This is a genomic window from Sulfitobacter sp. NFXS29, assembly GCF_040148765.1.
In the GTDB taxonomy this organism is placed as follows: domain Bacteria; phylum Pseudomonadota; class Alphaproteobacteria; order Rhodobacterales; family Rhodobacteraceae; genus Sulfitobacter.
Genome location: NZ_JAGDED010000016.1, coordinates 1 through 49,673 on the forward strand (window position 1 = coordinate 1; position 49,673 = coordinate 49,673).

At 59.0% G+C, this 49,673-nt stretch carries 48 protein-coding genes and 2 pseudogenes; 22 read left to right on the forward strand and 28 right to left on the reverse strand.

Annotated elements, in window-relative coordinates:
• Positions 1–349: 349 nt before the first annotated feature.
• The 8 genes from J3456_RS18180 to J3456_RS18215 form a co-directional block, all read right to left on the reverse strand.
• On the reverse strand, positions 350–1,360 hold the full coding sequence (locus J3456_RS18180) for a succinylglutamate desuccinylase/aspartoacylase family protein (protein WP_349581618.1): 1,011 nt from the start codon (positions 1,358–1,360) through the stop codon (positions 350–352).
• A gap of 95 nt (positions 1,361–1,455) precedes the next feature.
• The gene (locus J3456_RS18185) at positions 1,456–1,935 is read right to left on the reverse strand and encodes a hypothetical protein (protein WP_243263477.1); all 480 of its coding nucleotides are present in this window, start codon (positions 1,933–1,935) and stop codon (positions 1,456–1,458) included.
• Positions 1,932–2,771: a DUF3100 domain-containing protein gene (locus tag J3456_RS18190; RefSeq protein ID WP_349581620.1), complete on the reverse strand. Its 840-nt coding sequence runs from the start codon at positions 2,769–2,771 to the stop codon at positions 1,932–1,934. The genes J3456_RS18185 and J3456_RS18190 overlap by 4 nt, the downstream gene beginning before the upstream one ends.
• A 1-nt stretch (position 2,772) precedes the next feature.
• Positions 2,773–3,189: a Rid family detoxifying hydrolase gene (locus J3456_RS18195; protein WP_349581622.1), complete on the reverse strand. Its 417-nt coding sequence runs from the start codon at positions 3,187–3,189 to the stop codon at positions 2,773–2,775.
• A gap of 1 nt (position 3,190) precedes the next feature.
• Entirely contained in the window at positions 3,191–4,147 is a 957-nt protein-coding gene (locus J3456_RS18200; protein WP_349581624.1) for a threonine ammonia-lyase, read from the reverse strand.
• Positions 4,148–4,251: 104 nt separating this feature from the next.
• A complete protein-coding gene (locus J3456_RS18205; protein WP_349581625.1) occupies positions 4,252–5,178 on the reverse strand; it encodes a LysR family transcriptional regulator in 927 nt (308 codons plus the stop codon).
• 263 nt (positions 5,179–5,441) lie between these two features.
• Positions 5,442–6,764, reverse strand: coding sequence for a type I glutamate--ammonia ligase (locus tag J3456_RS18210; protein WP_349581626.1), 1,323 nt, complete (start codon positions 6,762–6,764; stop codon positions 5,442–5,444).
• A gap of 10 nt (positions 6,765–6,774) precedes the next feature.
• A complete protein-coding gene (locus tag J3456_RS18215) occupies positions 6,775–7,698 on the reverse strand; it encodes a MurR/RpiR family transcriptional regulator (protein WP_349581627.1) in 924 nt (307 codons plus the stop codon).
• A gap of 227 nt (positions 7,699–7,925) precedes the next feature.
• Here J3456_RS18215 and J3456_RS18220 point away from each other — a divergent pair, with 227 nt between their 5' ends.
• Entirely contained in the window at positions 7,926–9,071 is a 1,146-nt protein-coding gene (locus J3456_RS18220) for an ABC transporter substrate-binding protein (RefSeq protein ID WP_349581628.1), read from the forward strand.
• Positions 9,072–9,201: 130 nt separating this feature from the next.
• Here J3456_RS18220 and J3456_RS18225 read toward each other — a convergent pair whose 3' ends face one another.
• Together J3456_RS18225 and J3456_RS18230 are read right to left on the reverse strand one after the other, a co-directional pair.
• Complete coding sequence (locus J3456_RS18225) at positions 9,202–9,822, reverse strand: cysteine hydrolase family protein (protein ID WP_349581629.1); 621 nt, start codon at positions 9,820–9,822, stop codon at positions 9,202–9,204.
• A complete protein-coding gene (locus J3456_RS18230) occupies positions 9,819–10,628 on the reverse strand; it encodes an N-formylglutamate amidohydrolase (RefSeq protein WP_349581630.1) in 810 nt (269 codons plus the stop codon). Before J3456_RS18230 ends, J3456_RS18225 begins: the two co-directional genes overlap by 4 nt.
• 119 nt (positions 10,629–10,747) lie before the next feature.
• Here J3456_RS18230 and J3456_RS18235 point away from each other — a divergent pair, with 119 nt between their 5' ends.
• The 5 genes from J3456_RS18235 to J3456_RS18255 are packed head-to-tail and all read left to right on the forward strand — an operon-like array spanning position 10,748 to position 14,709.
• Positions 10,748–11,521 carry an ABC transporter ATP-binding protein gene (locus J3456_RS18235; RefSeq protein WP_349581631.1) on the forward strand — a complete coding sequence of 258 codons (774 nt, stop codon included), beginning with the start codon at positions 10,748–10,750 and terminating at the stop codon, positions 11,519–11,521.
• Positions 11,521–12,243, forward strand: coding sequence for an ABC transporter ATP-binding protein (locus tag J3456_RS18240; protein WP_349581632.1), 723 nt, complete (start codon positions 11,521–11,523; stop codon positions 12,241–12,243). The genes J3456_RS18235 and J3456_RS18240 overlap by 1 nt, the downstream gene beginning before the upstream one ends.
• Positions 12,243–13,136 (forward strand): branched-chain amino acid ABC transporter permease, encoded by an 894-nt coding sequence (locus J3456_RS18245; protein WP_349581633.1) that lies wholly within the window; start codon positions 12,243–12,245, stop codon positions 13,134–13,136. Before J3456_RS18240 ends, J3456_RS18245 begins: the two co-directional genes overlap by 1 nt.
• Positions 13,133–14,119, forward strand: coding sequence for a branched-chain amino acid ABC transporter permease (locus tag J3456_RS18250; RefSeq protein ID WP_349581635.1), 987 nt, complete (start codon positions 13,133–13,135; stop codon positions 14,117–14,119). Before J3456_RS18245 ends, J3456_RS18250 begins: the two co-directional genes overlap by 4 nt.
• On the forward strand, positions 14,116–14,709 hold the full coding sequence (locus J3456_RS18255) for a cysteine hydrolase family protein (RefSeq protein ID WP_349581636.1): 594 nt from the start codon (positions 14,116–14,118) through the stop codon (positions 14,707–14,709). Before J3456_RS18250 ends, J3456_RS18255 begins: the two co-directional genes overlap by 4 nt.
• 22 nt (positions 14,710–14,731) lie before the next feature.
• On the opposite strand, the gene J3456_RS18260 is transcribed toward J3456_RS18255, so the two are convergent.
• Complete coding sequence (locus J3456_RS18260; RefSeq protein WP_349581638.1) at positions 14,732–15,472, reverse strand: SDR family NAD(P)-dependent oxidoreductase; 741 nt, start codon at positions 15,470–15,472, stop codon at positions 14,732–14,734.
• A 169-nt stretch (positions 15,473–15,641) separates the two neighbouring features.
• On the opposite strand from J3456_RS18260, the gene J3456_RS18265 reads away from it, so the two are divergent.
• The 3 genes from J3456_RS18265 (at position 15,642) to J3456_RS18275 (ending at position 17,855) form a co-directional block, all read left to right on the forward strand.
• Positions 15,642–16,622 (forward strand): NAD-dependent epimerase/dehydratase family protein, encoded by a 981-nt coding sequence (locus J3456_RS18265; RefSeq protein ID WP_349581640.1) that lies wholly within the window; start codon positions 15,642–15,644, stop codon positions 16,620–16,622.
• A 314-nt stretch (positions 16,623–16,936) separates the two neighbouring features.
• Positions 16,937–17,128 carry a UPF0149 family protein gene (locus J3456_RS18270; RefSeq protein WP_349581641.1) on the forward strand — a complete coding sequence of 64 codons (192 nt, stop codon included), beginning with the start codon at positions 16,937–16,939 and terminating at the stop codon, positions 17,126–17,128.
• A gap of 16 nt (positions 17,129–17,144) precedes the next feature.
• Entirely contained in the window at positions 17,145–17,855 is a 711-nt protein-coding gene (locus tag J3456_RS18275) for an IS6 family transposase (RefSeq protein ID WP_349581642.1), read from the forward strand.
• A gap of 41 nt (positions 17,856–17,896) precedes the next feature.
• On the opposite strand, the pseudogene J3456_RS18280 reads toward J3456_RS18275, so the two are convergent.
• From J3456_RS18280 to J3456_RS18295, 4 genes and pseudogenes are all read right to left on the reverse strand, one after another.
• A pseudogene (locus J3456_RS18280) lies at positions 17,897–18,304 on the reverse strand (IS6 family transposase); the annotation flags it as partial.
• A 107-nt stretch (positions 18,305–18,411) separates the two neighbouring features.
• The gene (locus J3456_RS18285) at positions 18,412–19,950 is read right to left on the reverse strand and encodes an FGGY-family carbohydrate kinase (RefSeq protein ID WP_349581644.1); all 1,539 of its coding nucleotides are present in this window, start codon (positions 19,948–19,950) and stop codon (positions 18,412–18,414) included.
• 21 nt (positions 19,951–19,971) lie between these two features.
• Positions 19,972–21,588: an alcohol dehydrogenase catalytic domain-containing protein gene (locus J3456_RS18290; protein WP_349581646.1), complete on the reverse strand. Its 1,617-nt coding sequence runs from the start codon at positions 21,586–21,588 to the stop codon at positions 19,972–19,974.
• Positions 21,569–22,480 (reverse strand): MurR/RpiR family transcriptional regulator, encoded by a 912-nt coding sequence (locus tag J3456_RS18295; protein WP_349581647.1) that lies wholly within the window; start codon positions 22,478–22,480, stop codon positions 21,569–21,571. Before J3456_RS18295 ends, J3456_RS18290 begins: the two co-directional genes overlap by 20 nt.
• A 297-nt stretch (positions 22,481–22,777) precedes the next feature.
• Between J3456_RS18295 and J3456_RS18300 the strand changes: the two genes are divergently transcribed.
• The 4 genes from J3456_RS18300 (at position 22,778) to J3456_RS18315 (ending at position 27,423) form a co-directional block, all read left to right on the forward strand.
• Positions 22,778–23,785, forward strand: a complete 1,008-nt coding sequence (locus J3456_RS18300; protein ID WP_349581648.1) for a substrate-binding domain-containing protein — start codon at positions 22,778–22,780, stop codon at positions 23,783–23,785.
• Between the two features lie 76 nt (positions 23,786–23,861).
• Positions 23,862–25,340 (forward strand): sugar ABC transporter ATP-binding protein, encoded by a 1,479-nt coding sequence (locus J3456_RS18305; RefSeq protein ID WP_349581649.1) that lies wholly within the window; start codon positions 23,862–23,864, stop codon positions 25,338–25,340.
• 16 nt (positions 25,341–25,356) lie between these two features.
• Positions 25,357–26,370 (forward strand): ABC transporter permease, encoded by a 1,014-nt coding sequence (locus J3456_RS18310; RefSeq protein ID WP_349581650.1) that lies wholly within the window; start codon positions 25,357–25,359, stop codon positions 26,368–26,370.
• 33 nt (positions 26,371–26,403) lie between these two features.
• Positions 26,404–27,423, forward strand: a complete 1,020-nt coding sequence (locus J3456_RS18315; protein ID WP_349581651.1) for an ABC transporter permease — start codon at positions 26,404–26,406, stop codon at positions 27,421–27,423.
• A gap of 175 nt (positions 27,424–27,598) precedes the next feature.
• Here the strand turns inward: J3456_RS18315 and J3456_RS18320 are convergent, their stop codons facing one another.
• From J3456_RS18320 to J3456_RS18350, 7 genes are all read right to left on the reverse strand, one after another.
• On the reverse strand, positions 27,599–28,360 hold the full coding sequence (locus J3456_RS18320) for an SDR family NAD(P)-dependent oxidoreductase (RefSeq protein WP_349581652.1): 762 nt from the start codon (positions 28,358–28,360) through the stop codon (positions 27,599–27,601).
• A 41-nt stretch (positions 28,361–28,401) separates the two neighbouring features.
• Positions 28,402–29,490 (reverse strand): glycerol dehydrogenase, encoded by a 1,089-nt coding sequence (locus J3456_RS18325; RefSeq protein ID WP_349581653.1) that lies wholly within the window; start codon positions 29,488–29,490, stop codon positions 28,402–28,404.
• A 31-nt stretch (positions 29,491–29,521) separates the two neighbouring features.
• Positions 29,522–30,316 carry an SDR family NAD(P)-dependent oxidoreductase gene (locus tag J3456_RS18330; protein WP_349581654.1) on the reverse strand — a complete coding sequence of 265 codons (795 nt, stop codon included), beginning with the start codon at positions 30,314–30,316 and terminating at the stop codon, positions 29,522–29,524.
• Positions 30,317–31,831, reverse strand: a complete 1,515-nt coding sequence (locus J3456_RS18335; RefSeq protein ID WP_349581656.1) for a xylulokinase — start codon at positions 31,829–31,831, stop codon at positions 30,317–30,319. It lies immediately after the preceding gene.
• A gap of 8 nt (positions 31,832–31,839) precedes the next feature.
• Positions 31,840–32,847: an ABC transporter permease gene (locus J3456_RS18340; RefSeq protein WP_349581657.1), complete on the reverse strand. Its 1,008-nt coding sequence runs from the start codon at positions 32,845–32,847 to the stop codon at positions 31,840–31,842.
• On the reverse strand, positions 32,844–34,352 hold the full coding sequence (locus J3456_RS18345; RefSeq protein ID WP_349581658.1) for a sugar ABC transporter ATP-binding protein: 1,509 nt from the start codon (positions 34,350–34,352) through the stop codon (positions 32,844–32,846). Before J3456_RS18345 ends, J3456_RS18340 begins: the two co-directional genes overlap by 4 nt.
• A gap of 87 nt (positions 34,353–34,439) precedes the next feature.
• Complete coding sequence (locus J3456_RS18350) at positions 34,440–35,408, reverse strand: substrate-binding domain-containing protein (protein ID WP_349581660.1); 969 nt, start codon at positions 35,406–35,408, stop codon at positions 34,440–34,442.
• 262 nt (positions 35,409–35,670) lie between these two features.
• On the opposite strand from J3456_RS18350, the gene J3456_RS18355 reads away from it, so the two are divergent.
• From J3456_RS18355 to J3456_RS18380, 6 genes are read left to right on the forward strand one after another with little or no spacing between them, the layout of a single operon-like run.
• A complete protein-coding gene (locus J3456_RS18355; protein ID WP_349581661.1) occupies positions 35,671–36,303 on the forward strand; it encodes a glucose-6-phosphate isomerase in 633 nt (210 codons plus the stop codon).
• Positions 36,303–36,950: a bifunctional 4-hydroxy-2-oxoglutarate aldolase/2-dehydro-3-deoxy-phosphogluconate aldolase gene (locus J3456_RS18360; protein WP_349581662.1), complete on the forward strand. Its 648-nt coding sequence runs from the start codon at positions 36,303–36,305 to the stop codon at positions 36,948–36,950. Before J3456_RS18355 ends, J3456_RS18360 begins: the two co-directional genes overlap by 1 nt.
• The gene (locus J3456_RS18365) at positions 36,947–37,897 is read left to right on the forward strand and encodes a shikimate dehydrogenase family protein (RefSeq protein WP_349581664.1); all 951 of its coding nucleotides are present in this window, start codon (positions 36,947–36,949) and stop codon (positions 37,895–37,897) included. Before J3456_RS18360 ends, J3456_RS18365 begins: the two co-directional genes overlap by 4 nt.
• A 2-nt stretch (positions 37,898–37,899) precedes the next feature.
• The gene (locus J3456_RS18370; RefSeq protein WP_349581665.1) at positions 37,900–38,841 is read left to right on the forward strand and encodes a phosphoglycerate dehydrogenase; all 942 of its coding nucleotides are present in this window, start codon (positions 37,900–37,902) and stop codon (positions 38,839–38,841) included.
• Positions 38,828–39,706: an MBL fold metallo-hydrolase gene (locus tag J3456_RS18375; RefSeq protein WP_349581666.1), complete on the forward strand. Its 879-nt coding sequence runs from the start codon at positions 38,828–38,830 to the stop codon at positions 39,704–39,706. Before J3456_RS18370 ends, J3456_RS18375 begins: the two co-directional genes overlap by 14 nt.
• 23 nt (positions 39,707–39,729) lie before the next feature.
• Positions 39,730–40,599 (forward strand): MurR/RpiR family transcriptional regulator, encoded by an 870-nt coding sequence (locus J3456_RS18380; protein WP_349581667.1) that lies wholly within the window; start codon positions 39,730–39,732, stop codon positions 40,597–40,599.
• A 10-nt stretch (positions 40,600–40,609) separates the two neighbouring features.
• Here J3456_RS18380 and J3456_RS18385 read toward each other — a convergent pair whose 3' ends face one another.
• From J3456_RS18385 to J3456_RS18410, 6 genes are all read right to left on the reverse strand, one after another.
• Positions 40,610–41,269 (reverse strand): HAD family hydrolase, encoded by a 660-nt coding sequence (locus tag J3456_RS18385; protein ID WP_349581668.1) that lies wholly within the window; start codon positions 41,267–41,269, stop codon positions 40,610–40,612.
• Positions 41,266–43,632 (reverse strand): aldehyde dehydrogenase family protein, encoded by a 2,367-nt coding sequence (locus J3456_RS18390; RefSeq protein WP_349581669.1) that lies wholly within the window; start codon positions 43,630–43,632, stop codon positions 41,266–41,268. The genes J3456_RS18385 and J3456_RS18390 overlap by 4 nt, the downstream gene beginning before the upstream one ends.
• 16 nt (positions 43,633–43,648) lie before the next feature.
• The gene (gene deoC, locus J3456_RS18395; RefSeq protein ID WP_349581675.1) at positions 43,649–44,578 is read right to left on the reverse strand and encodes a deoxyribose-phosphate aldolase; all 930 of its coding nucleotides are present in this window, start codon (positions 44,576–44,578) and stop codon (positions 43,649–43,651) included.
• A 79-nt stretch (positions 44,579–44,657) separates the two neighbouring features.
• Positions 44,658–45,656 (reverse strand): sugar-binding transcriptional regulator, encoded by a 999-nt coding sequence (locus J3456_RS18400; protein ID WP_349581670.1) that lies wholly within the window; start codon positions 45,654–45,656, stop codon positions 44,658–44,660.
• A complete protein-coding gene (locus J3456_RS18405) occupies positions 45,653–47,173 on the reverse strand; it encodes an FGGY-family carbohydrate kinase (RefSeq protein WP_349581671.1) in 1,521 nt (506 codons plus the stop codon). Before J3456_RS18405 ends, J3456_RS18400 begins: the two co-directional genes overlap by 4 nt.
• A gap of 35 nt (positions 47,174–47,208) precedes the next feature.
• A complete protein-coding gene (locus J3456_RS18410) occupies positions 47,209–48,228 on the reverse strand; it encodes a galactitol-1-phosphate 5-dehydrogenase (protein ID WP_349581672.1) in 1,020 nt (339 codons plus the stop codon).
• A gap of 348 nt (positions 48,229–48,576) precedes the next feature.
• On the opposite strand from J3456_RS18410, the gene J3456_RS18415 reads away from it, so the two are divergent.
• The 3 genes and pseudogenes from J3456_RS18415 to J3456_RS19490 all read left to right on the forward strand — a co-directional run bounded on the left by J3456_RS18415 (position 48,577) and on the right by J3456_RS19490 (position 49,506).
• Positions 48,577–48,870 carry a TRAP transporter large permease subunit gene (locus J3456_RS18415; protein ID WP_502989523.1) on the forward strand — a complete coding sequence of 98 codons (294 nt, stop codon included), beginning with the start codon at positions 48,577–48,579 and terminating at the stop codon, positions 48,868–48,870.
• 26 nt (positions 48,871–48,896) lie between these two features.
• A pseudogene (locus J3456_RS18420) lies at positions 48,897–49,310 on the forward strand (TRAP transporter large permease subunit); the annotation flags it as partial.
• Positions 49,276–49,506 carry a hypothetical protein gene (locus J3456_RS19490; RefSeq protein ID WP_502989524.1) on the forward strand — a complete coding sequence of 77 codons (231 nt, stop codon included), beginning with the start codon at positions 49,276–49,278 and terminating at the stop codon, positions 49,504–49,506. The pseudogene J3456_RS18420 and the gene J3456_RS19490, both read left to right, overlap by 35 nt.
• The last annotated feature ends 167 nt before the right edge of the window (positions 49,507–49,673 follow it).

Here is a 49,673-nt window from a genome sequence, read left to right on the forward strand (position 1 = left end):
CTTCAAGCCACTTTGCAAGCTTGCGACGTTCGTCCAGCTTCAGGTGACAGTAGTGGGTTCCCATTCTTCATACTCCATGCAACTCTCTGTATTCGTACAGAATTTGCACTTCATTTGTGAATCCACCCCGTTTACAACAGAAATACCTGTAATGTTAATTATGTAATATTCTACTATTTTGGCACTCTATATCTTCACTATCGTTTCGCGCTCCCTGATGATGAGCGGGACGACCAGCGGAGATAGCGATCAAACTATGGGTTGGATGGGTGCTCAGGGCGAAGCCGCCCAGAGCATTGCTTACCTTTTTAGCGGTATACCTAGACCTACATCCGCCTTGGCTAAGTCCTCATATCTCGGTTGCGAGGTGGCCTAAACAATCTCCAGCTTCCACTAGAGCATGCGTGCGGATACAAATAGCCGCACCACCAGCCTGAAAATGAACGGGTACTGGGTCGTCCCAAGGCGCATCAATATTATGGATTAAACCAGCGATTGCTCCTGCTTCCACGGTGTCACCCAACGCGTACTTGGGCTCGAAGAAACCGGCACGATCAGCAAATGCATAGAGTCCAGGATCGTCCATCACAAACTTTCGGCTTTGCTGTGCTGGTGGCAAGTCTGTTTTCAAGATACCAAGATGGGAGAGTACCCCGCGAATGCCGCGTTCAACCATTGCTAAACCTTCAAGATTAACACTCGCTCCACCACCAAATTCGCCCGTGAGAAATTCGACGCCATTCTGATGGGCATGGTTTCCCATGACACGATCTTCTCCACTTAAGGCTCTGATCGAGTCGAAGTAGATTACCTTCTCTGCGCCGAATGCCTGAACCAAGTCTTCAGTTCGTTCTGTGGCTGCTGAATCGTCCCAGCGGGGCGCAAGCAGCGTGGGAACGTATTGTAGCGAGCTGCCACCAGCATGCAGATCGATCATGTAGTCTGCGCGAGGAAGCAGTTCGCTTACTACATAGTGGGCAATCATTTCGGTTGCGGTGCCATCAGGGCGACCTGGAAAGGTGCGATTCAGGTTAATATCGTCAATCGGAGACGTGCGCGTCCCTGCCGCAAAGGCCGGTTGGTTCAACATGGGTACAACAATGATGCGGCCGGCAACTTGCTTGGCCTCAATCTCACGGACCAATCGTGTAAGCGCGATAGGCCCCTCATATTCATCACCATGTACACCTCCAGTAAGCAGAACTGTCGGTCCCTCACCGTTCTTAATCGTAGCAATAGGAATTGGGATGTGCCCATAGGCTGAACGATGTACGGAATTCGGCAATCTCAAGTGCCCGACATGGAGCCCATCTCCATCCAGGTCGATGCTCGTGCTGATCATAGTTTTTTTAATGGTCATCCGATCGCTCCTTTAATCTCACGGCTTGGTCTAATTCGCAGGGGCTGTCGCCGGTCCTACCGGTTTGCCCATGGCGTGTGACCGTTGCTTTGGCTCTATAGAAACATCTGTGCGATGATCGCTGAACCAAGGAAGGTCCCGATCATAACTAACAGGGCAACGATCAAGATTTTCCATCCTGACCGTTTGGCGATCGCCACCTCATGTTCGGCGATTGCCAGTCCTGCATAGGCGACGCAGGGTGTACCCAGTGCAATAAAGTTCACATCGTTCGTCCATCTGAGCACAAAATCTGCTGTCGGCATGCCGGGCAGGCAAACGAGAATGGCCAGCAACGAAATCCACGCCACAGCAGGTAGTCGCAATGGTACGAACCTAGCAATTAAAAGCCCCACTAAAGAAATTGCTACGAGCAACAGAATACCGATAGCCGCGCCAAGCGGCGGCATACCCGGACCGATCACATTGCCAATCCAGCAGATTACCCCAACCACAGACAGAATGAAGATATTTTGTTTAAAGTTGAGGTACGGCTCGTCTGCCGGTGGCTGCGTGTCGTCAGATATCGCGGTCATGGCCGTACCCTTTTTAAGATTGGATAAAAAATATTGCACAGCGGCAGTGCCACAAAGATGCACACATAAAGTCCGGTGGCGTAGGTCATCAAGTTGCTTGCACCGGCAAGAGCGGCCAACTCGTCTGCTCGGTCGGGAAACAATTCGGTCAACGACCCCGTACAGGCTAGCATCATGCTTCCCGAACCAACGCCACAGGCCATGGCAAGAGCTGCAGGATCAAACAATCCGAGCGAGCCGAAGAGAGAGGCAAGGATGGCGAAGATGAAGGTGCCCACAAGCGTGCCAACGACGTAAACCCCTAGAACGCCGGTGCCTTCGGCACTTTTGAGACCGTACTTCTCAGCGATCACGCCGATGTTGGGTTCGCGCGCAACCGAGAAACAAGCTCCAATTGCTTCACGCCCCATTCCAAGCATGATCACAGCAAGCGGCAAGGCAAGGACGACCGTCCCCAAGTTCCCGGTCTCCTGCAGAATGAGAGCTGGCCCGGCCTCGTAGATGGTATTTATAGCTGGCCCGATAATCGTTCCAAACTTTGCCATGAACGGCAGGATAGAGATCAAAATAATAGAAGAAGCTGCTTTCTGCTGTCGTGGCGTTGTCCATGATGCCGCCCGGCTAATAATCTGCGGGTTGAGCAAGAGCCCAAGGATGAAACTATAAAACAATGGAAGTAGCAGGATCGAACCTATCCCGATGGGGATCTGTATGATGCCGATCAGCTCCGCAAGAATGGTAATAACGGCAACGCCAACATGCAGGCGCCAATCTGTCAGGGCATGCCACGAAATCGCAGTGCGCGCCTGGGGCGCCGCTTCGTTAGGATAGGGCAATTTAAGTGTCCTCTTTTGTCCGATCTTGCATGGCACGATGCCTTGCGATCGCTTCGATCTCGACACGGGCCCCTAATGGGAGTTCAGCAACGCCCACGCAGGACCGTGCTGGGGCATGAGACTCGAATTCTTCTTGGTAGACGGCATTCACCTCAGAATAGTCGGCCATATCTGTGATAAAGATTGTTGTCTTAATCACGTCGGAAAGATCGCACCCTGCGCTTCGCAGAACCTTACGGAGGTTCGTTAGGGCGTGCCGTGCTTCTTGAGCGGCGCTACCTTTGCGAAGCGTGCCGTTCACGTCCAGAGCCACATTCCCAGAGACGAATACGAGATCGCCATAAATTGCGGCGTGAGAGTATGGGCCAACTGCAGGGGCCACGCCCTGCCCGCTTACGGTTTTGATCTCTAAATCCACCTCAGCCCCCTAATATTTCTTGATATCGCTCAATTGAGATATTTGATCCGCAAGCAAGGATCGCGACTTTCTTACCCTTACATTTGTCTCGGAGCGGCCCGCAGATTGCCGCAAGTGTGGCGGCGCATGCTGGCTCAGCGACCAACCTCAGAGTGCTGTAATAAAGCCGCATGGCATCGCGCAGGGCATTGTCGGAGACGCGCATGATCGCGTCGACATTCTCTTTTGTGATGCCGAAGGAATATGTCATCGCATAAGGGGAGCCCAAACTGTCAGCAATTGTAGCCACTGAAGCGAGCTTGGCGGGTTTCCCGCTTTCAAAGCTGCGCGCCATACTGTCCGCCCCTTCAGGCTCAACGCCAAAAATCAGAGCGTTCGGGCGCGCTTTGCGAATGACTGCGGACATGCCGCTGATCAATCCGCCCCCACCGACGGGAATAACATAGATATCGGCGTCTCCGACATCTTCTAGCATCTCTAGTCCACAGCTACCTGCGCCTAAAGTCATGTGTTTAGCATCGAAAGGATGCATAATAGTGCGGCCTTCGCGGCTCTCGAGCGCCTGCATCAGTTCAAAGGCTGCGGCTATATCCGGAACTAAAGTTACTGTTGCGCCCAGTTTGCGGCAGCTTTCGATACGTAAAGGGTCGGCAGTCTCAGGCATAATGATTGAAGCGTCGACGCCTTCAGCTTGCGCGGCCCAAGACACGGCCATTGCGTGATTTCCGCCACTGGCTGCCACTACACCGGCCACTCGTTGCGCCTGTGACAGTCCCATAATCCCGAGAATTGCACCGCGTGCCTTGAAGGATCCAGCTTGTTGGAAAAGTTCAAGCTTTGCTTGTACGCTTGCGTTCGGTGGTAGGTGTGCCTGTAGCGTATCTTGCGCCAATAACAGGCTCGGCGTTCGAACCACACGGCCCATCAGCGCCTCGTGGGCGGCTTGGAACTCGTCCATAGGTGGGGAATACATCCTGGCTCTCCTATGCTGCCATCTTCGCAGCGGAGACTGGCTCCTTAAAGGCTCCCAGCATATAGATAATGATGCATAAAGTTATGCATTTATGTTGTAAGCGCGTAGCGGGCGACTACCTCTTTAGCGATACGAAGTAACTTCTTTACTGCGGGCGTGTGCGCCAGATTGCGGCTGAAGCTAGCTGTGCAGTCAAACGACAAGATAGGATCAAGGGGTTTGACCACCACACCATTTTTCCTCCAGAGATCAGCGGAAAATGGGTCTATTAAGCCGATGCCAAGCCCTCTGAGTACCATGGAATAAGCATTTGCTGAGCTTTGTGTTGAAACACGCGCACGGGTTGTTACCCCATGCTCAAGAAGATACTCCTCTTGTTTTTGGAAAAGATTGAGCTCGTCTTCAGCGAGTGAAATAATAGGTTGTCCAACAAGGTCTTCCACGTGAATGCGTTCTTGGCTCGATAGAGGGTGTTCTGGCGGCAATGCGCAAACAAAGGGGATTCGCCCCAGTTGCACTTGTTCGATTCCAGGTTGATCCCCTAGTCGGTAGCCAAATCCGATATGAGTTTTGACATCTCGGATCTTACGAAAATAACCAGTTATACCGCGGGACTCGACATGAAGACGGGAAACGCCGTCTTGAGCCAGAAAACGTTCAGAGATTTCAGGAACAATAGTCATCGCCAGAACAGAAATCGATACGATGCGAATTTCCTCGCTTAGCATGCCTCCGAGCCGCGAAGTTCCAGCTCGCAATCTCGCATGCGCTTCAAAAAAGTCATCCGTAAGAGCATGAAATTCTAACGCACGTGTTGTCGCATTCACTCGCCCTTTTCGCCGAGTGAAAAGAGCAAACCCTAGACTTACTTCCAGCTCGGTCAGCATTCGCGTCACAGTTGATTGACTTACTCCCATGGAGTGCGCTGCGGCCGACAATGTTCCATGCAGGATAGCGGCGCGGAAGGCCGTCAAATGCCTAATATCAAGCCCTCTATAGCTCTCCAAATTTTGCATACTGAACCTTAAGATGACCGTATATGAAAGCTGCTCTCGGGTGCGAGTTGCCTTAAATATTCTGACAATTTTAGCTTTATCAGAACGTGCTTTATTGCCTATGAGAACCTTTATGGCCCAATTCTGAACAGGTAGCGGCCAAGAATTTAGGTAGTGTTAAATGATACCTAAGAAAGGCGGAATCGCGGCTTAGTTCGAAATCGAGCTGATTGCCTGAATGGCGAGTTACCTTCCTTTAAGAAGCGGGCATGCCAATCAGACCTTCAGTATGCTTCATAATAGCGCGCGCAGATCTCTTCATCGGACAAATCCTCCATCAGAGAAATTTCCGTACGCTTGTGTCGGTCGATCACATCAATGAGTGTTTTGCCAAATGCCTTAGCCGCCCATTCGCTAGACGTGAGCGACTTAAGCGCATCGTCAAGATTTGTTGCCAAGCGTGTGCAACCAATCGCTTTTAGTTCGTCAGAGCTTAGTTTAGCAAGGTCGGTTTCGGTGGGCGTAGGTGTTTCCAGTTCGCGTTCCAAGCCATCCAGACCGGCATTGACCAGTGCTGCGAGTAAAAGATGCGGGCTGGCTGCAGCATCTGCTGCGCGAAATTCAAAATGAAACTTACGAGCCATGGCCTCGGGGTCTTTGGCACCAAAGACTGGGCAAATACGTACCGCAGATTCACGGTCTTTGTTGCCAAAGTTATTGAAGGCCGCACTCCAACGATGGGGCTGGAGCCGAAAATATGAAGGAACAGAGGGTGCTGCTATAGCTAGGAATTCTGGCAGTCGCTCAAGGATGCCAGCCACAAAGGAGCCTGATGCGCGGGCGACTTCATTAGGTTGCGTGGGGTCGTGACAAACCGGCTTCCCGTCTAAGGTTTCAAGACTGAAGTGGATATGTACCCCGTTGCCGACACCATCGGGATGCAAAATGGGAGCAAAGCTCGCGCGCTCTCCCTGCCCTTTCGCACAAGCGCGCACCAAGTCGCGCAGGATCGCAGCTTCATCAGCTGCTCGTAATGCGGGTTTTGGTCCGACGGTCACTTCGCATTGGCCGGGCCCGTATTCCGGCATGAAAGTGTCGATGTCGAGGCCTGCGGCGTCCAGAACCGCCATGACAGCGTTAGGAAACGTGCCGAGCCTTCGGAAAGTTCGCAGGGTGTAGCCCAGTCCTTCTTGTTTCGGCAGGCCCGAATAGTGAAACTCATGTTCAAACGCAGCGTTGATGCGCAGTCCGTGCCTCTCTTCGAGCCGTTCTAGTGCAGTTTTGAGCTGGCCACGCAGACAACAGTCCCACCGTTCGTCCTCCAATGTGAAGATGTCGCCTAGGGCGAAACTTTCATCAATGCCGACCTCCTCTATTTCGAGGTCGATTAAGGTCTCAGGGTCTGGCCGTATCGTCAAATCCCCCAAGGCTCCCCAGGGGGAAGGGGCTATGGGGCCGAAGGAGGTTTGCAGGATATTGGTGGGGGTCCAGCCGATGCCGTTCTTCTGGCGTGAGCTCCACGCTCGACGTGGGACCGCTTTACCACGCAGCTGTCCTGCAACATCACTGGCGCAGATCATTATCAAGTCGGTATCAAGGCGTGTCACGTCGGACCTCCTAAGGGTTATCGGATTGAGATTTAGTTGAGCTGGTGCAGCTCATTGTCTCGCCCAATGCCAGGCGTTCGTGAAGCGGAGAGCCAATCTTATTTGCAAGCCCACCCACAAGTGCCTCAGCCATTAAAAGTTGTCCGCAATGGCTGTCTATCGGAGAGGCTGACGCAGAGGGCATGCGAAATAGGACTTCCGCTCCGAAATCACGTCTGTCGGCCCATGCATCAGAGATGGCGATAACATGGGCCCCTTGCGCGCTCGCAAGGCTGCTAAATTTTAGCAATGATGGCTGATACCGACGAATGTCTGTCACGCACACTACGGTACGGTTGTTCATTTCTAATAGATAGCGCTGCCATCCTTCGGAGGGGCCCTCCACCAGCTGAACATTCGGACGCAATAAACCCAGATATTCAGTGAGCAGCGCGGCGATGTGTCGTGAACGGTGCCCACCAGCGCAATAGATCCGGTTTTTCGGATCAGCAAGAAGTGCGATCGCGGTTCGGAAATCGGCATCCATCACAGGATCATGACATTTCTGCAGCTGATGGGCGGTTCTGGCGAGCAACTCGCTGAGCAGAGACCCCTCTTCCGGCGCCGGGTGAGCCGTTTGGGCCGAGAGGCGTTGTAGAGGGGTTTCTAACAAGCACGCGACGTCAGATTTCACGGCCTCCTGGAACTCTCCGTATCCATTTAGATCGAGCCGCTGCACCAGACGCAGCACGGTCGCGGTGCTTACACTGGAACGTTCGGCTAACGCGGCCACGGTGGAAAGCGCGGAAAGCGGGTATTGTCGAAGGATTTCGCGAGCCACGTCCTGCTCACGCCGTCCAAGAGTTTCGAAAAGATCTGTAATGCGCTCAGCCACGGTGCCGTTACGGTCTGGCTCCGGCGATGCAATCGGATTGTGCGCGTGTTTTTTGTTCATGCAAAAAAAAGTAATGATATAAATAGAAGCTCACAAGCTAAAAATGTCAAAAATTATTGACGCGCAGGTCTGACCTTCGCTAGCGTCAGAATTGGGCATGGACTGCGGGTGATGTGGCTCCTTATTTTGGCATGTTTCCAAGTCCTGCCCTCGACGGTGGCGGAAAGCAACGGCGAGCTAGTGCTAAGTATCCGTGCCATATTCGAAACTCAGGGGAGTAAAGACTAATGAAACCGTTAAAAAAACTGGCCGCAGCCGCGGCATTGACCGCACTGTCCGTGACACCTGGTCTCGCACAAGATGAGCCAATCAAGATCGGAGCCCTATATAATTCGACCGGCGGAATGTCGTCCTTGGACGGCCCATCTCTCAAAGGCGCACAATTGGCGGCTAAGCTGGTAAACGAGAATGGTGGTGTCCTCGGTCGACAGATTGAGCTGCTTGCACCTGATACGCGGACTGACCAGCAGGAAACTGCGAAAGCGGCCCAACGGGTCCTGTCTGAAGGGGTTGTCGCCGGGATCGGACAATCTGATACGACGTTTGTCATGGCAGCAGCGCCACTTTTTCAAGAAGCAGGCATTCCCTTCGTGACATCTGGGGCAACGCATCCCGAACTGCCGCAATGGGTTGGGAACTATATGTTCATGGCGCCGTTTGGCGATGACGACCAATCCTATGCCATTGCAGATTATGCCGTTGATGAGATGGACGCCAAGACGGCTGTCGTGTGGACAGACCAATCGATGGATTTCACCAAGGCCCTCAGCAAATTCTTCAAAGAGCGTTTCGTCGAACGCGGCGGTGACATAGTTGCTGAAGATAGCTTTATGATCGGAGATACCGACTTTTCCGCACAGATTGCGCGCCTGAAATCAACCGATCCAGCTCCCGACATCATTTTTGTCTCCGCAATTCCGACTGAAGCTGGGCTGACGGTCAAGCAAATCCGCGAAGCTGGGCTTGAACTGCCGATTGTTTCGGGTGACGGCTTTGACACAGATCTGGTCGCGACCACACCTGGTCCGGATCTGGCAAATGACGTCTGGTTCTCTACCCATACCTATCGTGGTGATGACCGTCCTGAAGTGGGCAAGTTCATTGCAGACTACAACGAAGAATACGGTATGGACCCCGAGAATGCTTTCGCACCATTGGGCTACGATGCGCTGATGCTTGTCGTAGATGCCATCGAGCGTGCCGGGTCGGCCGAGCCCGACGCAATCCGCGATGAGCTGGAAAAAACGCGCGACTTTAAAGCAGTAACAGGCACCATTTCGTACACACGGGATACAATGGTGCCGCCAAAACCCATTTCGATCATTTCTGTCATGGGCGGTGAGTTCAACGTCGAGTCGATCTGGCGGCCTTGAGTTGCGGCTCTATCAACTAGCAGCCCAATGCCCCGTGGGCATCTGAAAAATGCGGCTAGCGGGTGCGACGTCAATATTCTCCGAGGAGCTTTCCTCGGAGAATTCTGCGTTTAAACTTGAGCGAACGCGTTTATTCAGCAGCTCGTAATTGCTGCAGAATATCATCCACAGTCTCCGTCCGACAATATCCCCCAAAGGCCGCCAGCGCCTTGTCGTGACGCACGTTGGTCTTGGTGACGCAAGCATCTTTGGCACAAATCATGTAAAAGCCGAGATCAGCGCCATCGCGCACTGCCATATCAACACATTGATCGGTCAGCAGGCCGGCTACGATGACCCGGTCCAAACCCATGTTACGAAGCAAATAGGGGAGGTTGGTTGAATTGAATACGCCGGAAGAGGTTTTCGGGATCAAGATGTCATTTTCTTGCTGGCGCGCTTCTGGAAGTGTCTTGGCGAGCGGAGATCCACGAGGCACTAATATGTCCGACAATTTGTGATCAAGGCTACGGTCGCGCCCATCCGCTGTCATCGCCTCGATTACGGTATAGATGATCTCACACCCCGCAGCGCGGGCTCCGTCGACCAAGCACGTCAATGCGGGCAGCATGCGGTCACGCATTGCCGCAGCCATCTCAGGAGCCTCGGCCAAGACCTCGTCCGTATATTCACTAAACTGGACATCAACCACCAGGACAGCAGTTTTCGATGGGGTTAGCGGCCAGTTGCGTATTGGTTCTACCTGTTTCACAGCGCAGTTCCTCCTTCTCGAATGTCAGTCGTTACGCCGAGACTCTCGGCAGCTTCGCGCAGTGCATGAACCAGTTCCTCGGCATGCGTCTCTATCTGCTCTTGTGTCGTAAGAAGGTCGTTGCGCACCTCGATTTCAACGCTGTCGAGTCCTCGATCCTCACCATGGACAGGGACGGTGTAGTCGCTATGTCGGTTCATGTCGTAGGGCTCATTTGGCAACGCTTTGTCTCCGTGCCGCATCTGTAGCGCCTTGAGCAATGCTGGAGATAGTGTCGTATCGCGATCAAACAGCACGCCATACTCGACCTCACGTTCCTGCCCAAAAAATACCGGTGTGAAGCTATGGATGGTTACAAAAAGCGTTTTCTGATTTCGTACATCTCTAGCGTTTAACATGTTTGCCACGCCATCCTGAAACGGCTGCCAGATTTCGGCCCGACGACGCGCGCGCTCGGCCAAAGTCAGATTGAGGTTGGCTGGAACAGGTATGCCCTCGCCGTGAGTGGGGATGAAACTCTCAGCCTCCCAATGCCGGTTGCAGTCGCAGATCATGCGCGAATACTGCTGGATCGCTAAGGGAGCATCAAGGCGCTGCGCGATCCCACGTGCCAGATCTAATGCCCCAATATCCCACATGAAGTGCCGCGCTAAATGTCCATTATCCAGTCCCAGTGTTCCAAGGCTTTTGGGCAGTCGCGCGCCTGCGTGCTCACAGACGATAACAAAAGGACTCGTGCCCAGTTCGTTTTCGAGCCCGAAAGGAGACGGCTCACTGGCACTTAGGATTGCAAGATTATCAGGCATAGAAGGCTCCGATTGCGATATTCTGGGCCGCTTCATAGATGAAACTTTTAATACATATTGACATCTAGACGGTTACAATATCAATTTAAATTTGTCTATAATATCTTCGGCAAGGTCTCATGTCGCAACTGAATGTGCGAAAAATCTCGAAACGGTTCGGCGGCGTACAAGCGCTGTCAAACTTGGAATTCACCGTCGAGAAAGGTGACTTGGTCGGATTGATTGGCCCGAATGGAGCGGGGAAAACAACGGCTTTTAATGTTTTGACAGGTGTGATGGCTGCCAGTAGTGGTAGTATCGAGTTTGAGGGGCAAGATATCACCCGTCTAGCCCCTGAGGCACGCGCCAATCTGGGCATGACCCGCACCTTCCAGAATATCCGGCTGTTTGATGACATGACGGTCCGCCAGAACGTAATGGCAGGGGCGCATGCCCGCGCAGGACGCTCCTTGTTGCACAGTGTCTTCGGTCTGCCCGGCCACCGCGCAGCCGAGCAGCGCATTGGTGAAATCGCCGACGAGATGCTGGAGCGAACGGGGCTCACAGAGTATGGAGATCGCAACGCGTCCGAGCTGTCCTATGGCGATCGCCGCCGAGTTGAAATTGCACGGGCGCTCGCCAGCGCGCCGACATTGCTGCTACTGGATGAGCCGGCTGCAGGCATGACGGACACCGAAAAAGGGCGGCTTTCAAAGCTTGTGCGTCGTTTGAACGACGATGGACTCACGATCATTCTGGTGGAGCACAACGTGCGCATGGTTGCGGCATTGTGCAAACGGCTCATAGTTGTGAACAAGGGCGAGATGTTGGCCCTTGGAAAGGTCGATGAGGTTCTGCGTATGCCCGAGGTTGAAGCGGTTTATCTGGGCCGCCGCCGCAAGGAGGTATTGTAATGCTGCATGTCGAGGGTCTGCACGTCAACCGAGGCCGCACCAAGGTTTTGCAAGGGATCGACTTTGCCGTCGAAACCGGTGAGATCGCAACGCTTATCGGGGCCAACGGGGCAGGCAAAACGACGACCTTGATGACCTTGTCGGGGCTTCTGCCCATCTCCAGCGGTCATGTGACATTACAGACCCCTGATGGCAGCTTTGACATAGGGGCCACGAGCCCGGTCGACCTTGTGCGCGCAGGTATTGTTCATGCCCCTGAGGGCCGTCAGATTTTTGGGCGCCTGAGCATCGAAGAGAACCTGCAACTGGGGGCATTTCTGGCCAACGATAAGGCCCGCGTTGCGCGGGCGGTTGCGGATATATACGAGCGATTTCCCATTTTGGGTGAGCGGCGCACAATGCCTGCGGGCAATCTTTCGGGCGGTGAACAGATGATGCTGGCCATTGGCCGCGCTCTCGTCGCCGAGCCAAAACTGCTTTTGCTAGATGAGCCCTCTTTGGGGCTGGCGCCCCAGATTACTGAAGAAATATTCGATTTTCTTGAAAAGTTGAACCGCGAGCAAGGCGTCACGATGCTGATCGTAGAGCAGAACGCGATGCTGGCATTGGAGCTCGCAGACCGCGCTTTTGTCATCGAGAACGGTCGCATTGTCCTTCAAGGCACCGGCGATGAACTGCTCGATGATCCAGCTGTTTTCGAAGCATATTTGGGAGTGGGCTGATGTCCGACTATCTGATCCAGCAGATCGTAAACGGCCTGAGCTTGGGCAGTCTTTATGCACTGGTCGCGATTGGCTTTTCACTGATTTACGGTGTCATACGTCTGGTTAACTTTGCTCATGGCGACCTGCTCATGATCGGGGCCTTTATGACCTTCGGCTTGGTGGCAAGTGATGTTGTGCCATGGGCTGCTATTCCGCTTTTGGTCTTGGCGGGAGGCTTTGCAGCTGGCGGGCTTATCGAGAGGATTGCCTTCCGCTCTATCAGCGGGGCCCCCATGATTACGGGGTTCATTGTCACGCTTTCTGCCTCTATCGCGATTCAGAACCTCGCGCTGATTTTTCTTGGCTCGCAACCGCGTAACTTCAACTTTCCTGAAGTGTTCCGAATGCGGCTTCCTCTCGGGGGCGCAGATGTGGCTTTGATTGATCTCGTTATTCCGGTGGTCACTTTGTTATGTGCGCTCGGCCTGACTGCCTTCATCCGCAAGACCCGGGTTGGGATTGCGATCCGTGCGGTGGCAGAAAATCCGTTTGCTGCCCAACTCATGGGTATCTCAATCGGTCGCCTCGTATTCCTCGTCTTTGGCCTTGGCGGAGCTTTGGCCGCTCTCGCCGGCCTTTTTTGGGCGGGGAAATACGGCCAAATCAACCCTTTGATGGGGTTTTTGCCGGGGCTTAAGGCCTTTCTTGCTACCATCATCGGCGGAGTGGGGTCCCTTCACGGCGCCATCGTCGGCGGCTATATTCTCGGCTTTTCTGAGATTGCCTTTGTAGGCTTCCTACCCCCTGAATATTCAGGTTATCGCGATGCCTTCGTTTTTGGGCTTTTAATTTTGATCCTACTGGTCCGCCCTCAGGGGCTGTTTGGTGAAGCGGAGCAGGAGCGGGCATGAAACGGCTGCAGATCACACCTTGGCAAGCATTCTTTGTGCTAATTGCCGCCATGGCCCTGCTGGTTCTGGCGGTTGATGCTTCGGGCAACGGTTATTTCCAGACCTTTACGGCACTCATGCTCATTCAGGTGATGCTGGCGGTCAGCTTGACGATGACCAATGGCTTTACCGGCATGTTCAGTCTCGGCCACCCTGCATTCATGACCATCGGGGCCTATGTTGCGATTTTGTTTACCTATCCGGTGGGGCGCAAGGGGTTTGCTATGCCTGCGATGCCCGAAACGGTCGCACAAATCCATCTCTCCCTACCCATAGCGGCGCTTGTGGGCGGGTTGACTGCTGCTCTGTTGGGCTGGCTCATCGGGCGGCTCGTAGTACACCTCCAAACCCATTACCTGGCTGTGGCGACGCTGGGGTTAATCATCGTTGTTCAGACCTTCGCCCTCAATCTCGATGGATTTACCCGCGGTGGTCGCGGTATCACAGGTGTCCCGCGGGAGGCCACGCTCGCATTGATCGGCTTCTTTACGGTATTGGTAATTGTTCTGTGCTGGCGGATCAAACATGCCTCTGTAGGGCGGGCAATGCTAGCTGTGCGTGAAAACGAAATGGCTGCTCGATGCTTTGGCATCAAAGCCATCCGGCTCAAAGTGATAGCCTTCGTTCTAGGGGCAGGTATCGCGGGTTTCTGTGGGGCTCTTTTGCCGCATGTCGTTTCTGTCATGTCACCTAAGTCCTTCGGCCTAATATTGGCCTTCAATCTTGTTGCGATTATCGTGGTTGGTGGGCAAGGGTCTATCATTGGGGCGATTTTTGCCGCCGTCTTAATCACCTTCGGCAGTGAATCTTTGCGTCAGGTAGAGGAAGCGACGGGGGTCTATGGCATGACCCAGGTGATCGTGGCTGTGGCCCTAATTGCTTTTCTATTGGTGCGACCAAAGGGTCTCTTCGGTTTGAAAGAACCGTTTGTGCGGACGTCATGACGATGTTTCTTGAAGCCGAAAAAACTGCGCTGCTGTTGATTGATGTACAAGACTACGTGCTCGATCCAGTTAATCACCCGCCTCGACCGTTTTTTTATGACCGCATCGATCAGGTCGTATGGCCAGGTCTCTCAAAGCTCTTACCAGCCGCGCGTAAGAGCGGGGTTGAGGTAACCTATACCGTTATGGAGAACCTCACCCAGGATGGTCGTGACCGAAGCCTCGACTATAAACTGTCTGGATTCAACATTCCTAAAGGGTCGCAGGGCGGGCAAGTCACGTCTCGGTTTGCGCCTCAAAACGATGAAATCGTAGTGAAGAAGTCCTCGGCTTGCCTTTTCCATTCGACCAATTTTGACTACGTTATGCGCAATATCGGCATATCGACCATCCTTTGCACCGGCTTTCTGACAGACCAATGTGTTGAGCAAACAATGAAGGTCGGGTCCGTGCTGGGATATCGCATGATATGCATCGAGGATGCTTGCGCCACAGATACCGACGACCGTCATGCATCTGCTTTGAAGCGTATTGCACTTTCAGGCGAGATCGCTTCCAGTCAAACAGTGCGGGCAGCACTTGCGGCTTAACGCATAGCACCACCGCTTAGAGTCAGATCATGACATCACCGCCGTTGGGGTTGAAGGTTGTGCCTACATAGAAGGCCGCTGCCTCTGTAGCCAAAAGCAATGCGGTCGGGGCAATTTCTTCGACGCGACCTTGTCGTCCGATCATTAAATCATTCTGTTTGTTAGCGGCCCATTCGGGGGGCAGCTTCATGTCTGTGTCCAGTGGTCCGGGACAAATTGCGTTCACCGCGATACCGTCCTTGGTCACTTCATGGGCCAGTGCCTTTGTCAGTCCAATTACCCCAGCCTTGGCTGCCGCGTAGTGGGTCATCCCATAGCCTCCTTTATGCGCAAGTTGCGAACTGATGTTAATGATGCGGCCATAGCCTCGCGTCCGCATTGCAGGCAGCACAGCACGGGTGCAAAGAAAGACGCTTTTCAAGTTTATCCGCAACATGTCGTCCCAGGTTTTGGTATCCATTTCCTCCATTGCTGCGACTGTGATGATTCCAGCGTTATTAACAAGGATATCTGGGTCACCAAGCTTCTGCGCTCCTTCAGCCATCGCCGCAATGACGGTCGCTTCGTCTCCCACATCGGCCTCGATTGCGACGCTGCGCCGGCCAAGCTTTTTAATGTCTTCAGCGACCTGTAAGCCTCCCGGCCTGTTACGATCAATTATCGCGACATCCGCCCCCTCGCCGGCATAAAGTAAGGCGATACCGCGCCCAAGACCCGTGGCTGCCCCCGTCACAAAAGCAATACGATTGTCGAGTTGTCCCATGGGTAACTTCCTTTGGTGCGCGCGTAGAACGCACCTTCCGCTGTGTTAGTTTCAAGAGCATCGTAGAACGGGAACTGATTGTTTCAAAGAAGCAAAGTCCCGCAAAAAGGGAGTAAATTACCTCACCTACGCGTGTGCCCATAGCCGCTTGGTAGTAGGATGATTAAAGATGTCTGAGAGCCACTTTATAAAGGATCAACGCATGAGCCAGAATGACCGGTTCTTGGCCGACAGAAAACTGGGGAGGGTTTTAGTGACAGGGGCTGGAGGCTTTCTCGGGGCGGCAATGATGAACACCCTCAGAGCGCAGGGAGTGGATGTGCTGGCTACAGATATTGGGTTGGTGTCACGCCAGCACACAGATATCATGCATTGCGAGGTAACTGACAGTGAGCAGGTTGATGCGGTTGTAAGGCAAGGAAAGTTTGATACGATCCTGCATTGCGGTGCCGTATCCGGCCCCATGGTGATGCCAGACCGCCCCTTGGATATATGGCGAATTAACGCTGGAGGCACTGCCTCGGTTCTTGAGGCCGCCCGCCGCTACGGTGTGGGGCGCGTCATTATCTGTTCGACAAGCGAAGTATACGGTAAACTCTCTGGTCCTGTCGATGAAGCCACGCCAATTGCCACACATACGGTCTACGGCGCCAGCAAGGTGGCGGGCGAACAGGTAATGCTAGGTTATGTAAAAGAGCATGGAGTGGATGCGATCGCTTTGCGGCTGTCTTGGATATATGGGCCGGGGCGACAGACACCTACGACTCTGGAGCAGCTGGTGCGGGCCGCGCAATCAGGACAAAGGTTCTCCGTGCTTACGCCGACAGATGCTTATACACATTACCTCCATATTACCGATGCGGTAGAAGGTCTTTTGCGCGCCGCGAAAACAAGGGCGCCCCAGTCGAGGATTTTTAATATTACTGCTGGTCGTGGAGTGGAGATGTCAGAGGTCGCAAGGTTCGTTATGGAGCTTCATCCTGATATGGTCGTGACATGTGCGCCTCCTCACCCAGATGCGCGTGGTATTTCTGAACTGGGTAATCACTTGGCTGCGACAGAAATCGGGTTCGTCGCTAAAACCCCCCTCGAAGTTGGTGTGAGGCAGCTGTTCCACCACTTCAGCACATCTTCGGAAAGTCAGCAGTGAAGTCTCGCGCTGACTTAACACTATTACTAATACGGTTTCACGCCACGCTGCTCGGGCCAAACTTGGAAAGTGTTAAATACCCTTTCACCGAGCCTCCGCATGCGACACGAAGCGGTTGAGTTTGGGGCAAGCCGACAGCCATTGATCACGGAGGCTTCTCTATTGTGATATAGAAACACCTGTAGCGACCGATCCAATGCCGACATCCAGACCGCCTGCGGCGATCCATTCGTGCCCGTTCGGAGCTGCCATTGACGCAATTGCGGACTCGCGTTGCGGAGCGTAAAAGTCCACACCATCGCCGGGAGATATCAATGGATCAGTCCGATCAAGATCTCGATCAACTTGACGCGCTGCTGCGTGCGCTGCCCGTTGATAACATGCCGATGACGCTCAGCGAACTCGATGGCTACATAGTCGGTGTTCTTGCCTGCCCGGAGATGATCCCGCCTTCGGGGGGCTCTGTTGCATTAGCTTCTACGAAGCGCAACACTGTTCCGCACTGATGTAGGAGGAGGCCACATGTCGCGCCGAGATCCGTTTAAACAACACCGCTTTCCTAGAGATGTGATCCTCCTGGCGGTTCGCTGGTACTGCCGATACCCACTGTCGTACCGTGATGTGCGGGATCTTTTGGCCGAACGCGGGATCACGGCTGATGCGGCGACGATCTACCGGTGGGTTCAGAAATTTGGACCGGAGATCCGGAAACGAGCCTACGGTGCGCATCGTTCCTGGCGCGGGCTGCAGTGGCATGTGGACGAGACCTACGTGCGGGTGAATGGCCGTTGGTGCTACCTGTGGCGGGCTGTCGATCAACGCGGGCAGCTGATCGATTTTCGGCTCACCGCTCGCAGAAACGCCAACGCAGCAAGGACATTCATGCGCCAGGCAAGTGAAACAGCGCGGTGCTGCTATCCCATGACAATCGTCACGGACAAGGCACACAGCTATGCAAAAGTGATTGAGGAAATGAACTTCGGTAACGGGCTGGATGAAAGGATCCGGCACGTTGACGGGAAATACCTCAACAAACGGATCGAAGCTGATCATGCCGCGCTGAAACAGCTCCTGAGGCCGAAACGGAGCTTTAGAAAACTCACCGCCGCCGAGAACACGCTGAAAGGCATCGAAACCCATCGCGCAATCAAGAAAGGTCATTTTGCGAACAATGAGCCTGGCATCTTGAACGAGATCGCCTTCGTTGCAAACCTGTTTGATGCGGCAGCTTGATAGGCGGCCGGTTCAAATTTCTTGTACAACGCGGACTAATGCAACAGAGCCCGCGGGAGGCGGTTGTGCCGTGACAACAGCTTCCGCATCAGCCGAAGGGCGGCCTGCCGGTCGCGGCGGGCTTGAACCAGAACATCTAGCACGAACCCCACCTGATCGACAGCCCGCCAAAGCCAGTGCTTGCGGCCGCCGATCGAGATAACAACTTCATCCAGATGCCATTTATCGCCGAGTTTTCCAGCCGACCGACGAAGGATGGTTTTCGAGAATTTCCGCCCGATTTTTTCGGCCCACGTGCGCACCGTCTGGTGCGACACGATGATGCAGCGCTCCGCCAGGAGGTCTTCACTCATCCGCAGGCTCAGGGGGAACCGAAAATACAGCCAGACGGCTTGGGCAATCTCGTCGGGCGGAAAACGGTGGCGGCGATAAAGGAGAGCGTCGGTCATACCGCCATATCGCGTTTTATGCGAGCGGCCGCATTAAGTTTACAGTGCCCATCGACACACACGACGAAGAGAAAAAACCATGGGCACGATCCGTAACCGGGACGGGCCTAGAGCGCCCCGTCCATGCGCGAGAAGAAGGGTGACAACGCGCCCATCGCATCGAGATAGGTGTCTAGATAGGGCGAGTACGCTGCGTTCACCTCTGGCCGTGACGTGGTGCTGTCTGTGGGCATTTCCGAGAAGGCCCGCGCCGAGGCCGCGATGTCGGGAAAAAGACCAACGGCGTGACCTGCGACCAGTGCCGCGCCCAAGGTGCCGAATTCCTCGCGGGGCAGGCGGCTGTAGTCAATGCCGAGCACGTCTGCTTTGATCTGCCTGAACAGCGCGCTGCGCGCTCCGCCGCCGATATTCAGTGCGAATTTCGGGTCGTAGCCCGGCGCAAGCTCGCGCACGGCGCGCATGTATACGCCATATTCGTAGGCGATGCTTTCCATCATGGCGCGGACCATATGTGCCTTTTCGTGACGCCAGGTGAGGCCCAGAAACGCCCCGCGCATGGTCGGGTCGTTGGGCGTGTTGCGCCCTGAGAGGTGGGGCAGAAACAGAAGCTTCTCGGACCCGGGTTCGATTTCCTCGGCTTCGCGGGCGAGGGCGTCGTAGGGGTCATGGCCGTCTGCTTCCCACGCCGCCTTTTCAAGCGGCGAAACGTGATCGCGGAACCACCTGAGGTTCAACCCGCCGCCCGCGACATAGGCCATCGGAAACCACAGGCCGGGCACCACGTGGGGACATGTCATGAGGCAGCGATAGGCGGTATCCGTACCGAAATTGTCGATCACGGTCGAGAACACCGAAGCCGTGCCGGAGACATCGAACACCACGCCAGGGTCCACGAGACCCGCGCCCAGCACATTGGCAGACTGGTCGCCACAACCCGCCGCGATCAGTGTGCCTGCGGCAAGGCCACAAAGTGCCGATTCAGCTTCGGTCACATGGCCGATGATGTCCCACGGTTCGACGATTCTGGGCAGCTTCTCGGTGGTCAGGTTGAAGCGCGACAGCAGCTCTTCGTTCCAAGTGAAGCTTTCGCCGGAGCCGAAGCCGGAGAACACAATGTAGGTGCGGTCCATGAAGGCGTCGTCGCCGGTCAGCCCGCCCAGCCGTCCGGCGCAATAGGCCGCGGGCTGGATGAAGGCATGGATGCGGTCCCAGACCTCGGGCCGGTCGCGCCAGTACAGGATTTTGGGCGCGTGGTTGAAGGCAAGCCCCATGCCGCAGGTCTGGATGATTTCGGTTTCGTGGGGGCGCAGTTCGTCGAGATAGGGGGCGCAGCGGGTGTCGAGCCAGCTGTCGTAATGCGTGACCGGCGACCAGTCGCGATCGACGGCCATAATGCCCGCCATTTGCCCGTCGAGCGCGACACAGGCGATTCGGTCGGGGTCCAGTCCGGAGGTGGTGATGGCGGTTTTGATCGTGCGGCGCACGCTGTCGAGAATCTCGTCAGGGTCCTGTTCTACCTGACCAGGGCCGGGGTAAGTCAGGATGCTTTCCTCGAATGCATCGGCCACGAGTGAGCCTTCCGTGTCATAGATGCCGGTCTTGGTGCCGGTGGTGCCGATGTCGATACCGATCACATGGTCTTTCATGGGTTTCTTCCTTGGGTCTTGTCAGCCGCGCAGCGGGGCTTCATCGGACAGTGTAAGCGGGCCTGTGAGCGGCACGAGCGGACGGTCCGGTGCGTGTGGATAGACGACGATCTTGCCCGAGACGGCCCCTTCGGTGACAGCGCGAAGCGCTTCGGGCAAGGCCCTGAGGCCTACGGTTGCCTTGAGATTGTCGAGGAGCGACAGCTCGCCCGTGGTCACGCGGAGCAGCACGTCCTGCATGTCGCCGGTGGTGCAGCCGGTCGAGCCGGTAAGACGCAGGCCGCCGGTTGCGATGGACGCAAGGTCGAATGCGATGGTTTCGCCGTAGGGCATGCCCGCGAAGACAGACAGAAGTCCGTCGGGGGCCAGAAGCCCCGCGGCGCGTTCCACGGCTTGGGCCAGTGGCGCGACCACGGTGATGTCATCGAAACCGTCAGGTGCGTGTTCGGCGGCGGCGGTTTCCAGCGCGCCGTCCTCGACCACGATCAAGGTGCGGTGGTTTGCCTGCGCGAGCGGCACGAAATCGGCGCGCAGGTCGTCGAGGCGCTTGCCCTTGCGCGAGGTGGCAATGACCACTTTGGGGCCGTCGTGCATTTGAAGCAGCCGGTGAACATGGATGCGCCCCATCGCGCCGCCTGCTCCATAAACCACTGCGGTTCCGCCTTTGCGCAGGTCGAAGCGCTGGCGCGCAGGTGCAAGTGCGGTGAGTACGTCGGTCTGGTTCGTGCCTGTGAAGGCCAGCGAGTCGTAGTGGACGCGGGCGGGATCGACGCGGGACACCCCCTCAGAAGCCGTGTGACGCGCCTGAAGCAGCATTCCCCCAGTGGCGAGACGTGCGGCAAGATCCGTGAGCGTGTCGGCGTCCAGATCGCCGAGCGCGATGATGTCGTCGAAGCTTGTCTCGCCGAGTTCGCCCAGTGCGACGGAGGGCGGGGCAGGGGCGGCGAGGAGACCTTCCGGGACCGCGCCCACACAGGTGACGCCGCCTGCCCAGTCGAGCGGGCGGCTGGCGTGGAAGTCACCCGCGTTCAGACCGGCGACGATCAGCGCGGTCCCGGTCGGGTCGAGACCCTGCCGGACGTTCGGGCACCATGCTCGTTCGACGCAGCCATATGGCTCTAACAAAGCGATTTCGGCGGCTGTCAGGCTCTCGGGTACCTCGAACACATAAGGTGCAGCGGGACCGAGCGCGCGGCCGTCGAGAACGATGTATTGCGCAAAACCTCCGGGCAGATCCATTCCGATGATGGCGCGCTTGCCGTCGATTTTCATGGCCGGTTGCAGGCCGAGACGAAGCCCCTCCGGATAGAGCGCGGACATCTCGGTGCCCGCGGCGACGACGCGCAGGCAGACCTCGTGGCCCAGAACGGTTTTCGCGGGGGGTGTGCCGGTGGCGACGAAGAGCGGATGACGCTCGCCCATGCGGATGACCTTGATGTCAGATGAACAGATCGAAGCGGCTTCGACACGTACAACCACCTCGTCAGGGTCAGGGGCGGGCACGGGTGAGACCTTCGGTCGGGCTGCCAGAAGTTCGTCTAGCGTCTCGCCCTGATAAGGCCAGTGCAGGTTGTCTTGGCCAATCTCGGTGTTCGGGGCGCCAGATTGCGCGAGGGGCTTAGGGCCGGTCATCGTCATGTGCGATCCTTCTGCTGGTCTTGATATGGGGGTCGCCGCGACCGAGGTGTTCGAGTGCGCGGTCGTAATCGAGCACGGCGGTCAGCGAATAGAGCGCATCGACTGCAAGAAGCTGGCCGTATTTGGCGACCATGCTTTCGTAAAGCGGCTCGCCGCCTGCGGGTTCATAGGCCGAGGGCGTGGCGAGTGTGACATCGGCCAGCTTTGCCAGCGGCGATTCGGGGTAGGAGGTGATGACGATGGCAGGAAGACCGCTGTTGCGGGCGGCCTGCGTCGCCTCGACCGTCTGCGCGGTGCGGCCCGAATCGCTGATCGCGATGACCAGCGCATCCTTGGGCAGAGAAGCGGCCAGAATGGTCTGGTTGTTGCGGTCCTGATGGAACATGGCGGGGATCCCCATGCGCCCGAAACGTACCACACCGCTTTCGGCGGCAAGGCAGGACGACCCTGCGGCGAGAAACAGCACAGGCCCCGCGCTAACGATCATCCGCGCGGCCTGCTCCAGCGCTTCGGGATCGAGTGTGGCAAGGCCGGAGCGCGCCACGTCGATCTGGCGGTGCGCGATCTTGGACAGGATGGTTTCGGCGGTGTCGGTGCGCCCGATGTTGTCATAGACGCCCTGCGGCGTCGCGGGATGTGCCTTGGTCGGGTCGGTGGGGCTGATTTCGGCCAGTCGCAGCCCGAAATCGCGGTAGTTTTCCAGCCCGATCCCGCGCACGAAGCGGCTGATCGAGGCTTCCGATACACCCGAGTGGCTGGCCAATTGGCGCAGATTCATGCGCCGCACCGTGTCGGGGTCTGCCAGCACTGCATCGGCAACGGTCTGAAGAGTTGGCTTCAGGTTTCCGTGCACGGCGCGAATGTGCTCGAGAATGGTTGTTTGTCCGGCCATCGGCCCTTGTCCTCCCAAAGTCTTTCGGGTGCCCCGAAGCGATTTCGCGTGTTATCGCCACACCTCCTTGTGGCGGCGGACGGTTTCGGCGGGTTTGGAAACCTATCTTAACCGACTGCCTGCGAAACTGTTTTGAAAATAACATTCAGAGAAAACGAAATACAAGAAAAGAAATTTCTGGACCGATGCGATTCGCGTTGTTACGGTCGGCGCCACGAGATGATTTCCGGCAACGGAGGATCGCACCAACCTTCGGTGCGATAGCAGGTGGTCGTCAGAATATGGGAGGATAAGTTTATGGAATATCTTAACAAAACCGGTGCGCTCGTGGCTGGCGCTTTGCTGGCATCCGTCGCTGCAGCGCCGCTTGTGGCGCAGGACGGCGAAGCACGCACCTACATCTATGCATCGCAGCTTCAGGGTCACCCCTACCTGCTCGATAGCCTTCTGGGCATGTCTTACGCCGAGGACAAATTCGGCGTGACTGTCGAGCCGATCGGGCCGCAGGGCTGGGATCCTGTCGCAGGTGCAGAAGCGGTCGAGCAGGCCATCGCGCGTGAGCCCGACGGCATTATCACCACCCTGTGGGAGCCGGGTGCGGTTCCAGGTATCAAGCGGGCGATGGAGCAGGGTATTCCGGTCATCGTGATTGAGGCCGCGACTGCCGATAACGGTGCGCTGACCTTCATCGGTCTCGACAATTACGAGGCCGGTGTGGACACCGCGAAAGAGCTGATCGAACGCGGCGGCAATTCCGGCAGCTTCGTGGCCTCGGGCAACTGGGGTGCGTCGAACACGGATGCCAAGTTCCAAGGGCTGGTTGATTACCTTGACGCCAACTCGGACTGGGAGCTTGCGGGACGGATCGATGACAAGGCGACGACTTCGACCGCCATCGACGCAGCCAAGACCATGTTCAACACCTATCCCGATATCACCGCCGTTGTCGGGCTCGACAGTTCGTCGGGCACGGGCATTTGTCTGGCGGCAGAAGAGCTGGATATTGATATCGAGCCGCTCACCGTCATCGTGCATGACCGCGAAGATCCGGTGCTGGAGTGCATTGAATACGGGGCCATCGACGCGACGATCGTGAACAAGACGGCGCTTCAGGCATACATGGCCGTGCAGATGCTGGAGGCGTACAACGACACCTCCATGGGTCTGGCCAATGTGCCGATCTCGGCCAACAATGCCGAAGCTGGGGTCACGCCGTTCCCCTCGGTTATGTACATGGGCACCGAGGTTATCGACGGCGACAACATCGAACACTTTATGCGTGGCAATCTTCCTGAACTGGACTGAGCCGTGCATCAGCGGCGGTGGACCTGTGCGGTCCGCCCCTCAAGTTTTCCAAATTTGACGAACGGGAGTGTGACCGATGGAAGCCGCTATTCTGGACGTGTCCGGTATCAGCAAGTGTTACGGCGCGGTGCAGGCGTTGAGCGACGTCAGCTTTCGTGTCGCTCCGGGCGAGGTTCATGCGATCCTTGGTGAGAACGGCGCGGGAAAATCGACCACGCTGAAGATCATTAAGGGCGAACTGACACCCGATGCAGGGCAGGTTTCGCTGCGCGGCAAGGTCGTGGATGCGGCCGAGCGCGCGATCGGTGACATCGAGATGGTGCATCAGGAACTTACCGTTTTCGAGAATATGTCGGTGGCCGAGAATATCTTTGCCGGCGAGATGCCGCGAAAGAACGGCCGGATCGATTTCAAGAAGATGCATGCGCGTGCCGCCGAGTTGCTGGCGTTGTTCGGGTTGAACGTGGACACGCGGGAAATCGTGTCGCAGCTCACTCCGGGGCAGCAGCAGATTGTCGAGATTTTGCGTGCGGTGGAGCGAGAACCCGGGGTGTTGATCCTTGATGAGCCGACATCGGGGCTGAACAACCTCGAGGCCGAGGTGCTTTTGGATCTCATAAAACAGCTTCGCGCGACGGGGCAGAGCATTCTTTATGTGTCACACCGGTTGCAGGAGGTGCTCGACATTGCGGACCATATCACCGTGCTGCGCGACGGTAAGTTCGTCGAAACGCTGGTGAACCGGAACCTCGACGAGGACGCGTTGATCGCACGCATGGTCGGGCGCGAACTAGGCAACGAGCGGCGTGGCCACGGCGGCACGCGCGGGGCCGTTGCGCTGGAGCTTGCGGATCTTGGCCGAGAGGGCGCTTTTGACGGTGTGTCAATGTCGCTTCATGAAGGCGAGATCGTCGGTGTCTTCGGGTTGGAAGGGTCCGGTGCCGAGGAGTTGAGCGAGGCCATGTTCGGGCTCGTTCCGGCAGGACGGGGGGAAATGCGGCTTTTCGGAGAGCGTGTCGCTCATCCCACGCCAACCGCGTTGATGCGGGGGGGCATGTCGTATCTGCCTGCGAACCGCAAAGAGGCGGGGCTTTATATGGAACGGTCGATCGCTGACAACGTGTCGGCCCCCGTGTTGGACCGGTTGTCGCGGCGCGGCATGGTCGACGGCCGCGCGGTTGAGGAACTGGCCCACGACAGCGTGCGCCAGTTCGCGATCCGCGTGTCCGGGATCGGGGACACGCCACAGCAATTGTCGGGTGGAAACCAGCAGAAGGTTATGGTTTCGGCCTGTCTGGCAAATGCGCCCAAGGTCATCGTGATGAACGAACCCACGCGCGGCGTTGATGTCGGCGCCAAGGCCGAGGTTCACGAGGTCGTCCGCGCCGAGGCCGAAGCGGGTCATGCGGTCGCCATCTTTTCTTCCGACCTGCCAGAGCTTTTGCGGCTTGCCGACCGGATCGTGGTGATGCGGTCGCGTCGGATGGTGGGCGAGGTCGGCGCCAAGACGATGGGCGAAGAGGCCGTGATGGCCTTGGCGGCTGGCAGTGCCTGAGAGGAGTGAGAAAACCATGAGTGCATCCGAGAACGTGGATCAGGACCTGATCCGTAAAGACGCGGGCACGAAGACCGTGCGCGGCAAACGGTCGGGGGCGGTCAAGTTCGGGGGCAATGCGCTTCCCCTCGCGCTGGTGACCTTTGCGATCGTCGCCTTTCTGGCGTTGACGCAGCCGAATTTCGCGAGCTACCAGAATATCAATTCGATCCTCTTCGGGGTGTCGATCGAGTTTCTGGCGATCATAGGTTTCACTTATGTGATGGTGATGCGCGAGATTGATCTCTCCGTGGGGTCGGTGTTCGCGCTGACCGGCACGCTGACCGGTGCTTTGCTGATCAACGACTGGAGCCTTTTCACCGCCGCTGTTGTGGCGCTCGGGGCGGCGGGTTTGGTTGGGCTGCTCAATGGTCTTTTGGTCGTTCGGTTCGGGATCAATTCGTTGATGCTGACCATCGGCACCATGCTTTTGGTGCGCGGGCTGTCCAACGTGCTGGCCAACGATCTGGGCGGACGGACCTACCCGCGGGAGTTCCGGTCGCTGGCGCGCACCGATCTGTTCGATACTCGCGTCACCATCGTGATTATGGTGGTCATGGTGTTGCTTGCGTGGGTGTTCCAACGGCGTTTCGGGCTTTACCGCAAAATGTGTTTCGTCGGGGAAAACATGAAATCCGCCGCCGTGCATGGCATCCATGTGGGCCGGATCAAGGTGCTGGCTTTCGTCGCGAGCGCGATGACGGCGGGCTTGGGCGGAATTTTCACCGCCAGCCGGATTACCCACGCGGATGTACGGATGGGCCTTGGGCTTGAGTTCGTGATGGTCACGGCGGCGATTATCGGGGGCGCAAGCCTTTATGGCGGGCGCGGTGATCTGAGGGGGTCCGCGCTTGGGCTTTTGTTGCTCGCTGTGGTTCTGAACGGGATGATCATGTTCGACATCGAGCCGGTGTTCCAACAATTCGTCATCGGTGCGCTTTTGATCGCAACCGTGACCTTCGACACGTTTTTTAACCGCCGCGCCAGCTGAGGCGGGCCGAGTGACTGAGGGAGGATAAAACCCATGAGCACACGCAAGACAGGCTTTCTGAGAGCCGCGCGGCTGGAACAGGAAACGGTGACATTGGGTGCGGTGGTGCTTTTGGCGCTGGTTCTGTCCATCGTCAGCACCTCGTTTCTGAACGGGAACAACCTTGCCTCGCTGCAAACCGCCATTGCGCCGAACCTGATCGTGGCGACGGGGATGATGACGCTGTTCATGATCGGGCGTTTCGATTTGTCGGTCGGTGCGGTCATGGGGTTGGCGGGAATCGCCACGGCGATGGCGTTTTCCGCAGGTGCGCCGGTCTGGCTCGCAATGGCCGCAGGGCTGGCGGTGGGTGTCGGAATCGGCGCCTTTAACGGGGCCTTCGTCGCGGTACTCGGGATCAACCACCTGATCGTCACACTTGGCGTGCTCTATATGACACGGGGTGTGATCGAGGTTGTGATGTCGGGCCAGAAGCTGGCTGGTTTTACCGGCTTCCCCGAAGGCTTTGGCACCCTTGGACGCTTCGAGACGGGGGGGCTTTATGGCCTCTTTGCCTTCGCTCTCCTGCTAATCATCGGGATGGAAGCCTTTTTCCGGCTCAGTGCCGGCGGGCGGCGGCTGCTGTTCCTTGGTGGCAGCCCGCAAGCAGCGGCGTCTATCGGGATCGACAAGCGCAAGGTCGAGTTTTGGTGCTTCGTGCTGTCGGGCTTTCTGGCCGCACTTGCCGGTATCTTGATGACGGCGCGGGTCGGCATGGCGAACCGTTATATGGGCGAGGGGCTGGAGATGCAGATTTTCATCGCCTGCCTGATCGGCGGCGGCTCGATCGCGGGGGGTAAGGGGTCATACCTCGGGGCATTTCTGGGGGTCGTTTTCATCTCGCTCATGAACAACGCTTTCAACCTTTTGTCCGTTCCGTCCGAGTGGCAGTCGGTCGTCATCGGTGCGGTTCTGGTTCTGGTCGTGTCGATTGACGGGATCATGGTGCTGCGCAAGAGTGGCCGACCTTGGCGCGATATTCTTGGCCTGCAGTCGATGCGGCGCGTGGGCTAGTGCGACAGACGTCTTCTAGCGGAACAGGCAGGGAAGGCGCGGCACTGATCTGTCGGTGCACAAGGGTAAGGGTTTCCGATGCGCTGGTCGATCAATTGCTTTGCGTGTCACGGCAGACAAAAGCACTCCCCGCCGGAGGGAGCGGGGGATGTTTGCAGGAGCGTCTTGCGGTTGGTCAGTCCAGTGGATTGCCCGTTGCGAAACCGCCGTCTACTTCAAGGCAGATGCCGGTGATGTATGCGGCCGCGGGGGAGACGAGAAAGATTGTCGCGCCGACGAGATCCTGCGTCGTGCCCCAACGGCCCATCGCAGTGCGTTTCGAGATCGCCTGTTCGCCCTCAGGTCGCGACCAGATCGGTTTGGTCATGTCGGTCTGGTGATACCCGGGTGCGATGGCGTTCACGCGGATGCCTTCGCGGCCCCATTTGTGGGCGCAGGCGCGGGTCAGACCCAACACGCCGGTTTTGGAGGCGCAATAGGCGGGCACTTCGGGATCGGCCATGAAGCTGAGCATCGAAGCGATATTCACCACCGCGCCCTTCGCCTCGGCCAGCTTGTCGTGAAGTGCGAAGGAAAAGCGCATTTGCGCATTCAGGTTCACGTCCATCGTATCGAGGAAAATCTCTTCGTCCCATTCCGCGCCGCCGCGTGCGATGCCTGCGCCGTTCACGAGGATATCGACCCTTTCCTGCGCCGCACAAAAGCTGCGGATCGCCTCTGCATCGCGCACGTCGAGACGTTGGAAGGCGATGTCTTCTTCTTCTAGCTTCGCAATTTTCTCGGCCGAGCTGCCAGTGCCGATGACGGTCGCGCCGAGGGCCGCGAGGCCACGTGCGATGTCAAGGCCGATGCCGCTGGTGGCGCCGACGACAATGGCGGATTTACCCGCCAGAAGGTCCGGTTTGAACGTGTCCAAAATCTCTGAAAATCCGGTCATAGTGTCTCCTTTCTCAATGTGCTTGGCAGAGCGGTCTGCGCTCAGGCCAGTTTGCGCAGCGCCTCGGCCACCATATCGGGTGTGACCTTGACCGGCTCGTTGTGCATGATGTCGCCCGGTTTGCAGGCGCGTTCCGCCACGCGGGCGAGTTTATCTTCAGTCAGGTCGGTGATGCCGACACCGGAGAGATCGGTGGGCAGGCGGACCGAGGTGCAGAAGTCGCGCACGCGTTCGTACTCTTCCTGCTGGCCGTGGATCAGAAGCATGGCGAGCACGCCGATGGCTACCTTCTCGCCATGCAAGTGGTGGTGGACGTCATCAAGCTCGCACAGCCCGTGGTGGATCGCATGGGCGCCCGCGACACCGCCGCTTTCAAAGCCCGCACCGGAGAGCAGAATGTTGGCTTCCACCACCCTTTCAAGGGCAGGGGAGGCGTTATCGTTGTCGCAATCGGCAAGTGCCTGAGCGCCGTCCGCAAAGATCACATCGCGGCAGTAGCGCGCGATTTCGAATGCGAGCGGCGAGCCGTAGGTGCCCCAGCAGTTCGGGGCCTCGGCGATGCGGCTGCTTTCGGCTTCGTAAAAGGTTGCGAGCGCGTCGCCGATGCCAGCCGCCAAGTACCGTGCGGGCGCTTTGGCGACGATCGCGGTATCGACCAGCACCAGATCGGGGTTCCTTGGCAGGAACAGATCATAGGCCACGGTGCCATCGGTGCGATAGACCACGGCGAGTGCCGAACAGGGCGCATCCGATGCTGCGATGGTCGGGATGATGACGATGGGAACGCCCATATTGTGGGCCACGACTTTTGCGGTATCCAGCGCCTTGCCGCCACCCGCGCCGATCACAACGTCGATCTCACCATCTTTGGCGAGCGCGGTCAGTTTCTCGACTTCTTCCTCGGAGCATTCGCCGCCGTGGGTGTGAAAGCTGAGGGCGATGTCGTCGCCTGCGCCTGCGGTCATCTCGATTTCGAGCATCTCTGCCAGGGCGCAGTCGAGGATCGCGAAGCCCTTGGTGCCCAAACTCTTGGTCTCGACGCCAAGGCGCGCAATCAGGCCGGTGGCCTGAATATAGCGACCGGGAAAGCGGGCGCCGGTGATTTTCATGGTCTGTGCGGTGTCGTGCATGTCATTCCTCCCAGAAAACGAGCGGCTGGACTTACCAGCAGGTGTAACCCCCGTCTGCGAGCACGATGGAGCCTGTCATCAGGCTCGCGGCGTCGGAGGCGAGGAACAGGATCACCGAGGCGACCTCGTCCGTGCGGCCCATGCGGCTCTGCGGCGTGCCGCCGATCCAGTGGCGCATCAGGTTTTCGTCCTCGTAGACGTACGAGTTCATTTCGGTTTCGATATAGGTCGGCGCAACCGCGTTTACGCGGACGCCACGCGGCGCCCATTCGGCGGCGAGGCTTTTGGTCAACTGGTGAACAGCAGCCTTGGAGGCGTTGTATTGCGCCTGCTCCTGCGGACGGTTCACGATGTAGCCCGACATGGAGCCGACATTGACGATACTGCCCGAGCCGCGCTCGAGCATCCTTGCGCCGAAAGAGCGGCAGCACCAGAACAAGCCGTTAAGGTTGATGTCTATGACGGAGGACCATTCGTCGTCGCTCATGGTTTCGGCGGGAATGTTCGAGCGGGCAATACCTGCGTTGTTGACCAGCGTGTCGACATCGGGGTGACGGTCGGCCAGTGCCTGAACCGCCGCGGCATCGGTGACTTCGAGCACGTCGGACGTGACAGAGAGGCCCTTTTCCGCGAGGCCCTTTGCGGCAGCTTCGGCGGCGTCTGCGTCTCGGTCGGTGAGGACCACAAGCGCCCCCGCCTGAGCCAGTGCTTCGCAGGTCGCAAGCCCGATGCCGCGTGCACCGCCGGTGACAAGCACGTGGCGACCGGTCAGGCGGAAGCGGTCGAGGTAGGGCACGTTTGCCGCGTCTTCGGTGATGTCGGACATTCAGGCCTCCGGTTGCGATGCGGTAAGCGCATCGAGCGTGTCGTAGTGAGCTTGGCTCTGGGTATAGAGCGTGTCGAAAAGTGGCTGGATCCGCGCGTAATGCTCGGCCCACACGGGGTCGGGCCGCACTTCGCGGGTGTGGCGCACCAGTCTGGCGGCGGCGCTTTCCAGATCGGGTTCCCGACCGAGGGCCACTGTGCAAAGGGCCGCACAACCGACGAGACCGCATTCGGCCTCTTCTGGGATCAGGATCGGGCGGTTGTAGATGGACGCCTTGATCTTCAGCCAGAAGTCGGCTTTTGCGCCGCCGCCCGAGGCGATGAGCATGTCGGGACGTGTGCCGGTGGCGCGTTCCATGACCTGAAGGTGGCGGTTCACGGCAAACCCCACGCCTTCGAGTACGGCACGGTGCATCTGGGGCAGGCCGTGACCGGCAGCGAGGCCGAAGAATTGCGCCCGCGAGTTGCGGTGCGCGCCCAGTCGTTCGCCCACGAGATAGGGCAGGAACAAAAGCGCATCCGATCCGGGGGCAGCGGTTTCGGCCATGGCGAGGATATCGCCGTAGCTTAGATCATTGTCATGAAAGGCACGGCGCGCCCAACGGGCGGCGTCGCCCCCCGCTTCAAGCAGGACAAATGCGCCCCAGTTGCCTTCGGGCGTGCCGACGTTCGAAATCTCGGGGTCCAGAACCGGCTTTTCGGCCACCAGGGTGACGATGGACGAGGTGCCCGCAACTTCGGAGGCCAGTCCGGGGCGGCAGACACCGGAGCCGAGGAGCGCAATCGGGTAATCCGCGCCGCCTGCGAGCACCGGCAGCCCTTGGGGCAGGCCGGTGACCTTGGCAGCCTCGGCGGTGACATGGCCAAGGATCTCCGTGGGCAGTTTGACCGTTGGCATCTTGGCGGCATCGAGTCCGAGATCGGCCAGAACGCTTTCATTCCAGCGGCCCGTTTCGGGGTCCATCAAAAAGGAACAGGCCGCGTCGGTCCAGTCCATCGCCCGTTCGCCCGTCAGCTTCAGGTTCACAAAGTCCTTGGGCATGAGCACATGGGTGGCTCGGGCGTAGGCATCGGGCTCTTTGTCGCGCAGCCATTGGAGTTTGAACGCGGGCCATGCCGGTGTCGGCGGGTTGCCGGTGCGCGAAAGCCAGTCTTCAACTTTTTCACTGGCCTCGAAGGCACGGACATGGTCGAGGGTTCGTTTGTCGTTCCAGAGGGGCACCGCATCGAGGGTGGGTTCGCCATCGGCGTCCACCAGAACCGTGCCGTGCATCTGGCCGCAACCTGCCAACGCGGTGAGGTTGTGACCTTCGTCCCGCGCCCAAGCGGTCACATCTTTCAGCGCGTCGCAGGAAGCGGACCACCAATCTGCGGGGCGTTGTTCGGACCAGCCGTAGGCAGGGACAATTTGTTGGTATTCGCGGGCCGAAATCCGAAGGACCTGGCCGTCCGGCCCCATCACCGCTGCGCGGGTGGAACCGGTGCCAATGTCGAGTGCAATGGTGCAATCAGTCATGATGGACCTCAGCGGCGGAACAGTTGGGTGCCATGCTGGATAACGACAGCTGCCACGATGATAATCCCGAGGTAGACCTGTTGGTGATAACCGGGCACACCTGCGAGGTTCATGATGTTGCCGATCACGCCGAGGATCATCACGCCGATGAAGGTGTTTATGACGCCCCCGCGACCGCCCATCAGGCTTGCGCCACCGATGACCACGGCTGCGATTACGTCAAGCTCCGCGCCGGAGCCGACGCTGGCCGAACCCACACCCGAGCGCGAGGTCACGAGGATACCTGCGACAGCGGCGAGCGCGCCCGACATGATGTAGACGGCGAGCACATACCACGGCACCGAGATGCCGGAGAGACGCACGGATTCCTCGTTCGAGCCGATGGCTTTCACCAGACGACCGAAGCGCGAGTAGTTGAGGATCAGGAAGGCCAGAAGGAACAGGCCGAACATCAGCATGGCAGGGTTCGGGAAGCCGAGAGTAAACGAGGTGCCGAATTCCTGAAGCGGGCGACCGGAGTCACCAGGCATGATCGGCTGACCGTTGGACAGGATCAGCGCAAAACCGCGTGCGCCAGTCATCATGGCAAGCGTGATGACGAAGGCGGGTAGGCGGAAGAACGCAATCAGCACACCGGAGATCGCGCCACAAGCGGCACCGATACTGACCGACATCGCCAGCGCGACGGGAAGCGGGAACTGCTGGATCAACAGCGCCGAGGACACGGCGCCAAGTGCTGCGATAGAGCCAACCGACAGGTCGATCCCGCGTGTGAGAATGACAAAGAGCATCCCGATGGCCATGACACCGACGCCGGACATCTGCCGCAGCACGTTCATAATGTTGCGTTCGGAAAGAAACGCATCGGATTGCGTAGAGGCCAGCAGCACCAAGATTACGAAGATCGTAAAGGTGCCGAACTGGCGGAACAGCTTGGTGAAAGACGTTGTGGGGCCTTTGGTCTTTTCGTTTTCCGTCGCGCCGGGTTCCCCGACGCCTACGCCCTGATCAGTCATGTCGATTTCTCCAGTTCAGATGACCGCCGGCTGGACATAGACAGGGTCAAAAGCTTTTCTTCCGTATAGTCCGGCGGCAGAAGCTCGCCGTGCAGGCGGCCTTCGCCCATGACAAGCACGCGATCGCACAGACCGAAAAGCTCCGCATGTTCGGACGAGATGACAAGCACGGCCTTGCCTTCGGAGGCCATGCGGTGAATGAGCGAATAGATCTCGGTCTTCGCACCCACGTCTACGCCGCGGGTCGGTTCGTCGAGAATGAAGATGTCGTTGCCGGTGTTGAACCACTTGGCGAGGACGACTTTCTGCTGGTTGCCGCCCGACAGGCTCGACACGGGGTCGGTGTGGTGGCCCAGCTTGATGCGAAGCGACTTGATCAGCCCTTCGATGACATTGCGTTCCTTGCGGCCCGAGAAGAACCCGAAGCGGGTCACGTCCGTGGTTTTGGCCATGGTCGCGTTTCGGCCGATGGACATGTCTAGCACCACGCCCTGACCTTTGCGGTCTTCGGGCACCAGCGCCACGCCGCGCTTCACGGCCTGTTTCGGGCCGCGCGGGCGGAAGTTTTCGCCGTGCAACTGGATTGTGCCCGAAGTGATCGGGTCGGCGCCGAAGATGGCGCGCACGACTTCGGTGCGACCGGAGCCGACAAGACCACCCAAGCCCACGACTTCGCCTCGGCGCAGCGAGAAGCTCACGTCCCTGACGCCGTTGGGCAGGGTCAGGTTTTCGACGCGCAGCACCTCTTCCCCGATTTCGGCCTCGGGTTTGTCGCCGAACAGCTGGCTCAGGGGGCGACCGACCATTTTACGGATCAGGTCGTCCACGGTAAGGCTGTCGGGGGTCACGGTTTCGACGTTCTGGCCGTCTTTCAGCACGGAAATACGGTCGGAGATCGCGAAGATCTCGTCCAGACGGTGCGAGATATAGACCACGCCCACGCCGTCGTCGCGCAGGCTGCGGATGATGTCGAGGAGACGCTGGGCGTCGCCCATCGAGAGCACGGCGGTCGGTTCGTCAAAGACAATGACCTTGGCGTTGCGGGACAGGGCTTTCGCAATCTCGACCACCTGCTGGTGCGCAATCGAGAGATCGCCAACGAGCGCGGCGGGAGATATCTCGAAGCCGAGGCGGTTGATAAGCTCGCGCGCATTTCGGCGCAGGCGGGTCCAGCCGATCCGGGCGGGCAGTTCGCCCAGAAAGATGTTTTCAGCGACGGACAGATCGGGCGCGAGGGCCATTTCCTGATGGATGATAGAGACACCGCGTTCGATCGCGTCTACCGGCCCATGCATCTTTACCTCTTCGCCCATGATTGACACGGTGCCTGCGTTGGGGCGCATCTCGCCGCCGAGTACGCGCATCAGGGTCGATTTCCCTGCGCCGTTTTCGCCAACGAGCGAATGCACTTCGCCGGGCATGAGGGTAAAATCCACATTCGTCAGCGCGCGGATGCCCGCAAAGGCTTTGGTAATGTTGTCGAGTTCGATGAGTGGCTTGGTCACAGCGCCTCTCCCCCTGCGCGTCTGGGTCGGAACGGCCCGACCCCGAAAGGAGCCTGACCGCGCCGTCTTCACGTTACTCTTGCAAAATCAGAAGAGCGACTCTTCGTCGTAGTATTCGTCTACGTTGTCCTGCGTGATCGCAGCGGGCTGCGTGAACGTGAGTTTGCCCATATCTTCGGGCAGTTCGTCGTTTAGCGCCTGAAGGCCGACTTCAACCGCCATACGGGCGATTTCGTTCGGATTGTTGAGGCCGGTCACACCGTATTCGCCTTCGCGGATCAGCTCGTAGGCTTCTTTCTGACCGTCAGCAGCGGCGACGAGGATCACTTCGTCGAGGCGGCCGGCAGCCTGAAGGGCGGCACGTGCGCCAAGCACCATCGAATCGTTCTCGCCGAGCACGACGTTGATATCGGAGTGTGCGGTCAGCAGGTCTTCCATTGCGGTCAGACCGCCTTCGGTTGCCCAGTTGCCCCAGCCTTGGCCGACGACTTCAACTTCGGCGGAGCCATAGTTGGTGAGCATCGAGTCCATCAGGCCGCGCAGCACGCCCAGACGACGTTCACGGCCGACGAGGTTGCCTTGGCTGCCGGAGAGAAGCGCGATGCGGGCGGGTTCGCCTTCTAGCTTTTTGGCAAGCCAGTCACCGACGAGTTCGCCGTTTGCTTCGTTCGACGACTGGATCTGAGTAATGAAGTCGGCGGACGGGTCGAGGGTGGAGTCGATCGCAACCACATGCACGCCCTGAGCGGACGCGGCGTTCACGGCGGAGACGAGACCCTGCGCGTCACGAGGGTTGATGATCAAAACGTTGATGCCGGCGGCGACCATGTCTTCGATATCGCCAATCTGCTTGACCATGTCGTTCTGGCCGTCAGCCGAGCGCACGGTGCAGCCAGCTTCTTCGGCGGCCTTGCGCGCTGCGTCTTCCTGAGCGGCGAAGTAGGGCGCGCCCAGTGTGTACATGGAAATACCGAGGTTACAGTCCTGAGCCTGAGCGGAACCCGCTGCGGTCATGGTTGCGGCGGCGGCAATTGCCGCGATGGATTTAATCTTCATGTGTCTCCTCCTTTGGGGTTGGCGCGTCGTTTTTCACGTCCGCTGCCTGTCAGTCCTCTCTGACAAAATGGAACGTAGCTACCAAAATAATAACCGTCAATACATAAGCTGCCCAATTTTGCACCCGTAATCCCCGAAATCTGTTGCGCAACGCCCGCCTTATCGGCTACTAGGTAGTTGATTTGGTAGTATTGGTACACAATACGCTGCTGCGCCGGTCAACTTGGCTCGATCTGCGCCGGATACATGGACGGAGGAAGACATGCCCACTATCGCCGAACCCCAATATTGCAACGTCGCAGTGGCCGAAGGGCTTCTGAAGGGGGCCAATGGTCACTACAAAAAGACCTATGAGGATCTCCGCGGGCTTTACGCGGACGAACCGGCGTTCGAGGCGCTTCTTGCCGAACGTAAGGGGCAAGTGGCGTATGAGGTCACCTCTTACACTCCGGGTGAAAAAGTCAGCGACCTTATCATGGGTGTGACCCGCATGGAGCCGGGTCGGGTCGGAGACGAGTTCTTTCTGACCCGTGGCCACATCCACGCTAATGGCGACCGACCGGAAATCTATTACGGTCAGTCAGGTACCGGTATCATGCAAATGGAAAGCCCCGAGGGCGAAGTGCGTCTGGTAGAAGTGAAGCCGCAGGGCATCTGTTACGTACCGCCTTACTGGATTCACCGGTCGGTCAACACCGGCACCGAAGATCTGGTCATGATGTTCGCCTATCCCTCCGATTCTGGTCAGGACTATGGCATCATCGAGCGCTCGGGCGGCATGAAGGTGCGGATCGTCGATGACGGCAATGGCGGCTGGAAGGCCGTGGACAACCCCGACTGGACGCCGCGCAGCGCCGAAGACCTCGCCAAGATCTACGTCGAAGAGGTGGCCTGATGACCGTCAACGCTTTCGACGCGGTGGTCGAAGTCGGTGTCGTGCCGGTTATCGCCATCGAAGACCCCAACCATGCCGAACCTTTGGCGGATGCTCTGCTGGAGGGTGGGCTTGGCGTGGCCGAGATCACATTCCGCACAAATGCCGCCGCCGAGGTCATTGCCAAGTTGCGCGACAGCCGCCCCGAGTTGAACGTGGGCGCGGGTACGATCCTGTCTCCTGATGCGGTGAGGCAGGCAATGGATGGGGGTGCCAAGTTCGGGCTGGCGCCGGGATACGATCCCGAGGTGGCCAGTGCCGCCGACCGGGCGGGGTTTGCCTTCGCTCCGGGTATCATGACGCCTTCGGATATCTCGCGCGCGAGCGCGCGGGGCTACCGTCTGATGAAGTTCTTTCCCGCAATGCGAGCGGGCGGTCCGTCGATGTTGAAAAACATCTCGGCCCCCTTCGCGCATCTGAGGCTCAAGTTCATACCGACCGGCGGCGTGACGCTCGACAATATGTCGGACTGGCTTTCCATGTCCCAGATCGCAGCCGTTGGCGGGACGTGGATCGCGAAGCCCGAAGATATGGCGGCAGGCGACTGGTCCGGCATCACCAAGAAGGCCAGCGCGGCTGTGGCGAAAGCGAAAGAGGTGCGCGGATGACCTATGCACCTTGCGAGAAACCGACGCTCCATTTTATCGGTGTGACCACTGGGCAAAGCTCGATCATGAAAGTGTTTCCGGCTTGGGCCGAACACCTCGGGTTGGGTGATGTGGCGATCAGGGGCATCGACTTCGAGCCGCATTCCGCGCCGGAAACTTATGTCGAAGCGGTGGAGTTCATCCGTGACGATCCGTTGTCGCGGGGGGCGCTCGTGACCACCCACAAGATCGACCTGTTCGATGCGGCGGAAGAGCTTTTCGATGAGGTCGATGTCTTTGCGCGTCTGATGCGCGAAACCAGCTGTATTTCGAAGCGCGACAACCGGCTTGTCTGTCACGCGAAAGACCCGCTGTCCTCGGGTCTCGCCATCGACGGTTTTTTGGGGGACGGATACTGGACCGGCAACGGGGCCGAAGTGTTCTCCATGGGTGTCGGAGGTTCGACCATTGCGCTGACATGGCACCTGATGCGCCGCGAACGTGGGCAGGATGTGCCTGCGCGGATCGTTGTCTCGGACACCACGCAGGAACGGCTGGACGAAATCCGGCATGTCCACGAGCAGATCGAAAGTGACGTGCCGGTGGACTACGTGCTGGTCAATACGCCCGACGCCAATGACAAGGTGCTGACCAAGATGGCTTCGGGATCGCTCGTCATCAATGCAACGGGACTGGGCAAGGACCGCCCGGGGTCGCCGCTCACGGATGCGGCGGTACTCCCCCAGAACGCCACTGTCTGGGAGCTGAACTATCGCGGCGAGCTGGTGTTTCTGGATCAGGCGCGGGCGCAGCAAGCGGAGCGGGGCCTGACGATCAATGACGGCTGGACCTATTTCATTCACGGTTGGACGCAGGTGATCGCCGAGGTGTTCGACATCACCATCGACACCGGCAAGAAGAACATCGACAAGCTGACCGACATTGCTGTCCAAGCGGCGAAGGGGTGAGCATGGGCAAAATCCTTATTACGCCCCGCTCGCTGACGTCGAACCCGCCTGACGAGTTGAGCGGTCTGGCGACGGCGGGCTACGATGTTGTGTTCTGCACCCCGGGCAAAACGCCGGATGAGGCGGAACTGATAAAGCTGTTGCCAGGTTGCGTTGGCTGGCTCGCGGGTGTCGAGCCTGTGAGCGAGGCGGTGATCCGGTCGGCAGACAGCCTTCGGGTTATTTCTCGCAACGGCACCGGTGTCGACAGCCTGCCGCTGGCGGCAGTCGAGGCAAAGGGTATCCGCGTGGAGCGGGCTGTCGGTGCGAATGCCACTGGTGTTGCCGAGCTTGCCATCGGGCTGATGCTGTCGGCCTGTCGTAATATTCCGGCGGAAAGTGCCGGAGTCCGCGATGGTGGCTGGCCGCGACTCAAGGGGCGCGAGATCGAGGGCGCCACCGTCGGCGTCGTCGGCATGGGCGCGATCGGTCGCAAGGTTGCGACCACGCTGGTCGGGCTGGGCGCCGATGTGGTGGCCTATGACCCGTTCAACCCTACACTCGGGCCTTTGGAGGGTGCCGTGCGCTATGTGCCGCTTGGTGATCTGTTCGCGCAGGCCGGGATGGTGACGTTCCACTGTCCAATGCCCGAAGACGGTAGACCGATTTTGTCCGCTGCGCGTATTGCGTCGATGCCCGAGGGCGCAATCGTGGTGAATACCGCGCGCGCTGGTCTGGTCGATGACGGAGCGATGATAGCGGCGTTGGATCAGGGACAGGTCGCAAGTTATGCGACGGACGTTTTTGATCAAGAGCCGCCCGAGGACCTGCGTATCGCGTCGCATCCCAAAGTGATCGCGACCAGCCATGTCGGCGGTCTGACAGACGGAAGCGTTATGCGGGCGACCCGCGATGCGGTGAACAATCTGTTGACCGCGTTGGAGGCGCAGGATGTCCCAGCATGAGGCGCAGCTGACGGTGCGCGCCGAGACGCGGAGCTTGGCAGAGGTTCTGGCCGAACCGCCGGGTGACGCCGTGCGGCTTTGGTGGCTGGGGCAGGCGGGTTTCGTGATCGACGGAGGCGGACGGCGTGTCGTAATCGACCCCTATCTGTCCGATAGTCTGGCCGAGAAATATGCCGGTACCAAGTTTCCACATGTTCGGATGATGCCCGCACCGGTCGCGCCGCAGGAGATCGCCCATGTCGATCTGGTCGTGGCGACTCATGCGCATACGGATCATCTGGATCTTGGCACCTTACCTGACCTGATGGCCGCGAACCCCGATGCGCCGCTCATCGCACCGCGTGCGGTGCGCGCTGTGGCAATCGAGCGCGCCGCTGTGCCGACCGAGCGGATCGTCGATATCGAGGCGGGCGAGACGATCGAGCCTGTGACCGGTATCAAAGTCACCGCGACACGCGCCGCTCATGAGGCGTTGCAGCGCGACGAGGCGGGAAACCACGTGTTTCTCGGCATGGCCGTGAGCTTGCATGACGCAACGATATTTCACTCCGGAGATACCATTCCCTTCGAGGGTCAGGTCGGGGAAGTTGCGGCACTCGGGGCCGATCTGGCGCTGTTTCCGGTTAATGGCCGCGATGCGGTAAGGCGGGAAAACGGTGTTCCGGGCAATATGGACACGGCCGAAGCGCTTGATCTGGCGGGGGCTGCGGGCATTCCCTTGGTCATCGCGCATCACTTCGGTCTGTTCGCATTCAACACTGCCGACCCTGCGGACATTCGCGAGATTTCGGATGCTCAGACGGCGGTTAACCTGTACCCAGCCGAAGTGGGTTCGTTTTACGAGTTATCGCTGGCAGTACTATAGGCTATTTGAAAGTTATGACAGACATGGAGACAGCAGGTAACCGGAACATCCTTGAAGTCGTTCGCACGATGCAGCCGACGCTGCGCAAGTCCGACCGCAAGGTAGCAGACGTGCTGCTGGAAGTGCCGCACCGGATTTTGAATGCGACGGTGGCCGAGACCGCCGAGCTGGCCGAAGTGAGCCAGCCGACCGTAATCCGGTTCTGTACCGCGATTGGATGCGACGGGTTTCAGGATCTGAAAATACGGCTGGCGCAGAGCCTTGCGCTTGGCACCCCCGCGACCCATTCGGCGATATCGGACGACGATACACCGACCGAAGTTGCGCAGAAGATTTTCGACTACACGATAACCTCGCTCGACTGGGCGCGTCATGCGCTCGACATCGAACAGATGAACGCGGCAGTCAATTTGATCCTGAAGGCGGATCATCTAGAGATCTTTGGTTTCGGAGCCTCGGCCATAGTGGCGCAGGATTTGCAGCAGAAGTTTCCGCTGCTGGGTATCCCCTGTAACGCGACGACCGACAGCCATCAGCAGCTTATGGCGGCTTCGATGATGAAGCGGGGATCGGTTGCGGTGGCGATTTCCAACACCGGCGTCACGCGGTCGATCACCGAGCTTGCGCGTCTGGCGCGGGAGCAGGGGGCGAAGGTCATTGCCATCACGGGCGAGACGGATTCGCCCTTGGTCCATTATTCGGATGTGGTGATCACGGTAGAGACGCTGGACAACACCGACCTGTTCACGCCGACCACGTCGCGCATCGCGGCGCTGGTGGTTGCCGATGTCCTGTCCACGCTGGTCGCGCGGCGTCTGGGAAAGGCGCACAACGAGCGGCTGACGCGGATGAAACGTTATCTGCGTCAGATGCGGCGCAACGAGATGTTCTGAACCTGCGCGCTCAGGTGGCGCGCAGGTTCTTTTCGATGGTGTCCGGCAGGTCGCGCATATGCGTGAGGATGTCGATGGCACCGGCTTCTTCCAGAACCGAGCGGTGGGCAGGCCAGCTATGGCGCCCGCCCGTGAAGCCGATGGCGCGCACCCCTGCGCGGCGTGCAGCGGCGATGCCAGCCGCGCTGTCCTCGATCACGAGACAGTCGGCGGGATCAGCCCCGACCTTGCAGGCTGCGAGCAGAAACACGTCCGGCGCGGGTTTGCCCCGTGCCACCAGTTCGGCGGAATAGACGTGATCGCCAAAGAACCCAGACAGCCCGCAGACGTCGAGCGACAGGGCCAGTTTCTTTACGCCCGATGAAGACGCAACGGCGCGGGGACCGTCGAGACGGCCAAGCGCCTCGGCGATGCCCTCGACCGGCAGAAGTTCGGTTTCAAGCCGCATTTGTAAAACGTCGCTGGCACGGTCCAGGAGCCCGTCAGGCCACGGCGTGCCGCGCCGTTTCTCGAGTTCGGCCCAGATCGCGGGTTTGGGGCGTCCGATGAATTCGTGGATCAGCTCTTCCGTCGTGATCGGATATCCAGCTTCGCTCATAAGCTGGGCATCCGTTTCACAGGACAGGATTTCGCTGTCGACGAGAACGCCGTCGCAGTCGAAGATAATCATTCGCCGTACGGAACCCAGATGTTTTTCACCTGCGTGGCACGGGTCAGGAAGTCTTGGCCGTAGCCTTGCTTGCCAGACCAGTCGCGGGCAGCCGCATCTTCGGTCCACGTCTGTTTGAGGTTGCCGGCGCTTTCGGCTTCGACCATCTTGCCGCCCTCTTTCGTCCCGAAATACCACATACCCGCGACTTCGTCGTGTTGGGCGAGGGTTTTGGACAGTTCGTCGCGCACGCCGGTGACGATGTTTACTACGCCTGCGGGGAAGTCCGACGTTTCGAGGACCTGATAGAGATCGGTGGCCGCGAGCGGATGCGTCTGGCTTGGAAGTGCCACGACCGAGTTGCCCATCGCGATTGCCGGAAGGACCGTTGAGACGAAACCCAGAAGCGGATGCGCGGACGGGCAGGCGATGCCCATGACGCCGAGCGGTTCTTTCATCGCAAGCGTGACAAAGGCGCTTTTGGTCTGGTGCACCGCGCCGTCGAACTTGTCGGCTTGAGCGGCATACCAGAAGCAGCGGCGCACCGCCGTTTCGACTTCTGCCGTTGCATCTTTGGACGAAGCCCCGAAGGAGACGAGACGTTCCTTGAACTCGTTCGAGCGGGCCGCGAGGTTTTCACCGAGGTAGTAGAGCACCTGCGCACGGTTGTGGCCCGTGGCCTTGCCCCAGCCGGTCGCTTTCGCTGCAGCCTCGACGGCGTTCCGGATGTCCTTGCGGTTGCCAAGACCTGCGAGGCCAACGGTGCCTTTCGGACCTTCGACACCGTAGGAAAAGCCGCCATCGGGGCGCGCTTGCTTGCCGCCATAGTAAAGCTTGGCGGTGCGGTCCACGTCCCTGCCCGCCTTGGGGCCTGCGGCCTGCGGCATGGCGTCGGGTGTTGCAGGTGCGGTTTCCGGTTTCTTTGGTGCCGGCAGGGCGTGCGAGACGTATGCGCTCATGCCTTCGCGCCCGCCCTCGCGCCCGAAGCCGCTTTCACGGTAGCCACCGAATCCCGCGCCCGCATCCATGACGTTTGTGCAGTTGATCCAGATAATGCCCGCTTTGATCTTGGCCGAGATGTCGAGTGCAAGATTGATGTTCTCCGACCAGACAGAAGCGGCAAGGCCGTAGCGCGTGTTGTTGGCGAGAGCCAGCGCGTCGGCAGGTGTGCGGAACGAGGTCAGGGTGACCACAGGGCCGAAGATTTCTTCGGTTGCGAGCACGGAGGCCGGTTCCACTTCGGTCGCCAGAGTGGGCGGATAAAAGCAGCCCTTGGGGGCCTCGGTCTGGTAGAGCTTGGCACCCTGTTCCACGCCCTTGTCGACGAGCGAGGTGATGCTGTCGAGTTGGATCGGGTCCACAATCGCGCCCACGTCGGTGCATTTGTCGAGCGGATCGCCCACGCGAAGTTTGTCCATGCGGGCGCGCAGCAAAGCTTCGAACCGGTCGTGGACCTGTTCGGCCACAAGGATACGCGCACCGGCGCAGCAGACCTGACCTTGGTTGAACCAGATCGCGTCCACCACACCTTCGACGGCGGCGTCAAGATCGGCATCGGCAAAGACCACGAAGGGCGACTTGCCGCCAAGTTCGAGGGTCAGTTGCTTGCCCGACCCCGCGGTCTGGCGGCGGATGACGCGGCCCACATCGGTCGAGCCGGTGAAGGCCACTTTGTCGATATCGTCGTGTCCTACAATGGCACCGCCTGTGTCGCCGTCACCTGTGACGATGTTCAGAACACCTTTGGGCAGACCGCATTCGGCGGCGATCTCGGCAAAAGCCAGCGCGGTGAGCGGGGTGTATTCGGCGGGCTTCAGGACCACAGTGTTACCAGCTGCGAGCGCGGGCGCGATTTTCCATGCCAGCATAAGAAGCGGGAAGTTCCACGGGATCACCTGACCGCAGACGCCCACGGCTTCGGAGCCAGGGAATTCGTCTTCGAGAATCTCGGCCCAGCCGGCGTGATGATAAAGGTGGCGGGCAACGAGCGGCACGTCGATGTCGCGGCTTTCGCGGATCGGCTTGCCGTTGTCGATGGTTTCCAGCACGGCGAGGAAACGGGCGTGCTGCTGCACGTGGCGGGCCAGCGCGTAGATAAACTTGGCCCGTTCATGGCCCGAAAGTGCAGCCCACTTCGGCTGCGCCTTGCGAGCGGCGGCGACAGCGCCGTCCACATCGTCTTTGGTGCCTTGGGTCACGCCCGCGATACGTTTGCCGGTTGCGGGGTTTGATACGTCAAACAGTTTGCCGGGCTTGGTGAAAGTGCCGTCGATGAAGTGGCCAAAGCCCGCTTCGTGCTTGGCAAGCCAAGCGTCCACGATGCTGCGATCTTCGGGGGCGGGTCCGTATTCCATGCTGGCGAGAATATCCGTGATTTCAGTCATTGTTCGTCGTGCTCCCTCAAGCGATGGCGTGGCGCGAGGACGCGGCGTAGCGTCCGGTGGCATTGTGTTCGAGCTGGCGTTCGATGTCGCCCAACATGGACGAGGCGCCGAAGCGGAAGAGTTCGGGTTCGAGCCAGGGGCGGCCGAGTTCCTCTTTCATCAGGATCTGCCAGGTCAGCGCCTCTTTGGCGGCTTTAATCCCTCCTGCGGGTTTGAAGCCGATCATGTGGCCGGTGTCGGTGCCGTAATCGCGCAGGGCGCGGATCATGGTCAGGCTGACGGGCAGGGTCGCGTTCACGCCTTCTTTGCCGGTCGAAGTTTTGATGAAATCCGCGCCCGCCTGCATCGCAACCATCGAGGCCGCATAGACGTTGCGCAGGGTTTCAAGCTCGCCTGTGGCAAGGATGGCTTTCAGGTGCGCGCTGCCACAGGCTTCGCGCATCTGGGCAATCTCGTCATAAAGCGCCGACCATTCGCCGCGCAGGGCTTGTTCGCGGTTGATGACGATGTCGATTTCATGCGCGCCGTTTTCGACTGCGTATTTGATTTCTTCCAGACGCAGGCTCAGCGGCGTCAGCCCGGCCGGAAAGCCGGTGGCCACGGATGCGACCGGAACGCCGGAGCCTTCGAGTGCGCGCACGGCGTGTTCCACCATCGTGGGATAGACACAGACGGCGCCGGTGGTGAGCTTCATGTCGCCCAAGCCGAGTCCTTCCATGATGTGCGGCGCAATCGGGTTTCGGGCTTTGGCACAAAGGCGGCGCACGCGGGCGGCTGTGTCGTCACCGGCGAGCGTTGTCAGGTCGATCAGGCGCACGGCGTTCACGAGCCAAGCGGCCTGCCACTGCTTCTTGACTGAACGGCGCCCTCCAAGCGAGGCGGCGCGGCGTTCGGCAGCCGAGCGGTTTACGGCGTGGCCTTCGAACATATCGAGGGCAAGCGGCATACCAGTGTTGCGCGCATGGCCTCCGGTTTCGGAGGTAGGCACAAGCTGGTTCTGTGCCGTCACGGGGGGTTCCTTCAACTCAGCGGTCATGGACATGCTCCAATGCATAGTTTGCGGTCGCCTCGTCGGTGACGAGGACATTGATCAGGCCCGCGTGAAGCGCGCCCAGCACGACGTCGTGCTTGTCTTGTCCCGCAGCGACGCCAATGGCGCGCTCGCGGGTTTGGAGGTCGGACAGGTCGAGCCCGATGGTCCGTCCGTTCAAGCTCGCGTCGACGATGTTCCCACGCACGTCGATGAACCGTCCCAGAATGTCGCCCACAGCGCCGGCCTGCAACAGGGCGTCCTTTTCGCCATCGAGAATGTTCCCCGACAGAAGCAGCGCCGAGGTTTCGCCAAGCGCGCCGAGCGAGAAGCAGAGCACTTTGGCAGTACGCGCCTTGTCGAGTACGTTGGCAACGATACGGTCACGTTCGAGCACTTCGCGGGTGGCGCGTTCGCCGACGATGGCGGGAACCGGCAGCGGAATGAAGCTGCCGTTGCCCTTGCGGGCGAATGTTTCGGCCACGTCGTTGTGGTGGGCCACTTGCGGGACAGGTGCGACGGTGCCGTTAATCTGCACCACTTCAATCCCGTCGGCCCACTTCGGCGGCAACCAATGCGCGACGCGGGCCATCGTGCGACCCCATGATACGCCGACCATATCGGGGCGCGGCTTGATCGCGGCCAGATACTGCCCCGCGGCCTGCGCGACACCGTCAAGCGGGTCGGCACCGGCTTCGGCCCCCGATGCAGGGACAACGATAGCATCGCGAAGCCCGAAAACCCGCGCCAGCGCGCTTTCCAGATCGGGACGACGCGACGAGCGTGGCACCACTTCGATGCGCACAACGCCAAAGTCACGGGCTTCGGTCAGAAGGCGGCTGACCTGCCAGCGGTTCAGGCCGGTTTCGGTGGCAATCTCCGTCTGGCTTCGGTCTTCGAGATAGGCCATGCGCGCGATGCGGACCATCAGAAGCTCGCGGGCTTCGTCGACAGGGAGCCGGTTGGCGGATTTGTCTTTGTCTTCGGAACTCATGAGGCACGTCCTTTGCCGCTGGCGGAGAGCCGGAGCAGGATCGGGCGCAGCACGTCGACCGCTTCGCGATAGTCTGCGAGCATGATTTTGTAGTCTTCGTGCGCGTCCATGTCGGGTTCATGTTCGACCATCGGGGCGGCGACGGAGCCTGCGGCCTTGACGAGCGAGGGCGACAGGCCGAGACCCACTTTCGCGGCTACGGCAGCGCCGTACAGCGACAAGTTGTCTCCGGTTGCGACCTTTACGGGTTTACCGATGGCGTCGACGGTCGCGTCGAGCCACATGCGGTTTTTGAGAATGCCGCCTGCCAGCACGAGCCGGTCGATGTGGACGCCTTGGCGCTCGAGGTCAAAGACCACGTTGGCCGAGCCGAGCGCAACCGAAGTCACGCATGCGCGGAAGATGGTGGCACGGTCGTGGGACAGCGACAGACCCATCAGCGCGCCGCGCAGCGAGGCATCGCGGTACGGCGTGCGGTTGCCCATCCAGAAATCCAGCGCCATCAGGCTGGTGTCGCGGAAATCCACACCGGCCGCTTCTTCGCAAAGTGCTACGAAGCCGTCGTCGTCGAGACCGTAAATGTCGCGGGCGAGCCAGTTCAGGATCGATCCCGCCGAGACCTGCCCGCCTTCGATCATCCGAAGATCGGGGGTGAGCGCGTGGGGGTAGGGGCCCCAGACGCCGGTGATATCGCGCCCGTCGTCGGGCACTTGGGTCAGATGCACGTTCGAGGTGCCGCCGATCATCAGCATCGAACCGGGTTCGACGGTGCCAGCCCCGAAGGTGCCCATGTGTGCGTCAATGCCGCCCTGAACCACTTTGGGACGTGTCGCGAAACCAAGCGCCTTGGCGGCCTCGTCGGTCAGCGTGCCGATGACCGCGCCGATATCGAGGATCTCGGGTGGCAGTTTGTCGATCAGTTCGGGAACGCCGAGGTCGGCATAGAGATCATTGCAAAACGCGCGGGCGCGGCTGTCGTAGTTCCATTTGCAGGTCGCGTTCATCAACGACCCTGCCCAGATGCCGGACAGGCGGAAGTTGATAAAGTCGAGCGCCTCGCACACGATATCGGTGCGCGCCCAGAGGTCGGGATCGTTCTTGGCCATCCACATGGCCTTTGGCACCAGCCATTCCACCGCATCCGATCCGCCGGAATAGGCAAGAACGGGGTGTGACGCGGCTTCGGTCTTGGCGGCCTCTTCGGTGGCGCGCGCATCCATCCAGAGGATCGCGGGCGCGAGCGCCTGACCGTGTTTGTTGCTGAACACCACGGTCGAAGCGAAGGTGGCGACGCAGATCGCGTCGATCTCGGGCTGTCCAGCTTCGGCCAGAACCTCGGGCACCAGATCGCAGAGCGCCGCCCACCAGTCGTCGGGCGACTGTTCGGCGCGGTTGGGGGGGATGTGGCGGGTGCCATAACCCCGCTCTGCCGCGGCCACGAGTTTGCCCGCGTCGAGATCGAAGATCCCGGCACGGACGCCGTTTGTGCCGAAGTCCAAGCTTATCGTATGTGTCATGATGCGACGCGTCCTTCCGTTCCGTCACCCGTTCTTCAAGGGTGGAACAAGACCTTCGAGAAGTGAATATCACGCGCGTCGAAACGGCGGAAAATTTCGGGCAGTTCTTCGAGCTCCAGATCGTGGGAGATCATGAATTCCCACTTCAGCTCGCCGGTGCCGAATTTCTCGATGGTGGTGGTCCACTGCGGTCCGGGGAAGGGTGCGCCAAAGCTGTTCCATGACCCGTGCAGAGAGATTTCCTGACGCAGGAACGTCTGGAACGTCTTGTTGTCCATGGTCACGTCCGGAACCGGTATGCCGATGAAGGACACATGGCCACCAGGGGCTGCGATGTTGATCGCGGTGTTGATTGTGGCGTCGAGGCCGACAGCTTCCACCACCACGTTTGCGCGGGCCTTGTTGCTGTCGGTCTCGGAGGAGAGAACGAGAACGTCTGCGCCAGCTTCGCGGGCGAGGTCTAGTTTCTCTTGTGACACGTCGACAGCGATGACCGAGGACGCGCCCATGATGCGCATCCACTGGATCGCGAAGAGGCCGATGGGGCCACAGCCGACGACGGCGCCGGTCTGACCTGCTGTGATGCCGCCTGCTTTCCAGATCGCGTGAAGCGCGATGGAGGCCGGATCGGTCATAGCTATGGCGCGCGGATCAACGCCTTCGGGGGTCTTCAGAAGGTTCTCGACCGGAATGGCCACGTATTCGGCGTAAGCGCCGTCACGTCGGCTGCCGAAGTAGTCGTAGCCATGGCAGCGCGAGAAGTTGCCGGTCGCACATTCGGGGCAATCGTAGCACGGCAGAAGCGGTGGGACGGCAACCAGTTCGCCTTTTTCCCAGCCTTCGACGCCTTCACCGATTTCGGTGATGTGGCCAGAGAATTCGTGTCCGGTGATGAGCGGCATCTTGTGCGCGCCCTTGATAAGCATCCGCGGCAGGTCGGAGCCGCAGACGCCGACCGAAGCCACACGGACAACAACTTCGCCTGGTCCGGCAGTGGGTTCCGGAACCTTTTCGAGGCGGATGTCTTTCGGTGCGTGAAGCACGATGGCGCGCATGGTGTCCTCCTGAACAACTCAGAGTTTGATTATCACATAAGTGACTAAAGATCACACATGTGATAATCCGTCAGAGGCCGTCGCGTCAAGTGCAAAGCCGCATAAAGGGTTCGCAAAGGCCCGGCACATTGCGGTGGCGGGCTTGTTCAGCATTCGCTGCGAGGTCGGGACGGGTCCATTGCATTGACATGGCGGCGACGCCCTGAGAGCGGAGCGTGGTATTTCCACGCGGCATTAAGAGCTGGACCGACTTTGTTGAGGGCGGTCCGCCCCTGAGCAGGCCCTTTGAGTTGACCGCGGGGCGGCGAAACTGAGGGCGCGTCAACAACGTGACAAAGCCCCGCAAAGATATCCATTGTCGCCTCTGCTCTTTTCGGATCAATTTCCGGTAGTGCCGTATCAAATGTGGCGACAACCGTGGTTATCACGATCCCCCTGATGCGCAAATCTGGGTTCAAAGCCGAGAACGCCGCAGGGATCGCAGCCGTGGCCTCCACGGGCGGGCAGCTCACGACGCCGGTCATGGGTGCGGCTGCTTTTCTCATGGCCGAGTTCCTGAATATCTCCTACGCCGAAATCGTCATCGCTGCGCTCATACCGGCAGCGCTTTATTATGTTGCGCTTTTTTACTGGCGGATCTGACCGCCGCGAAGGAGGGGGTTTCTGGCATGCCCGCCGAGGACCGCCCCCAGATCGGCGCCGTGCTGCGCGCGGGCTGGGTCTGTGCCTTACCCTTCGCGGCGCTGATCTGGGCGCTCTCTTCGTGCCCAATTGTCAACCGGCGACCGCGGGACTGGTTGCATCTGCCATCCCCCTGGTGGTGGGTCTGGTATTGCCCGCGGCCCGATCGGCCCTGCGCCAGGCTCATCGGGGCCATCGCAAAGGGCGGCGCGATTTTTGCGCAGATGGTCGTGATTACCGCCCAGGCGCTGAGTCGCTTGGGCATTGAGCCCATCGCCGGGCATCTCTTCGTCCTCTACTTCGGGATGATGTCGATGATTGCGCCCCCGGTAGCCATCGCTGCATTTGCCGCTGCCGCTCTCGCAGATGCAGGGCCGATGCGCACGGCGGTTGCGGCGATACGCTGGTTGGCCGGCGTTCGTCTTACCCTTTGCATTCGCGTACAACACAGCCCTCCTGCTCTCGGGGACGCCGTCAGATGCACTTATAGCTGTAATTCTTACCGTATCAGGGGTGATTCTGGTGACCGTTTCTTTTGCAGGCTATTTTACTAAACCCATCGGAAATAGTCTGCGGATCGTCGCGGGAACAAGCTGAGCTGGGACGATTTGGGCAACGACTGCTTTAGAATATATTACATAAGTATGATTATAGGTTTTTTTGTTGTAGCCGCAAAGCGATAATGTCACCCTTAAGCAAAGCAGAAGTGTCACTCTGTCCTCGGTTTGGGATGAGGATGTGTGGACATGGGATGGGTGATGATG

Bases quoted from the DNA above. Each gene is read 5' to 3' on its own strand.
- J3456_RS18275 (WP_349581642.1), top strand. From the start codon at position 17,145: ATGTCGCGCCGAGATCCGTTTAAACAACACCGCTTTCCTAGAGATGTG.
- J3456_RS18285 (WP_349581644.1), bottom strand. From the start codon at position 19,950: ATGAAAGACCATGTGATCGGTATCGACATCGGCACCACCGGCACCAAG.
- deoC (WP_349581675.1), bottom strand. From the start codon at position 44,578: ATGCCGCTTGCCCTCGATATGTTCGAAGGCCACGCCGTAAACCGCTCG.
- J3456_RS18320 (WP_349581652.1), bottom strand. From the start codon at position 28,360: ATGACCGGATTTTCAGAGATTTTGGACACGTTCAAACCGGACCTTCTG.
- J3456_RS18270 (WP_349581641.1), top strand. From the start codon at position 16,937: ATGGATCAGTCCGATCAAGATCTCGATCAACTTGACGCGCTGCTGCGT.
- J3456_RS18235 (WP_349581631.1), top strand. From the start codon at position 10,748: ATGTCGCAACTGAATGTGCGAAAAATCTCGAAACGGTTCGGCGGCGTA.
- J3456_RS18315 (WP_349581651.1), top strand. From the start codon at position 26,404: ATGAGCACACGCAAGACAGGCTTTCTGAGAGCCGCGCGGCTGGAACAG.
- J3456_RS18390 (WP_349581669.1), bottom strand. From the start codon at position 43,632: ATGACTGAAATCACGGATATTCTCGCCAGCATGGAATACGGACCCGCC.
- J3456_RS18375 (WP_349581666.1), top strand. From the start codon at position 38,828: ATGTCCCAGCATGAGGCGCAGCTGACGGTGCGCGCCGAGACGCGGAGC.
- J3456_RS18330 (WP_349581654.1), bottom strand. From the start codon at position 30,316: ATGTCCGACATCACCGAAGACGCGGCAAACGTGCCCTACCTCGACCGC.
- J3456_RS18255 (WP_349581636.1), top strand. From the start codon at position 14,116: ATGACGATGTTTCTTGAAGCCGAAAAAACTGCGCTGCTGTTGATTGAT.
- J3456_RS18360 (WP_349581662.1), top strand. From the start codon at position 36,303: ATGACCGTCAACGCTTTCGACGCGGTGGTCGAAGTCGGTGTCGTGCCG.
- J3456_RS18335 (WP_349581656.1), bottom strand. From the start codon at position 31,831: ATGACTGATTGCACCATTGCACTCGACATTGGCACCGGTTCCACCCGC.
- J3456_RS18295 (WP_349581647.1), bottom strand. From the start codon at position 22,480: ATGGCCGGACAAACAACCATTCTCGAGCACATTCGCGCCGTGCACGGA.
- J3456_RS18400 (WP_349581670.1), bottom strand. From the start codon at position 45,656: ATGAGTTCCGAAGACAAAGACAAATCCGCCAACCGGCTCCCTGTCGAC.
- J3456_RS18220 (WP_349581628.1), top strand. From the start codon at position 7,926: ATGAAACCGTTAAAAAAACTGGCCGCAGCCGCGGCATTGACCGCACTG.
- J3456_RS18230 (WP_349581630.1), bottom strand. From the start codon at position 10,628: ATGCCTGATAATCTTGCAATCCTAAGTGCCAGTGAGCCGTCTCCTTTC.
- J3456_RS18370 (WP_349581665.1), top strand. From the start codon at position 37,900: ATGGGCAAAATCCTTATTACGCCCCGCTCGCTGACGTCGAACCCGCCT.
- J3456_RS18350 (WP_349581660.1), bottom strand. From the start codon at position 35,408: ATGAAGATTAAATCCATCGCGGCAATTGCCGCCGCCGCAACCATGACC.
- J3456_RS18380 (WP_349581667.1), top strand. From the start codon at position 39,730: ATGGAGACAGCAGGTAACCGGAACATCCTTGAAGTCGTTCGCACGATG.
- J3456_RS18240 (WP_349581632.1), top strand. From the start codon at position 11,521: ATGCTGCATGTCGAGGGTCTGCACGTCAACCGAGGCCGCACCAAGGTT.
- J3456_RS18245 (WP_349581633.1), top strand. From the start codon at position 12,243: ATGTCCGACTATCTGATCCAGCAGATCGTAAACGGCCTGAGCTTGGGC.
- J3456_RS18260 (WP_349581638.1), bottom strand. From the start codon at position 15,472: ATGGGACAACTCGACAATCGTATTGCTTTTGTGACGGGGGCAGCCACG.
- J3456_RS18290 (WP_349581646.1), bottom strand. From the start codon at position 21,588: ATGACGATGACCGGCCCTAAGCCCCTCGCGCAATCTGGCGCCCCGAAC.
- J3456_RS18205 (WP_349581625.1), bottom strand. From the start codon at position 5,178: ATGCAAAATTTGGAGAGCTATAGAGGGCTTGATATTAGGCATTTGACG.
- J3456_RS18250 (WP_349581635.1), top strand. From the start codon at position 13,133: ATGAAACGGCTGCAGATCACACCTTGGCAAGCATTCTTTGTGCTAATT.
- J3456_RS18405 (WP_349581671.1), bottom strand. From the start codon at position 47,173: ATGACACATACGATAAGCTTGGACTTCGGCACAAACGGCGTCCGTGCC.
- J3456_RS18185 (WP_243263477.1), bottom strand. From the start codon at position 1,935: ATGACCGCGATATCTGACGACACGCAGCCACCGGCAGACGAGCCGTAC.
- J3456_RS18325 (WP_349581653.1), bottom strand. From the start codon at position 29,490: ATGCACGACACCGCACAGACCATGAAAATCACCGGCGCCCGCTTTCCC.
- J3456_RS18410 (WP_349581672.1), bottom strand. From the start codon at position 48,228: ATGCGCGCCATCGTGCTTCACGCACCGAAAGACATCCGCCTCGAAAAG.
- J3456_RS18300 (WP_349581648.1), top strand. From the start codon at position 22,778: ATGGAATATCTTAACAAAACCGGTGCGCTCGTGGCTGGCGCTTTGCTG.
- J3456_RS18265 (WP_349581640.1), top strand. From the start codon at position 15,642: ATGTCTGAGAGCCACTTTATAAAGGATCAACGCATGAGCCAGAATGAC.
- J3456_RS18305 (WP_349581649.1), top strand. From the start codon at position 23,862: ATGGAAGCCGCTATTCTGGACGTGTCCGGTATCAGCAAGTGTTACGGC.
- J3456_RS18340 (WP_349581657.1), bottom strand. From the start codon at position 32,847: ATGACTGATCAGGGCGTAGGCGTCGGGGAACCCGGCGCGACGGAAAAC.
- J3456_RS18365 (WP_349581664.1), top strand. From the start codon at position 36,947: ATGACCTATGCACCTTGCGAGAAACCGACGCTCCATTTTATCGGTGTG.
- J3456_RS18385 (WP_349581668.1), bottom strand. From the start codon at position 41,269: ATGATTATCTTCGACTGCGACGGCGTTCTCGTCGACAGCGAAATCCTG.
- J3456_RS18310 (WP_349581650.1), top strand. From the start codon at position 25,357: ATGAGTGCATCCGAGAACGTGGATCAGGACCTGATCCGTAAAGACGCG.
- J3456_RS18180 (WP_349581618.1), bottom strand. From the start codon at position 1,360: ATGACCATTAAAAAAACTATGATCAGCACGAGCATCGACCTGGATGGA.
- J3456_RS18355 (WP_349581661.1), top strand. From the start codon at position 35,671: ATGCCCACTATCGCCGAACCCCAATATTGCAACGTCGCAGTGGCCGAA.
- J3456_RS18200 (WP_349581624.1), bottom strand. From the start codon at position 4,147: ATGGACGAGTTCCAAGCCGCCCACGAGGCGCTGATGGGCCGTGTGGTT.
- J3456_RS19490 (WP_502989524.1), top strand. From the start codon at position 49,276: ATGCAGGGCCGATGCGCACGGCGGTTGCGGCGATACGCTGGTTGGCCG.
- J3456_RS18215 (WP_349581627.1), bottom strand. From the start codon at position 7,698: ATGAACAAAAAACACGCGCACAATCCGATTGCATCGCCGGAGCCAGAC.